Source organism: Xanthomonas sp. D-36-1 (assembly GCF_017746155.1).
GTDB lineage: Bacteria > Pseudomonadota > Gammaproteobacteria > Xanthomonadales > Xanthomonadaceae > Xanthomonas > Xanthomonas cissicola.
Genome location: NZ_JAGHWR010000025.1, coordinates 1 through 56,969, shown reverse-complemented (window position 1 = coordinate 56,969; position 56,969 = coordinate 1). Strand labels below are relative to the sequence as shown.

Annotated in this window: 50 protein-coding genes, 1 other RNA gene and 2 pseudogenes (1 of these 53 running past the window's edge); 41 read left to right on the top strand and 12 right to left on the bottom strand. The window is 65.8% G+C overall.

The features are described from left to right. Positions 1 to 399: the 5' portion of an aminotransferase class V-fold PLP-dependent enzyme gene (locus J7367_RS07720; protein ID WP_057659353.1), read on the bottom strand. It extends 783 nt beyond the left edge of the window; the window shows 399 of its 1,182 coding nt (coding positions 1-399); it begins with the start codon at positions 397 to 399; its stop codon lies beyond the left edge, outside the window. Between the two features lie 65 nt (positions 400 to 464). Here J7367_RS07720 and egtB point away from each other — a divergent pair, with 65 nt between their 5' ends. Genes egtB through J7367_RS07705 form a run of 3 tightly spaced genes read left to right on the top strand, consistent with a single transcriptional unit; the run spans position 465 to position 3,022 of the window. Further along, a complete protein-coding gene (gene egtB / locus J7367_RS07715) occupies positions 465 to 1,754 on the top strand; it encodes an ergothioneine biosynthesis protein EgtB (RefSeq protein WP_057659351.1) in 1,290 nt (429 codons plus the stop codon). Further along, entirely contained in the window at positions 1,751 to 2,737 is a 987-nt protein-coding gene (gene egtD, locus J7367_RS07710; protein ID WP_057659349.1) for an L-histidine N(alpha)-methyltransferase, read from the top strand. Before egtB ends, egtD begins: the two co-directional genes overlap by 4 nt. 15 nt (positions 2,738 to 2,752) lie before the next feature. Then, positions 2,753 to 3,022, top strand: coding sequence for a DUF3253 domain-containing protein (locus tag J7367_RS07705; protein ID WP_033481376.1), 270 nt, complete (start codon positions 2,753 to 2,755; stop codon positions 3,020 to 3,022). Between the two features lie 97 nt (positions 3,023 to 3,119). Here J7367_RS07705 and J7367_RS07700 read toward each other — a convergent pair whose 3' ends face one another. Continuing rightward, positions 3,120 to 6,863 carry an indolepyruvate ferredoxin oxidoreductase family protein gene (locus J7367_RS07700; protein ID WP_176214965.1) on the bottom strand — a complete coding sequence of 1,248 codons (3,744 nt, stop codon included), beginning with the start codon at positions 6,861 to 6,863 and terminating at the stop codon, positions 3,120 to 3,122. A 159-nt stretch (positions 6,864 to 7,022) separates the two neighbouring features. Here J7367_RS07700 and J7367_RS07695 point away from each other — a divergent pair, with 159 nt between their 5' ends. The 13 genes from J7367_RS07695 (at position 7,023) to J7367_RS07635 (ending at position 20,345) form a co-directional block, all read left to right on the top strand. Continuing rightward, positions 7,023 to 7,658, top strand: a complete 636-nt coding sequence (locus J7367_RS07695) for a hypothetical protein (RefSeq protein ID WP_057659345.1) — start codon at positions 7,023 to 7,025, stop codon at positions 7,656 to 7,658. Positions 7,659 to 8,339: 681 nt separating this feature from the next. After that, complete coding sequence (locus tag J7367_RS07690) at positions 8,340 to 9,257, top strand: AEC family transporter (protein WP_057659344.1); 918 nt, start codon at positions 8,340 to 8,342, stop codon at positions 9,255 to 9,257. A 324-nt stretch (positions 9,258 to 9,581) separates the two neighbouring features. Next, positions 9,582 to 10,214, top strand: coding sequence for a ParA family protein (locus J7367_RS07685; RefSeq protein WP_003488448.1), 633 nt, complete (start codon positions 9,582 to 9,584; stop codon positions 10,212 to 10,214). Between the two features lie 15 nt (positions 10,215 to 10,229). Beyond that, on the top strand, positions 10,230 to 10,706 hold the full coding sequence (locus tag J7367_RS07680) for a histidine phosphatase family protein (protein ID WP_057659342.1): 477 nt from the start codon (positions 10,230 to 10,232) through the stop codon (positions 10,704 to 10,706). A 3-nt stretch (positions 10,707 to 10,709) separates the two neighbouring features. Continuing rightward, positions 10,710 to 11,282, top strand: a complete 573-nt coding sequence (locus J7367_RS07675; protein ID WP_033481702.1) for a YceI family protein — start codon at positions 10,710 to 10,712, stop codon at positions 11,280 to 11,282. After that, positions 11,279 to 13,297, top strand: a complete 2,019-nt coding sequence (locus J7367_RS07670; RefSeq protein ID WP_033481704.1) for a phospholipase D family protein — start codon at positions 11,279 to 11,281, stop codon at positions 13,295 to 13,297. The genes J7367_RS07675 and J7367_RS07670 overlap by 4 nt, the downstream gene beginning before the upstream one ends. Before the next feature lie 263 nt (positions 13,298 to 13,560). Next, complete coding sequence (locus J7367_RS07665) at positions 13,561 to 13,989, top strand: hotdog fold thioesterase (protein ID WP_007968096.1); 429 nt, start codon at positions 13,561 to 13,563, stop codon at positions 13,987 to 13,989. A gap of 21 nt (positions 13,990 to 14,010) precedes the next feature. Next, the gene (locus tag J7367_RS07660) at positions 14,011 to 14,910 is read left to right on the top strand and encodes a lysophospholipid acyltransferase family protein (RefSeq protein ID WP_007968095.1); all 900 of its coding nucleotides are present in this window, start codon (positions 14,011 to 14,013) and stop codon (positions 14,908 to 14,910) included. A 59-nt stretch (positions 14,911 to 14,969) separates the two neighbouring features. Beyond that, complete coding sequence (locus J7367_RS07655; RefSeq protein WP_007968094.1) at positions 14,970 to 15,959, top strand: alpha/beta fold hydrolase; 990 nt, start codon at positions 14,970 to 14,972, stop codon at positions 15,957 to 15,959. Positions 15,960 to 15,979: 20 nt separating this feature from the next. Next, on the top strand, positions 15,980 to 16,261 hold the full coding sequence (locus tag J7367_RS07650; RefSeq protein WP_057659340.1) for a hypothetical protein: 282 nt from the start codon (positions 15,980 to 15,982) through the stop codon (positions 16,259 to 16,261). Positions 16,262 to 16,374: 113 nt separating this feature from the next. Then, positions 16,375 to 18,447, top strand: a complete 2,073-nt coding sequence (locus J7367_RS07645; RefSeq protein WP_057659337.1) for a tetratricopeptide repeat protein — start codon at positions 16,375 to 16,377, stop codon at positions 18,445 to 18,447. Between the two features lie 192 nt (positions 18,448 to 18,639). After that, positions 18,640 to 19,251, top strand: coding sequence for a YbhB/YbcL family Raf kinase inhibitor-like protein (locus tag J7367_RS07640; RefSeq protein ID WP_017157349.1), 612 nt, complete (start codon positions 18,640 to 18,642; stop codon positions 19,249 to 19,251). 83 nt (positions 19,252 to 19,334) lie between these two features. Beyond that, positions 19,335 to 20,345 (top strand): NAD(P)-dependent alcohol dehydrogenase, encoded by a 1,011-nt coding sequence (locus J7367_RS07635; RefSeq protein ID WP_057659335.1) that lies wholly within the window; start codon positions 19,335 to 19,337, stop codon positions 20,343 to 20,345. 47 nt (positions 20,346 to 20,392) lie between these two features. Here J7367_RS07635 and J7367_RS07630 read toward each other — a convergent pair whose 3' ends face one another. Together J7367_RS07630 and J7367_RS07625 are read right to left on the bottom strand one after the other, a co-directional pair. After that, a complete protein-coding gene (locus J7367_RS07630) occupies positions 20,393 to 21,208 on the bottom strand; it encodes an META domain-containing protein (protein ID WP_057659333.1) in 816 nt (271 codons plus the stop codon). Between the two features lie 276 nt (positions 21,209 to 21,484). Then, positions 21,485 to 22,282, bottom strand: coding sequence for an undecaprenyl-diphosphate phosphatase (locus tag J7367_RS07625; RefSeq protein WP_007968085.1), 798 nt, complete (start codon positions 22,280 to 22,282; stop codon positions 21,485 to 21,487). 221 nt (positions 22,283 to 22,503) lie between these two features. Here J7367_RS07625 and glnA point away from each other — a divergent pair, with 221 nt between their 5' ends. The 7 genes from glnA (at position 22,504) to J7367_RS07590 (ending at position 30,475) form a co-directional block, all read left to right on the top strand. Next, positions 22,504 to 23,913: a type I glutamate--ammonia ligase gene (gene glnA, locus J7367_RS07620; RefSeq protein WP_003488480.1), complete on the top strand. Its 1,410-nt coding sequence runs from the start codon at positions 22,504 to 22,506 to the stop codon at positions 23,911 to 23,913. A gap of 276 nt (positions 23,914 to 24,189) precedes the next feature. After that, positions 24,190 to 24,528, top strand: coding sequence for a P-II family nitrogen regulator (locus tag J7367_RS07615; protein WP_002808480.1), 339 nt, complete (start codon positions 24,190 to 24,192; stop codon positions 24,526 to 24,528). 22 nt (positions 24,529 to 24,550) lie between these two features. Continuing rightward, on the top strand, positions 24,551 to 25,993 hold the full coding sequence (locus J7367_RS07610) for an ammonium transporter (RefSeq protein ID WP_057659331.1): 1,443 nt from the start codon (positions 24,551 to 24,553) through the stop codon (positions 25,991 to 25,993). Positions 25,994 to 26,257: 264 nt separating this feature from the next. Continuing rightward, entirely contained in the window at positions 26,258 to 27,313 is a 1,056-nt protein-coding gene (locus tag J7367_RS07605; protein ID WP_016850649.1) for an ATP-binding protein, read from the top strand. Beyond that, positions 27,306 to 28,733, top strand: a complete 1,428-nt coding sequence (gene ntrC, locus J7367_RS07600) for a nitrogen regulation protein NR(I) (RefSeq protein WP_057659329.1) — start codon at positions 27,306 to 27,308, stop codon at positions 28,731 to 28,733. The genes J7367_RS07605 and ntrC overlap by 8 nt, the downstream gene beginning before the upstream one ends. Before the next feature lie 443 nt (positions 28,734 to 29,176). Further along, positions 29,177 to 29,779 carry a superoxide dismutase family protein gene (locus J7367_RS07595; RefSeq protein ID WP_057659326.1) on the top strand — a complete coding sequence of 201 codons (603 nt, stop codon included), beginning with the start codon at positions 29,177 to 29,179 and terminating at the stop codon, positions 29,777 to 29,779. Positions 29,780 to 29,827: 48 nt separating this feature from the next. Continuing rightward, a complete protein-coding gene (locus tag J7367_RS07590) occupies positions 29,828 to 30,475 on the top strand; it encodes a superoxide dismutase family protein (protein ID WP_057659324.1) in 648 nt (215 codons plus the stop codon). Positions 30,476 to 30,605: 130 nt separating this feature from the next. Here the strand turns inward: J7367_RS07590 and xopAG are convergent, their stop codons facing one another. After that, a complete protein-coding gene (xopAG, locus tag J7367_RS22480) occupies positions 30,606 to 32,141 on the bottom strand; it encodes a XopAG/AvrGf1 family type III secretion system effector (RefSeq protein WP_280514368.1) in 1,536 nt (511 codons plus the stop codon). A 1,186-nt stretch (positions 32,142 to 33,327) separates the two neighbouring features. After that, positions 33,328 to 34,212 (bottom strand): hypothetical protein, encoded by an 885-nt coding sequence (locus tag J7367_RS07580; RefSeq protein ID WP_057659320.1) that lies wholly within the window; start codon positions 34,210 to 34,212, stop codon positions 33,328 to 33,330. Positions 34,213 to 34,300: 88 nt separating this feature from the next. Here J7367_RS07580 and J7367_RS07575 point away from each other — a divergent pair, with 88 nt between their 5' ends. Continuing rightward, positions 34,301 to 35,596, top strand: a complete 1,296-nt coding sequence (locus J7367_RS07575) for an acetyl-CoA C-acetyltransferase (RefSeq protein WP_057659317.1) — start codon at positions 34,301 to 34,303, stop codon at positions 35,594 to 35,596. A 215-nt stretch (positions 35,597 to 35,811) separates the two neighbouring features. Here J7367_RS07575 and J7367_RS07570 read toward each other — a convergent pair whose 3' ends face one another. The 3 genes from J7367_RS07570 to J7367_RS07560 form a co-directional block, all read right to left on the bottom strand. Continuing rightward, positions 35,812 to 37,077: a heme biosynthesis HemY N-terminal domain-containing protein gene (locus J7367_RS07570; RefSeq protein ID WP_057659316.1), complete on the bottom strand. Its 1,266-nt coding sequence runs from the start codon at positions 37,075 to 37,077 to the stop codon at positions 35,812 to 35,814. Beyond that, on the bottom strand, positions 37,074 to 38,036 hold the full coding sequence (locus J7367_RS07565; RefSeq protein ID WP_057659315.1) for a uroporphyrinogen-III C-methyltransferase: 963 nt from the start codon (positions 38,034 to 38,036) through the stop codon (positions 37,074 to 37,076). The genes J7367_RS07570 and J7367_RS07565 overlap by 4 nt, the downstream gene beginning before the upstream one ends. Before the next feature lie 103 nt (positions 38,037 to 38,139). Next, entirely contained in the window at positions 38,140 to 38,937 is a 798-nt protein-coding gene (locus J7367_RS07560; RefSeq protein ID WP_209028914.1) for a uroporphyrinogen-III synthase, read from the bottom strand. A 203-nt stretch (positions 38,938 to 39,140) separates the two neighbouring features. Here J7367_RS07560 and J7367_RS07555 point away from each other — a divergent pair, with 203 nt between their 5' ends. The 7 genes from J7367_RS07555 to J7367_RS07525 all read left to right on the top strand — a co-directional run bounded on the left by J7367_RS07555 (position 39,141) and on the right by J7367_RS07525 (position 43,506). Then, positions 39,141 to 39,950, top strand: a complete 810-nt coding sequence (locus tag J7367_RS07555; protein WP_057659311.1) for a glycosyltransferase family 25 protein — start codon at positions 39,141 to 39,143, stop codon at positions 39,948 to 39,950. 323 nt (positions 39,951 to 40,273) lie between these two features. Next, the gene (locus J7367_RS07550) at positions 40,274 to 40,744 is read left to right on the top strand and encodes a YiiD C-terminal domain-containing protein (RefSeq protein WP_057659364.1); all 471 of its coding nucleotides are present in this window, start codon (positions 40,274 to 40,276) and stop codon (positions 40,742 to 40,744) included. Positions 40,745 to 40,772: 28 nt separating this feature from the next. Then, entirely contained in the window at positions 40,773 to 41,195 is a 423-nt protein-coding gene (locus J7367_RS07545; protein WP_057659309.1) for a hypothetical protein, read from the top strand. Between the two features lie 74 nt (positions 41,196 to 41,269). Beyond that, the gene (locus J7367_RS07540; protein ID WP_005912207.1) at positions 41,270 to 41,704 is read left to right on the top strand and encodes a rhodanese-like domain-containing protein; all 435 of its coding nucleotides are present in this window, start codon (positions 41,270 to 41,272) and stop codon (positions 41,702 to 41,704) included. A gap of 109 nt (positions 41,705 to 41,813) precedes the next feature. Beyond that, the gene (secB, locus tag J7367_RS07535) at positions 41,814 to 42,326 is read left to right on the top strand and encodes a protein-export chaperone SecB (protein WP_003488515.1); all 513 of its coding nucleotides are present in this window, start codon (positions 41,814 to 41,816) and stop codon (positions 42,324 to 42,326) included. A gap of 15 nt (positions 42,327 to 42,341) precedes the next feature. Further along, positions 42,342 to 43,367 (top strand): NAD(P)H-dependent glycerol-3-phosphate dehydrogenase, encoded by a 1,026-nt coding sequence (locus J7367_RS07530; RefSeq protein ID WP_057659307.1) that lies wholly within the window; start codon positions 42,342 to 42,344, stop codon positions 43,365 to 43,367. 62 nt (positions 43,368 to 43,429) lie between these two features. Further along, positions 43,430 to 43,506: non-coding RNA, sX9 sRNA (locus J7367_RS07525), on the top strand. 329 nt (positions 43,507 to 43,835) lie between these two features. On the opposite strand, the gene J7367_RS07520 is transcribed toward J7367_RS07525, so the two are convergent. Then, a complete protein-coding gene (locus J7367_RS07520) occupies positions 43,836 to 44,432 on the bottom strand; it encodes a diffusible signal factor-reguated Ax21 faimly virulence factor (protein WP_003488520.1) in 597 nt (198 codons plus the stop codon). Positions 44,433 to 44,805: 373 nt separating this feature from the next. Here J7367_RS07520 and poxB point away from each other — a divergent pair. The 6 genes and pseudogenes from poxB to J7367_RS07490 all read left to right on the top strand — a co-directional run bounded on the left by poxB (position 44,806) and on the right by J7367_RS07490 (position 52,323). Then, positions 44,806 to 46,515 (top strand): annotated as a pseudogene (poxB, locus tag J7367_RS07515) (ubiquinone-dependent pyruvate dehydrogenase). 49 nt (positions 46,516 to 46,564) lie between these two features. Next, positions 46,565 to 48,007: a HAMP domain-containing sensor histidine kinase gene (locus J7367_RS07510; RefSeq protein ID WP_057659306.1), complete on the top strand. Its 1,443-nt coding sequence runs from the start codon at positions 46,565 to 46,567 to the stop codon at positions 48,005 to 48,007. Further along, a complete protein-coding gene (locus J7367_RS07505) occupies positions 47,992 to 49,338 on the top strand; it encodes a sigma-54 dependent transcriptional regulator (RefSeq protein WP_057659304.1) in 1,347 nt (448 codons plus the stop codon). The genes J7367_RS07510 and J7367_RS07505 overlap by 16 nt, the downstream gene beginning before the upstream one ends. A gap of 190 nt (positions 49,339 to 49,528) precedes the next feature. Beyond that, the gene (locus J7367_RS07500) at positions 49,529 to 50,281 is read left to right on the top strand and encodes a hypothetical protein (protein ID WP_022557907.1); all 753 of its coding nucleotides are present in this window, start codon (positions 49,529 to 49,531) and stop codon (positions 50,279 to 50,281) included. 102 nt (positions 50,282 to 50,383) lie between these two features. Then, a complete protein-coding gene (locus J7367_RS07495; protein WP_057659302.1) occupies positions 50,384 to 51,001 on the top strand; it encodes a hypothetical protein in 618 nt (205 codons plus the stop codon). A 92-nt stretch (positions 51,002 to 51,093) separates the two neighbouring features. Further along, positions 51,094 to 52,323, top strand: coding sequence for an MFS transporter (locus tag J7367_RS07490; RefSeq protein WP_057659300.1), 1,230 nt, complete (start codon positions 51,094 to 51,096; stop codon positions 52,321 to 52,323). A 349-nt stretch (positions 52,324 to 52,672) separates the two neighbouring features. Here J7367_RS07490 and J7367_RS07485 read toward each other — a convergent pair whose 3' ends face one another. Next, a complete protein-coding gene (locus tag J7367_RS07485) occupies positions 52,673 to 53,149 on the bottom strand; it encodes a tRNA (cytidine(34)-2'-O)-methyltransferase (protein ID WP_003488348.1) in 477 nt (158 codons plus the stop codon). A gap of 26 nt (positions 53,150 to 53,175) precedes the next feature. Further along, positions 53,176 to 53,637: a hypothetical protein gene (locus tag J7367_RS07480; RefSeq protein ID WP_007972034.1), complete on the bottom strand. Its 462-nt coding sequence runs from the start codon at positions 53,635 to 53,637 to the stop codon at positions 53,176 to 53,178. 385 nt (positions 53,638 to 54,022) lie between these two features. On the opposite strand from J7367_RS07480, the gene J7367_RS07475 reads away from it, so the two are divergent. The 4 genes and pseudogenes from J7367_RS07475 to J7367_RS07460 all read left to right on the top strand — a co-directional run. Beyond that, on the top strand, positions 54,023 to 54,343 hold the full coding sequence (locus J7367_RS07475) for a DUF4156 domain-containing protein (protein ID WP_007966372.1): 321 nt from the start codon (positions 54,023 to 54,025) through the stop codon (positions 54,341 to 54,343). Positions 54,344 to 54,444: 101 nt separating this feature from the next. After that, on the top strand, positions 54,445 to 55,461 hold the full coding sequence (locus J7367_RS07470; protein ID WP_057659298.1) for a 3-oxoacyl-ACP synthase III: 1,017 nt from the start codon (positions 54,445 to 54,447) through the stop codon (positions 55,459 to 55,461). Positions 55,462 to 55,548: 87 nt separating this feature from the next. Next, the gene (locus tag J7367_RS07465; protein WP_057659295.1) at positions 55,549 to 56,697 is read left to right on the top strand and encodes a Fic family protein; all 1,149 of its coding nucleotides are present in this window, start codon (positions 55,549 to 55,551) and stop codon (positions 56,695 to 56,697) included. Next, positions 56,694 to 56,882 (top strand): annotated as a pseudogene (locus tag J7367_RS07460) (site-specific DNA-methyltransferase); the annotation flags it as partial. The gene J7367_RS07465 and the pseudogene J7367_RS07460, both read left to right, overlap by 4 nt. Between the last annotated feature and the right edge of the window lie 87 nt (positions 56,883 to 56,969).

Genomic DNA, 56,969 nt, shown 5'->3' with positions numbered 1-56,969 from the left:
CTCTGCGCAGCGGCGCTGCCAGATCAACAGATTGGAAGGGAATTGCCCTTCCAGCACCAGCACTGCGTGGCCGGGTTGCACGGGCAGATTGCGTGCGGCCGTGGCCAGGCCGTGCGCGGCCGACGGCACCATGGCCACCGCATCGGCATCGCCGTCCAATAGCGCGGCCGCAAGCCCGCGCAATGCTTCGATCTGCTGCAACCACGCATCGAACGGCAACCGCCATGGTGCGGCCATTGCGTCGACCGCCTGGTGCGCCACCGTCTGCATGACGCGCAACAATGGCCCACGCGACGCCGCATCCAGATAGATGACCCCGGAAGGCAGCGCAAATGCCTGCTGACGCTGGGCCCAATCGAGGGGCGCAGCAAGCGTACTGGACAGAAACGGCGATGACATGCCCACAGCTTACCGCTGGCTGCCACGTTGCCGACACAGCACGTTCACGGGCGCTACCCAAGCATATGGCGATGTCTGCACCCTCTCCTCTGCTGGGCCACCTCCAGCAACAGCAGTTGACGCTGCTGGAACGCTACGCGCAGACCCGCGCGCTGAGCGATCATCTCGCGGCACCCTTGAGCGCCGAAGACGCGATGGTGCAGAGCATGCCGGATGCGAGCCCGAGCAAATGGCATCTGGCGCACACCACCTGGTTCTTCGAACGCTTCGTGCTGCAGGCCGATCCGGCGTACCGCGTGTTCGACCCGGCCTGGGATTTTCTGTTCAACAGCTACTATCAGAGCGTGGGGCCGATGCATGCGCGGGCGCGCCGCGGCGTGTTGTCGCGCCCTTCGTTGCAGCAGGTGCGCGACTACCGTGCTGCGGTCGATATGCAGATGCAGCAGCGCTTGCGCGACGGCCTGCTGGATGCGCAGGCTTGCACCATCGTGCAGCTCGGTATCCAGCACGAGCAGCAACACCAGGAGTTGCTGCTGACCGATATCAAGCATGCGCTGTGGAGCAACCCATTGCAGCCGGCCTACCGTGACCGGCCCACGCCGCCTGCGGCCGTCGCCAGCCCGCTGCGCTGGCATGCGCGCGATGAGCAGATCGTCCAGATCGGCGCCGCCGCCTGGCCACAGGCCGACAGCTTCGCCTACGACAACGAATCGCCACGCCATCGCGTGCTGGTCGGTGCGCATGCGCTGGCCAGCCGTGTGGTCACCAACGCCGAGTTCCAGCAATTCATCGATGCCGGCGGCTACCGCAGTGCTGGTGCCTGGCTCAGCGATGGCTGGGCAATGGTGCGGGCACAAGGCTGGCAACAGCCGCTGTACTGGGATGAAGAGGGCCGCGAGTTCACGCTGGACGGTTGGCACACGCGCGATCCACATGCGCCGGTCTGCCACCTGAGCCTGTTCGAAGCCGATGCGTTCGCACGCTGGGCTGGCGCGCGCCTTCCCACCGAAGCCGAGTGGGAGCAGGCTGCGACCGGCGTGCCGGTACAGGGCAATTTCGTCGACACCGATGCGTTGCATCCGCGAGGCGCCGAAGCAGTGGACACCGGTATGCAGCAGCTGTTCGGCGATGTCTGGGAGTGGACCGGCAGCGCGTACCTGCCGTATCCAGGCTTTATGCCGTGGCCCGGATCGCTGGGCGAATACAACGGTAAATTCATGAATGCACAATGGGTCTTGCGTGGTGGCAGCTGTGCCAGCCCGGCCAGCCATCTGCGTGCCAGTTACCGCAACTTTTTCCCCTCCGATGCGCGTTGGCAATTTGCCGGCGTGCGCCTTGCCAAGGATCTGCCTTGAACGTCGCCGCCCATGCCATGCAACGCGCGCACGCCGCGCTGACCGACCTGCGCCCGCAGCCGGATGACATCACCGCCGATGCACTGGCGGGGTTGTCGCAAACGCCCAAGACGCTGCCGTCGAAATATTTCTACGATGCGCGCGGCTCGCAACTTTTCGAAGCCATTACGCAGCAGCCGGAGTACTACCTCACCAGTACCGAACTGAGTTTGCTGGAAGCCAGCATGGGCTCGATCGCACAGGCGATCGGCGCTGGCGTACACGTGGTCGAATACGGCAGCGGCAGCGGGCGCAAGACCGAATTGCTGCTGCAGGGCCTGCGCGATGTGGTGGCCTACACGCCGCTGGAAATCTCGCGTACTGCGTTGCTGGAAAGCACCGCGCGGCTGTCTCAGCAATTCCCGCAGGTCCAGATGCTGCCGGTGTGCACCGACTTCACCAAGCCGCTGCGCCTGCCCGATGCGCAGCGCCCGGCGCGACGGCACGTGGTGTTCTTTCCCGGCTCGACGCTCGGCAATTTCGCCGATGCGGCCGCGATCGAACTGCTGGATGCGATGCGCCAGACCATGGGCAGCGACGGTTGCGCCCTGATCGGTCTCGATCTGGACAAGGACGCCGGACTGATCGAAGCGGCCTACAACGACGCAGCCGGCGTTACCGCCGAGTTCACTCTGAACCTGTTGGCGCGGCTCAATCGCGAGATCGGGAGCGATTTCGATCTGGACGGCTTTCGTCACCACGCGGTGTATGTCCGTGAGCGCGGCCGCATCGAAACCTTCCTGATCAGCCAGCGCGCGCAGCGCGTGCGGGTCGGCGGCAAGGACGTCGCGTTTGCCGAAGGCGAAGCGATGCAGGTCGAATACAGCTGCAAGTACACCGACGCGCGCTTTGCCGAACTGGCTGCCGCAGCCGGGCTCAAGGTCACCCACGGCTGGAACGATGCCAAGGATTGGTTCGGCCTGCGCCTGCTGCGCCCACTGTGATCGCGCGGGGCAGGCGTGCAATCGCCCGATGATGCGCAGGTTGCCGCGTTGATCCGGCGCTTGCTTGCGCAACGTCGGCCCGGGCAATCGATTTGTCCCTCGGAAGTGGCGCGCGCGTTGAGCGATGACGCGGCGGTGTGGCGCAACCTGATGCCCCAGGTGCGTGCGGTGGCCGCAGCTGCTGCAGGCAGAGGCCTGGTACGGATCACCCAGCAGGGTCGAACTGTGGACCCTGCCACTGCACGCGGACCGATTCGCCTGATGCGTGGTTCGCATTTCGACTGACGTCGCATTGATTGGATACGCCAGCTGCCGCATGTAACTGGATTAAACCGAATGTCGTCGAGCGACTACATCGAAAAGATGTCATCGTTCGGCGACGTCAAGCCGCCTGCACCACATGCAACGCCTTGGGATTGCGCCACTGCGACAGCAGCACAGCTTCGCGCGCCTTGGCTTCCTGCAGATGCGCATGCTTGACGTGGCCATAGCCGCGAATGTGCTCCGGAATGCTGGCGATCTGCGCGGCCAACCCCACGTTATCGGCGTCCAGCCGTTCCAGCAGCATGTCCACGGTTGCGCTGTAGTCGGCAATCAGCTGACGCTCGCCACGCCGTTCTTGGCTGTAGCCAAAGACGTCGAGCTTGCCGCCTCGCAGGAACTTCAACCGCGCCAGCAGCTTGAAGGCGGTGAACATCCACGGCCCGTACTCGCGTTTGATCAGGTTGCCGTGCGCGTCTTTCTTTGCCAGCAATGGCGGCGCCAGATGGAAGCGCAGCGTGTAGTCGCCTTCGAACTGTTGTTGCAACCGGCGCTGGAAATCGCCACGCGTATACAGCCGCGCCACCTCGTATTCGTCCTTGTAGGCCATCAACTTGAAGGCGTAACGGGCCACCGCCTCGGTCAACGCGTTGCTGCCGGGGGCGCGCTGCAGCTCGTGTGCGCGTACGCGCTCGACCAGGCTGCGATAACGTTGCGCGTAGGCGGTATCCTGGTAGTCGGCCAGGAATGCGACGCGACGCGCGATGGCCTCGTCCAGCGAGTGCGCCAACTGCTCGTCGTCCAGCGGCGCGGCCGGCGCAGCGACCTCGCCATGCAGCGTGCTGCCATCGGTCTGTGCCAGCGCACGCGGTGCGCTCTGGCCGCTGAGATCGTGCTCTTCCCAGCTGCCTGGTCCGCGTGCATGCGGTGTATCGCCATGCAGATGTGCAGGCGCGTCGGCACCGGCCAGACCCGCAGCGCGTTGCACCGCCGGCAGATCGATCGCCGCCAGGCGCCCCCAGGCGAACGCCTGCTGATTCATCGCAACGGCTGCACCATTGAGTTCGATCGCGCGCATCAGCGCCGCATGCGACAACGGTACCAACCCGTGCTGCCATGCGTAGCCGAGCACGAACAGATTGCTGGCGATGGCGTCGCCCAGCAATGCCGTTGCCAGCTGCGTGGCATCCAGCAATAACGGCTCCTGGCCACCGAGCGCGGTGCGCACACCGGCAATGATCTCGGCAGCGGGAAACTGCAGGTCCGGTTGCGTGGTGAACGTGCCCGGCATTGCTTCATAGGTGTTGAGTACCACCTGCGTACGCCCGTCGCGCACCTTGGACAACGCCCAGTAATCGTTGACCACCACCATGTCGCAGCCCAGTACCAGGTCTGCTTCGCCTGCCGCGATGCGCACGGCATGGATGTCGGCGGGCTGGCGTGCGATGCGGATATGCGTGGTCACCGCGCCGCCCTTTTGCGCCAGGCCGGTCTGGTCCAGCACCGTGGCGCCCTTGCCTTCCAGATGCCCGGCCATGCCGAGCAGCGCGCCGATGGTCACCACACCGGTGCCGCCGACGCCGGTAATCAGGATATTCCAGGGCCGTTCCAGCGCGGTGCGCTTGGCCGGCTCGGGAAGCGCGTCCAGCAGCGCGCTGGCGTCGCGCCGCTTGCCCTTGCGCGGCGCACCGCCATGCACGGTGACAAAGCTCGGGCAGAAGCCGGAGACGCAGGAATAATCCTTGTTGCAGTTGGACTGGTCGATCTGGCGCTTGCGCCCGAATTCGGTTTCCTTCGGCAAGACCGACACGCAAAAACTTTTCTCGCCACAATCGCCGCAGCCTTCGCACACCAGCGAATTGATCATCACCCGCTTGGGCGGATCGATCAGTTTGCCGCGCTTGCGACGGCGACGCTTTTCGGTCGCGCAGGTCTGGTCGAAGATCAGGATCGATACGCCTTTGACGGTACGCAGATGCTGCTGCACTGCCTCCAGCTCGCCACGATCGTGAAACGCGACTTCGGCGGGGAACAGCTCGCGTCGCCGCGTCCACTTGCCGATGTCGTCGCTGACCACTGCAATCTCATGAATGCCTTCGGCGCGCAGCTGGTGGGCGATGTCCGGCACGGTGAGCGTGCCGTCCACCGGCTGCCCGCCGGTCATCGCCACCGCATCGTTGTAGAGAATCTTGTAGGTGATGTTGACGCCGGTGGCGACCGACTGCCGGATCGCCAGCGAGCCGCTATGGAAATACGTGCCATCGCCCAGGTTCTGGAACACGTGCGGGGTGTCGGTAAACGGTGCCTGCCCCGACCACGTCACCCCTTCGCCGCCCATGTGGGTGAAGGTGTCGGTGGCGCGGTTCATCCAGGTCACCATGTAGTGGCACCCGATGCCGCCCAGCGCGCGCGAGCCTTCCGGCACGGCGGTGGAGGTGTTGTGCGGGCAGCCGGAGCAGTAATGCGGCACGCGCGGGAATTGCGCACGCGGCAAGGCCATTTCCGCTTCCTTGGCATCCATCCAGCGCAGGCGCTGCTGGATCGAATCGGTATTGATCGTGCTCGATTGCAGCAGGCGCAGGATGCGCCTGCCGATCACCGCCGCGATGGTGGCCGGCGTCAGTTCGCCGGTGGATGGCAGGATCCACGCGCCCTGCTCATCGTACTTGCCGACGATGCTCGGCCGCGCACCGGCACTGGCCGGCCAGTTGTAGAACAGCTCCTTCATCTGGCGCTCGATGAAGGCTTTTTTCTCTTCCACCACCACGATGTCTTCCAGACCCTGCGCAAACGCGCTGATGCCCACCGGTTCCAGCGGCCAGGTCATGCCGACCTTGTAGACCCGGATGCCGATCTGCGCGCAGGCCTGCGCGTCCAGGCCCAGATATTCCAGCGCCTGCAACACATCCAGGTAGCTCTTGCCGGTGGTGACGATGCCCAAGCGTGCGTGCGGTGAATCCAGCACCACCTTGTCGATGTGGTTTGCGCGCGCAAAGGCCTGCGCGGCGGCAATCGCATAGCGATGCAGGCGCATCTCCTGATCCACCGGAGGGTCCGGCCAGCGGATGCTCAAACCGCCCGCCGGCAGCGCGAAATCCTCCGGCAGCACGATGGTGCGGGCGAACGGGTCCACGTTCACCGAGGCGGACGATTCCACCGTTTCGGCAATCGTCTTGAAGCCGATCCAGCGCCCGGTGTACCGGCTCATCGCCCAGCCCAGCAGGCCCATGTCCAGGATGTCCTGTACTCCGGCCGGGTTGAGGATAGGCATCATCGCGCTGACGAATTCGTCTTCGGACCCGTGCGGCAGGGTCGAACTGCGGCAGGCATGGTCGTCGGCGGCCAGCGCCAGCACGCCGCCAAACGGCGAGGTGCCGGCGGCGTTGCCGTGCTTGAACACGTCGCCGCTGCGGTCCACGCCCGGCCCTTTGCCGTACCACATGCCGTAGACGCCCTGCACTTTCGCGCCGGGGAACAGGTTGGTCTGCTGGGTGCCCCACACCATGGTGGCGGCAAGGTCCTCGTTCAGGCCCGGAGTGAAGGTGACCTTGGCCGCGTCCAGATGTTTGCGCGCCCGCCACAGTTCCAGGTCCAGACCGCCTAGCGGACTGCCGCGGTAGCCGCTGATGAAGCCGGCGGTCTCCAGCCCGGCGGCGTCATCGCGCAGGCGCTGCAGCAGCGGCAGCCGCACCAGCGCCTGCACACCGGACAGGTAGATGCGCCCATCGGTGCGCGTGTACTTGTGGTCCAGCGTGTAGTCCGTATCCACCCCGCCGAGCTCCGGCGTGTTGGCAGAGTCGGGGGAAGAAAGCGCAGCAGTACTGGTCATGGCGTGCCCGAAAAGGGTGGCTGGGCCCCGGTGCATGTCATCTGAAACTATTTGACGCACCCGACGGATTCCAAAACGGCGGTGCAAAGTGTAACAGTCAGCTTTCACGCACCTGTCCCTGTGCGGATGCGCAGCCGACGCGCTGCGGGTAGGATGGGGATGGGAAGGGGTCGTTTGCTGTCAGGGGAAAACACAGTGAAAAGGAAATACGCGTGGGCCGCTCTGGCCCTGCTCGGAGGGGTGTGGTCGTTGACGCAGGCGCAGAGCTTGCCCAAGCCCAAGGAGTTCTATTTCGACGAAGACCGCGGTACCACCAAGGCCGTGGTGGCCGTACAAGGCCAGGGCGATGCAGTCGTCGACCGGCTGGCGGCGATGGTGCAGCGTGACGCGCGCGCGGCCGATCCACGCGCGCAGTTGGCGGCGCTGGCCTACGCCGGTGGGCGCGCCCAGCTGGGCGATGAGTTGTATCAGGGCGCGCTGGCGCTGGTCTCCAACGGCAGCCAGCAGTACCGGGCCATCACCTGGAACTATGGGTGGGACCTGCTGCGTGCCGACCAGCCCGACAAGGCGCTGCAGCAATGGGCCACCCTGGCCAATGGCCGTCCGGCCACGCCGGAATGGCTGCCAACCACGGCTGCACTGGCGCTCTGGCGCGCCGGGCGCAAGCAGGAGGCAGTCGAGTGGTATGCAGCAGCCGTGCGCACCTGGCCGGACCGTTGGAGCAGCCCCGCCAACTACGCCAGCCTGTTGCCGGAATGGCGCGAAGCAGAGCGCGCCAGCCTGGCCGAGGTCTTTGCGGCCTGGCAGGCCAACCCGCCAGCGTTTCCGTAAGTGCCTCGCCGCGCTGCGGGGAGTTCCTGCGGCGCGGATGGTGCAGCGGGCTGATGCTGTGCTAGGCATTTTTTGCCGATCAACCTGGTCTCTATCTGGTGCGTCGGCGTGCCGCTTACTTGAAACAAGACGCATAGCGCCGATTCCGCCATCTCGGTGAAATCCGACCGGATCTGTGCGCCTGAGTGGAGCGATGGCTGGGCGCTTTGCTTTCCGACCTTGCGAGGTCGATGCGGGAGAAGCAAAGCGCTGGTCTGCGGCCTGGCAGCAGGGTCTTGCCCGCCCACCAATCGCAGGGCACACGCCGCAAGGACGTCCTTGCCGGCTCTTGCGCGCATCCGTGTCGCCCAAGAGCCGCGACGGTGGGCGGGCAAGGACCAGTCGAGATGGTCGATGCGCAGAGCTTAAAAATACGGCCAGTCCACTGGCTGGTGCGGCGTCCTTAGCTCTTCAATGAAGTCACCAACGAACTGTCCAGTGCGGTGTCCCGCAATCGGCGAGGGCGCCGCGTTTTCGATACGCTGGCTTCAGCTTTGGGAAACAGTGCGGTAGTTGGAGCTCCGCGGTGACCGGAGCTTGGCGGCGTGCACCGTGCACCCCAGCCAGGCTAACGCATCCAACGATGCGCGCACCGCGCGCTATGCGATCCTGTGCATCGCTTTCCAACGGACACGATCGCATATGGCGGTGGATGCATTTGCCTTGATTCTGGCCATGTTGGGGCTGGGCCTGCTGTTCGCCCGCCTGCGGGTGTTGCCGGACAACAGCGCCGATGTGCTCAACCGCATCGTGCTGTACATCTGCCTGCCGGCGTCGGTGCTGACCTATGTCCCGCGCCTGCATCTGGACGCTTCGCTCGGTGGGGTGATCGCCACGCCATGGCTGCTGACCGCCATCATCGTGCCGCTGCTGTGGGGCTGCAGCCGCCTGTTGCGCTTGGGCCGCGCCGAATACGCCGCGCTGCTGATGTGTGTGGTGTTTACCAATTCCAGCTTTATCGGCTTTCCGATGGTGCGCGCGCTGATCGGCGATCACGCGCTGCCGTATGCGGTGGTCTACGACCAGTTCGGCACCTTCGTGTTGCTGTCCACGTTCGGGCTGTATGTGCTGGCCCGGTACAGCGGCGATACCCCGCCGACCGCACGGCTGATCGTGATGCGCGTGCTGCAGTTCCCGCCATTGTGGGCGCTGCTGTTCGCCTTGACCCTGATGCCCGAGCAGCAGCCGGTCTGGATTGGCTCGGGCCTGAAGAACCTGGCCGATGCGATGTTGCCGCTGGTGATGCTGTCGGTGGGCTTTTCGCTGCAGCTGCGCCTGCCTGCCGACGAACTCAGGCCCTTGGCCGTCGGCCTGGTGTTCAAGCTGCTGCTGATGCCGGTCCTGGCCTTGCCGTTGTCCTGGGTGCTGGGCCTGCATGGGCAGATGCTGCAGACCAATGTGCTCGAATCGGCCATGCCCACCATGATCACCGCCGCCGCGCTGGCCATCTCGCACCGGCTGGCGCCACGCCTGGCTGCGGCGATGGTCGGCTACAGCATCCTGCTGTCGCTACTGACGCTGCCTGCGTGGGCCTGGCTGCTGGCGCAGCTGGTGGCGTAAGGCCGTAACGCTCCCAACAGCCAGAACGCGGTGGTGCCGTACGCACGTGCTTGTTCGAGCTGCGGTAAACCAGGACCTGCAACATCGGTGCCATGCTGCATTGCGACGCCGCGGCCGAGCGATGCGCGCGGAAGATCCTTGCGCCGTGCCAGGCTCCCATCGTTTCGTTGCCACGCACCGCTGCGGCGCAGGGCCTCGCGCTCATCGGCTGAAGGTCTGCGCTGTCGTTGCCTGCCCCCGCAGCAGTGCGTTTAACGCGTTTCGACTACTTCCTCACCTTGCCGCGGTGTACGCTGCCGGCTTGCTCCCGGAAGCGAGGCGTGCATGAAGACAGTCCTGGTGGCCGCCTCCAAAGGCGGCGTCGGCAAGACCACGATCGCCACCAATCTGGCCGCACATGCGGCGTTGCAAGGCCAGCGCACCGTGCTGGCAGATGCCGATCCGCAAGGCTCGTCCACCCGCTGGGCAGAGCGCCGCGCCAGCCTGGAAAGTGCCGTCTTGCCGATCGATGCCACCAAGCGCCGCAGCTGGCAGAGTGCGGTGCCGGACGGCACCGATACCCTGATCGTCGATGCGCCGGCCGGCGCCATGGCCGAGGACCTGAGCGGATTTCTCGACCACGTCGATGCCATCGTGGTACCGGTGCTGTCCTCGGCGCTGGATATCGAAGCGGTGGTCGGCTTTCTCAACACGCTGGCCAAGGTGCCGCGCGTGCATCAGCGCAAACTGCCGGTGGGCCTGGTGCTCAATCGTGCCCGCCCCTGGACCCAGACTTCGCAACAGGCCGCCGACATGATCGGCAGCTGGCCGTATCCGCTGGTGACCCAACTGCGCGACACCCAGGCCTATGTGGTGATGGCCGGGCTGGGACGTAGCTTGTTCGACTACCGCTCGGCGCAGGTGCGCGACCATCAACAGGACTGGGAGCCGCTGTTCAAGTGGCTCAGGAAGTCCTAGAACCGGAAAGTTCCTATGCGCGAATTGATCTTGTTGCGACACGCCCACGCCGAACCGGCCGATACCGGCCAAGCCGATTTCGATCGCCCGCTGTCGCCGCACGGCATCGCCGAGGCCGAAGCGGCCGGGCGTTGGTTGCGCGAGCAGCGGCTGGTGCCCGACCGGGTGCTGTGCTCACCGGCCCGCCGCGCCCGCGAAACCCTGGAGGCGGTGCTCGAGCTCACCGGCTACATCGAACAACGGCTGGACGAACGTATCTATGAGGCCACGCCCGGCACCCTGGCCAGCCTGGTGGACGAACATCGCGAGGCCGAGCGCCTGCTGCTGGTGGGCCACAACCCTGGCCTGGAACGGCTGGCCGCGCTGATGCACAGCGGCCAGACCGGCGATTACCGCGGCATGCCCACCGCCTCGATCGCGTTGCTGGCCTTGCCGCTGGACGCCACCACCGAGCCGGGCATCGCCCGCCTGACCGCCTTCTGGTGGCCTTGATCCGTGTCATCGTCGCTGCGCTGGTACGCCTGGCTGGCGCTCTGGGTCGTATTTCCCTGCATGGCGCAGCAGAAGGTGCAGTCCATCGACCCGGCGCAATCGCGCTTCGGGTTCGAGATCAAGACCCGCTTCGGGACGAAGATCGAGGGGTTTTTCCCGCGTTTTCGCGGTGACGTAGTGACGTTGGCCGATGGGCGTCAGCAGGTGCGTTTCCGGCTGGACGCCACTCAGGTGGAGATCCCCGGCAAGGACCGGTACACCAGCTGGATGCGCGGCGAGGATTTTTTCGACGTTGCGCAGTACCCGGTCGTCGAATTCGAGTCGCTGCCGTATGTCGACGCAGTCGTGAAGCAGGGTGGCGACATCGTCGGCAACCTGACCATCCGCGGAATCACGCATCTGGAAACGCTGCATGTGGTGCCGGCTGAATGCACGCGGCCGGGCTATGATTGCGACGTGATCAGTCGAGGGACGGTCCTGCGTGGACGTTACGGAATGAATGCGTGGCAGATGGCCCTGGGCGACAGGGTGACGTTCATTCTGCGTGGGCGCCTGCAGGAGGCACGGCGCCCGTGACGTATCTGTTGAGGGTTTGCGTGCTGGCAACGTTGTTGCTCGGCACCGGATGCGCCAGTCTGTCACAAACCGAACGCAACCGTGCCGCAGGTGTCGCCGCTGCGGCACGCAGCACGGCGGTCAATTGCACCCAGGCCAATCGCTGCGCGCAACCCTCGCCATTGCGCGCGCTGGGCGGCGAGGCGATCACCGCCTCCACACCAGTGGCGCCGCGGCATTACGCCACCATCGTCGACCATGGCGAAGAATCGCTGGTGGCCCGGCTCAACCTGATCCGCAGCGCCACCCGCAGCATCGATCTGCAGACCTACATTTTCGATAAGGACGACAGCGCGCGCATGGTGCTGGACGCACTGGTGGACGCCGCCCAGCGTGGGGTCAAGGTGCGCATCCTGATCGATCAATTGTCGGCGATCGCCGATCTGCAGATTCTCGGTGCGCTCGCCAGCAGCCATGAAAACCTGCAGCTGCGCATCTACAACCCCACCTTCGGCAAGGTCAAACTCAATTACTTCGATTATGCCGGCAGCGTGCTGTGTTGCTTCCGCCGCTTCAACCAGCGCATGCACAACAAGCTGCTGGTGGTGGACGACGTGCTGGGCGTGGTCGGTGGGCGCAATTACCAGGACGACTATTACGACTGGGACAGCGAGTACAACTTCCGCGACCGCGACGTGATTCTGGCCGGGCCGGAAGTGCGCGCCATGGCCGCCAATTTCGATGCGTTCTGGCGTGCCCGGCGCAGCGTACCGGCCGAGCGTCTGAACGATGTCGGGCGCCTGCTGCTGGAGCAGGGCGTGCCGACGATGCCGCCGGCCGAATTCCGCCGGCCCGACCGGGTGGCGCGGGTAGACCGCGAAGCGCGCGACCCGCAATTCGTGCGCGACGCCTTCGTGACCCCGGCCATGCCGGTGCAGCGTGTGCTGTACGTGGCCGATCTGCCGCAAAAACACCGCCGGGAACATGCGGCCAAGGCAGTGTCCACGGCGCCGGAACTGGATGGCCTGATTGCCGGCGCGCAGCAGGAAGTGCTGCTGCAGACCCCCTACTTGGTGTTGTCCGACCAGGCGCAGGCGATCTTCCGCACGTTGCGCAAACACCCGCAGCCGCCGCGCATCGTGGTGTCGACCAATAGCCTGGCCGCCACCGACAACCCCATCGTGTATGCGCTGTCGTACAAGTTCAAACGCCGCAACCTGCGCGAGCTGGGCTTCAATGTGTACGAGTTCAAGCCGTTTCCGCTCGATGCCCCGGTGGATTACGCCAACCTGGTGCCGGACCCGCTCAACCCCGCCTCCGACGTCAATCAGGACAGCCGCAACAATCGCCTGATCGGCGGCAGCGCAGCGGGCAATGCGATGCGCGGCAGCAGCGGCCCGGAGGGCAGCGCCAGCGCGAGCGCCGGCAACGTGCTGCGCGGCAGTGGTGGCGGCCGTGCGCCGGGTGGGAGCGAGGTCGATCGGCGCGTGCTGCGGACCGAAACGCGGCCCTCGTTCCTGGGCACGCGCGCGGTCAACAAGCCGCTGCCGGTGACCCGCGCCGGTGCGCGCATGGGCTTGCATGCCAAGTCGTTGGTGGTGGATCGCCGCATCGGCGTGATCGGTACGCACAACTTCGACCCGCGCAGCGAGAACTACAACACCGAAGCGGCCGTGGTGATCGACGATGCGCGCTTTGCGCAGGCGCTGGCTGCCAGCATCGAACGCGACATCGCTCCGGAAAATGCGTGGACGGTGGCGCCGCGCGAAAAGCCGCCGGTGCTGAGCGGGTTGAACTACAGCGTGGGCAAGGTCTCCGAAGCCTTGCCGGTGCTGGATTTCTGGCCATGGCGCTACGCCACCAACTACCAGTTCCAGCCCGGCCCGGATTGTCCGTTTCCGCTCAAGCGGCAGGACCCGCAGTTCCGCCAGTGCTATGTGGCGGTGGGCGATTTCCCGGAGGTCAATGTCGGCCCGAAGTGGCTGCTGGTGCGCATGCTGACCGCTTTCGGCGCCGGGCTGGTACCGATTCTCTGATCGGCTGGCGTGCCAGGCGGGTCGCAGCAGCGAGTGCCTGAGCGTGCAGCACGTTGTGGTTGGATGGACGCAGTTTGGCTGCGGATCGGCTCCTGGACACCGGAAATCGCCGAAGCAGCTGCAGTTGCCACCGGCAAGTGTCGCGCAACGCATCGGCGCCGCCAACGAATGCTGTCAGGCGCCGGCACCACTCCCCAGTTGCATCGCACCCCAGGCGCCTGGATGCTCTTGCTCTTGCGCTTCCCATTCTCCACTCCCAGCCCATGACCTTCCGCGAACCCGTCGATCTAGCCGCCCTCAATGCCGCCAGCCGCGATACCTTGATCGAGCATCTGGGCATCGTCTTCACCGAGGCCGGTGACGATTGGCTGCGCGCCACCATGCCGGTGGATGCGCGTACCAGGCAGCCCTATGGCCTGCTGCACGGTGGCGCCTCGGTGGTGCTGGCCGAAACGGTGGGCAGCAGCGCCGGCAACCTGTGCGTGGATATGGCGACCCAGATCTGCGTGGGCCTGGAGATCAATGCCAATCACCTGCGCGCTGCCACCCAGGGGCTGGTGACCGGCACTGCGCGGGCAGTACATGTGGGGCGTAGCACGCATGTCTGGGACATCACCATCGAAAACCCGGCCGGCAAACGCGTCTGTGTGTCGCGATTGACCCTGGCAGTGGTCCCACGCAGCAATGGCTGAGCTCGTCCGGCAGCGGCATGCATGGAACAGCGTCATCCGCTGCCGGCACTGCGCGGCGGCCACGCTGCTGTCACAATGGTTGCGCCTCCTTCCCCCGTTACCGGTTCCGTTCGTCGAATGAGCGAGTCATCCCTGGACGCCACGCGCGACGCTGGCGGCGCGTTGCGTTGGTTCCGGTATCTCTACCGGGTGCCACTGTTATTGCTGCATCTGTGTCTCGGCCTGCCGGTCACCATGCTGTGCGTGGTGGTACCGGCGCTGGCGCGGATCCGCATCGGGCACGACGACACCCTGGAGGAGCGGATGATCCGCTGGTGGCAGGGCACCCTCATGCGCGTGTTCGGCTTCCGGCTACGCCGTTTCGGGACGCCGCTACCGGGCGCGACCCTGTTCGTGGCCAACCACGTCAGCTGGGTGGATATCTCCATCCTGCACAGCCAGCGGGTGATGGGGTTCGTGGCCAAGCGCGAAATTGCCGGCTGGCCGCTGGTGGGCTGGCTGGCGACCAAGGGCCAGACCATCTTCCACCAGCGCGGCAATACCGAATCGCTGGGCGGGGTGCTGCAGGAAATGCTGCTGCGCCTGCAAAGCGGCAAGCCGGTGGGGGTCTTCCCGGAAGGACGTACCCGTGGCGGTACCGAAGTGGGCCCGTTCCATGCGCGCATCTTCCAGGCAGCGGTGGAAGCCGGCGTGCCGGTACAGCCGGTGGCGCTGCGGTACGGGTTGCGCGGCAACGCGCAGGCGGTGGTGGCCTTCGGTGAGCGCGAGAGTTTCTTCGCCAATATCGTGCGCCTGCTGGGCGAGCCGTCGCGGTTGGCCGAAGTGCATTTTCTCGAGCCGATTCGCGCGCTGGACATCGAAGGCCGTCGTCGCATGGCCGAGACCTCGCGCCAACGGATCGTCGCAGCGATGGAGTCCTAGCCGACGATGCGCGCGCGCCTCTCCCCTGCGGCCAGCCGCAACGCCGGTGCGATACGCGCATGAACGCCTCCGACTACTTGCCGCCGCGCTGGCTGCGCAATCCGCACGTGCAATCGGTGCTGGGCAGCAGCGCCCTGCGGCGCATCCGCAGCCGTCAGTTGCTGGCCGCCAGCGGCGCGGTCACCAGCGAACATATCCTCGATGGCGGCGACGGTGTGCGCCTGCAGGGCTGGATGAGCGTCCCGCCCGGCGATGCGCCGCCACGCGGCACCGTGCTGTTGCTGCATGGCTGGGAGGGCAGCGCCGATTCCAATTACATGCGCCTGACCGCCGCGCGCCTGCTCGGTCTGGGCTACCAGGTGTTCCGGCTGAACTTCCGCGACCACGGCGGTACCCACCATCTCAATGTGGACCTGTTCCACTCCGACCGCATCGAAGAAGTGGTCAATGCCGCAGGCGATCTGTGGCGGCGTTTTCCTGCGCCGCAATTGCTGGCTGCAGGGTATTCGCTGGGCGGCAATTTCGCGCTGCGGCTGGCGCTGCGTGCGCCCGCCGCCGGCCTGCCGCTGGCGCGCGTGGCGGCGGTGTGCCCGCTGCTGGACCCGGCCGCCACCATGACCCGGCTGGAAAAGGGCCCGCAGTTCTACGATTGGTACTTCCGCCGTAAATGGCGCGAATCGCTGCTGCGCAAGCGCAAGCTGTTCCCCGAGCAGCACGGGTACGACGACGCCACCCTGGCGCTGGACATGCGCGGGCTGATGGCCTGGCTGGCGGTGAAACACACCGGGCATGGCTCGCTGGAAGCATACTTCGACAGCTATTCGATTGCCGGCCAACGCCTGGCCGACCTGCAGGTGCCGGTCGACATCCTGATGGCCGAAGACGACCCGGTGATTCCGTTCGAAGATTTCGCCGCCTGGCAGTTGCCGGCGCATGCGCAGCTGGAAATCGCGCGCTGGGGCGGGCATTGCGGCTTTCTGGAAAACGCCCGCGGCGATGGCTTTGCCGAACGCTGGGTGGCCGAGCGGCTGACCACGGCGCGCGAATGACGCTGAGGCGACATCCGTCCATGGATGCAGTGATCGCCGTTTTGCCAGTGGGCGTCGGTTGCGTGATGGTCTACTTCAGCGCGATCAGCCTCTACACCTATCTGCAGACCGGGGAGATCCTGTTCCGCTCACGCGCAGGATCGGTTTCCGTGGGCGCCCATGCTGCGCTGTGGCATCTGGCCCAGTTGGTGTTTGGGGCGCTGTGCGTGGCCTATGGCGCGAGCGTGCTGCGTCGGAAGTTGGCACGCGTTTCAACCTCTGGCCGGGGGCGAACGAGCGATGTGGGTTCGCACCGCCGATAACGCCCAGCTTGCACACGGCGCCGGCACAGCGCCAGACGGCAGCGTCCGTTGCACATGCAAGCGCCCCAGCGCGCATCGTTACAATAGCGGTTTGTCCAGGACCCGCCGCCGCCATGCAAGACGCCATTCTTCAAGCCCTGCGCCGCAATGCGGCCGACGATGCGGTGGCGCTGGCCCGCGAGTGGGTCACCAACGCGCCCGACCACGCCGCCGCCCACCGCTGGCTGGCGCTTGCGCTGCAGCAGCAAGGGCAGCCGGCGCTGGCGCTGGACAGCATCGATACCGCGCTGACGCTGGCGCCCGAAGATGCCGACCTGCATCTGCTGCGCGCCGGCGCATTGCTGGCCACGCGCGATCTGTCCGCCGCCGATGCCGCGCTGTCGCGCAGTACCGCGCTGGATCCCAATCAGTTCAATGCCTACGTCATGCAGGCGCATCTGGCGGTGGCACGCGGCGATCTGGACGAGGCCGAGCGGCTGAGCCGCACTGCCGCGCGCCTGGCGCCAGAACATCCGCAATTGCTGGCGGTCGATGGCGTGGTGGAAATGCGCCGCGGCCAGGACGACCGCGCGCTGTCGCTGCTCACCCGCGCCGCCGAGCAGCTGCCGGACGATGCCCGCGTGCTGTTTTCGCTGGGCTTTGCGTATCTGCAGAAAGAGCATTTTGCGTTCGCCGAGCGTGCCTTCGAGCGCGTGATCGAGCTCAATCCCCCCGGCACCGCGCTGCGCGCCTTCATTGCCCAACTGGCGCAGCGCCAGGGCCGCCTGGACGACGCAGTGGCGGCGATGCAGGGCGTGCTCGACCAGCCCGGCGGCGATCTGCCGGCCATGCGCCGGCTCGCCGGCGAAATGGAGCTGCAGGCCGGTCGCCCCGATCAGGCCGCCGCGCACCTGCGCCTGGCACTGGCGCACTGGCCGGCCGACCGCCGCACGCTGCACGCGCTGCTCACCGCCTGGGAGCGGCTGGGCGCGGTGGACGATGCGCGCGACACCCTGGATGCGGCACTGGCCACCTCGGCCACTGCGCACGACCTGTGGCTGGCCCGCCTGGCGGTCGAGCCGGTCGGTGGGCCGCAGGCGCAGGCAGTGATCGAGCGCTGGCTGCTGGCCATGCCCGAACACCTGCCGGCCCTGGAAGCGCTGATGCGCGTGCACGACATGCAGGGCCAGGCCGACGCAGCGGAGATGGTGGCGCGTCAGATCGTGGCGGTGGAGCCGGGCCGCATCAGCGGCGAGCAGCGCATTGTCGAAGCCTTGCTGCAACGCGACCCACCGGCGGCGATCGCCTGCGTCGAATCGTTGATCGAATCGCTGCCTGCACCGCAGCAGACCGTGCTGCGGCCATGGTTGGGCAATGTGCAGGACCGCGCCGGCCAGCCCGATGCCGCCGTGGGTACCTGGATGCAGTTCCATCGCGAACAGGCCCAGCATCGGCTGCCGTTGCCGCCGCAGGCAGCCAAGCAGCCGACGCAGTGGCCTGCGCTGGGCAGCATTCCCGACAGCGTCACCGCGCGCCCGCTGTTCGTGTGGGGCACGCCCGGCTCGCATGTCGAACGCCTGGTCGCGGTGATGGGCGCGGCCACCCCACTGGTGCGTGGCGACCGCTATGGCACCACGCCGCCATCGGATGCGCTGCAGAGCTACCGCACCCTCGAACAGTTGGCTTCCGGCGAATTGGCACCGACGGCGCTGGTGGAAGGCTGGAAGGCGCAACTGCCGCGCCGCGGCATCGACGACGGCAATGTCATCGACTGGCTGCTGTGGTGGGACAACACTCTGCTGACCGCGCTGCGCCCGCATCTGCCCGAGGGCCGGCTGGCGATCGCGCTGCGCGACCCGCGCGACATGTTGCTGGACTGGCTTTCGGCCGGTGCGTCGGCGCCGCTGGCGCTGCAATCGCCGCAGCAGGCCACCGACTGGTTGTTGATCGCGCTGGAACAGCTGGCCACGCTGCACGAGCGCGACCTGTACCCCCACCGCATCATCCGGCTGGACGGGATCGAAAACGACCCGCAGGGAATTTCGACGGCCCTGGAGCAGGCGTTCGGACTGAGCTTCCCGCTGGTCGAACCGCGCGGCCCGGCGCGGTTGGCCTCCGGCCGCTGGCGCGATTACCGCGACGTGCTCGGCGCGCAGTTCGATCTGCTCACCCTGATCGCGGTGCGCTTCGGCTACCCGCAGGACTGAGGCGCCATCAACGCGGTCGTGCCCACGGCAGGTGGGCGTGGCCGCCGCCTCGCGCTGCTGCAGTGCATGCAGGCGCGGTATGAGCGTGGCGGTAAACCCGGCCGAGCGCATCAGAAGGTTCCATGGCCACGTCTTCCGCTGCGGCGCAGAGCCAGGCACCCTGATCCGTATCGCTTCTCTCGGAGACCCGCCATGCGTCTGACCAGCAACAGCATCGAAAACGGCACGCCCATCGCGGTGGAATTTGCCGCCGGCACGCCGGAGGGCTTTGCGCCCAACCGCAATCCGCACCTGGCCTGGCGCGAGGTGCCGGCCGGCACACAGTCGTTTGCGCTGCTGTGCCTGGACCCGGACGTGCCGACCGTGCCCGAGACCGTCGGCCGCGACGACCTGCAGATTCCCGTCGAGCAGCCACGCACCGATTTTGTGCATTGGGCCATGGCCGATATCCCCGCCGATGTGCATGAGATCGCGGCGGGCAGCTGCAGCGACGGCTTCGTGGTCAAGGGCAAGCAGCAGCCCCCCGGCCCGGCCGGTGCCCGGCAGGGGCTGAATTCCTACACCCAGTGGTTCGCCGGCAATGCCGACATGGCCGGCGACTACCGCGGCTACGACGGCCCGTACCCGCCGTTCAACGACCTGCGCGTGCACCGGTATTTCTTCCGCGTGTTCGCGCTGGACGTGGCCAAACTCAGCCTGCCCGACAGCTTCTCCGCCGCCGATGTGCTGTCGGCGATGCAGGGTCATGTGCTGGCCGAAGCGGCGTTGCACGGTACCTACACCTTGAACCCGTCGCTGCGCTGAGCGATCGCGCCGATGGCGGCGGTCGCTCCATCCCCCATGACGCCAGCCACGTTCGGCCGGCGTCGCAGCACAGGCAATCCCCCTTGAACGCATTCCAGATTGGCAATCAAACCGGCCTCGAGAGCCTGGTTGCGGTCGAGATGCCCGAACCAGTTGCAGGGGCTGGTGAGGTCATCGTCGCTCCGCGACTGGTCGGGCTGATCAACCGCGACCTGCAGATCCTGAAGGGCACCTACGGCGGCAAGCTTGCGCCCGCGCGCGTTCCGGTTGCCGAGGGTGTGGGCATCGTGACCTGCGTCGGCGCAGGCGTCAGCCAGGTCGCGCCTGGCGACCGTGTCGTCAGTGGGCACTTTCCCACCTGGCTGGATGGCAGGTTCGATGCCGAGATGTTCGCCCACGACCTGGGCGTGACCCACGACGGCTGGCTGGCCGAAAAGGTGTCGCTGCCTGCCAGTGCCCTGATCAAGGTGCCTGCGTCGCTGGAGGACGAAGATGTCGCTGCGCTGGCATCGGCTGCGGTGACCGCCTGGCACGCGCTGGTGGAAGTGGCCAGGATCAAGGCCGGCGACCTGGTGCTGTGCCTGGGAACCGGTGGCGTCTCGATGGCTGCGCTCCAACTGGCCAAGCTCCACGGTGCCCGCGTCGCCATCACCTCGTCCAGCGACGACAAGCTCGAGCTCGCACGCCGCCTGGGCGCCGACATCACCGTCAACTACCGCACCCACCCCGACTGGGCCGAGGCGGTGATGCAGCTGTCCGGCGGCGGCGCGGACGTCGTCATCGAGACGGGCGGGCAGGACACCTTGGGCCAGTCGATCAAGGTGGCGGCCGCGAATGCGACCATCGTGGTGATCGGCGTGACCCCCGGCGCGGCCTCGCCGATTCCCGACTACGTGGCGTTGATCCGCAAGAACGTGACCATTCGCGGGATCGCCAACGGAAGCCGGGCGATGTTCGTGGACCTGCTGCAGGCGATCGAGCAGCACCGCATCAAAACCCTGCACAGCAAGACGTTCCGGTTCGACCAGGCGCCCCAGGCCTTGGACTATTTCGCCAAGGCGCAACACGTGGGCAAGGTCCTCATCCGGTTCTGATGCGGGTAGCGGCGTCGCAGGGTGCGCGGCCCAATGCTGCAGCCGCGCTAGCTGCCGGCCTCGATCATCTGGTCGAGCACGTACACCGGTTTGGTACCAGGCTCGCTGCCGGCCGGGTAGCGGGTCACGCGTAGCAGGGTGCGTATGCCGTCTTCATGGTCGAAACCCTCGATCGTGCCCTCGTAGGGCTGCCATGATGTTGCGGCCTGTACGGTGGCAGGTGCGTCCGGGTCGTGCTCGCGCACTTGCAGGCAGCGCCGCGCGGGGTCGGAAACGCAGGGCATGGTCTCTGCGGCGACTTCGATCAACAGCGTCTGCCCCGGCCCGCCATAACCGGTGTCCGCAGTGGGCGTGCCGCCGAAGATCAGCACGGTGCCGTCGCTGCGGGTCAGGGTCAGGCGGGGCGCGGCTGCTGCGTTGTCCATGATCACTGCGAAGCGCCCGGACAACAGGTCGCTGGCCGCGCGCTCCTGCGCCATCCGGCGTGCATCGGCGCACATTCGCTTGCTCGAGACCACCCGGCCAATCTGCACGTGCGCCTCGGCCACGCGGTAGGTGGCGCCCAGCGCGTTGCAGGTCTGGCTGACCTGGATGCGCTGATCGCTGAAATCCAGTTGCACTGGCGGCACGCCGTCGACGAACAGGCTGCGCAAGGCCGTGCCATGCGCATCGCTGGCCCGCTGCAGGTGCCAGTGCTGCGCGCGCAGGGCGGCGCGTAACGGGACATTGTCCGTGTCAGAGGGAGCGGCGACCGGCGCCCGCGCAGCAGCATGGCTGGAGCCGGGCGGCTCCGGCGATGCACCCGACCCGCAGGCCGTCACGCCCGCCGCCAGCAATGCTGGGGCCAAGAACACGGCACGCATGCGCAGCTCCCGGTGATCGATGCGTCAGTGATACCGCCAGCGTGCGCCCGCGGCAATGACCGGCGTCACGACGTGGACGCCCCGGAGCGCCAACCAACGACCGCGCGCACTGCCAGGCGGGCGCGGGCGCTGCCCGGAATCGGCTGCTGTCGCCGGTCCGCTGCAGTGCCCAGCGTGCCGTCCACAATCTCTCGGGGGCGGCGCTTTGCGTTCCTGGCGCCTGGCCCGCATGGCGCAACCATCGCGACCTGCAGGCCAGGTAGGGGCGGTCGGGTGTCAGCCCGCAGCCGCCGGCAGCCACAGCAGCAGGGCGGCGCCCAGCAGCATGCGGTACACCGCAAACACCGTGAAACGGTGCTTTTTGATATAGCCCAGCAGCCACTTCACCACCACAAAGCCGGTGATGGTCGCCGCCACGAAGGCCACGGCCACATCGGTCCAGTTTTCGGTGCCGAAACCGCCTTCCTTGTACATCTCCAGCAGCGCGTAACCGCTGGCCGCGAACATGGTCGGAATGCCCACCATGAACACGAAATCCGCCGCTGCCGAGCGCTTGCTCAGGCCCAGCAGCATCGCGATGAAGATCGTCGAGGCCGAGCGCGACGTACCGGGAAAAACACCGGCCACGACCTGCGCCAGGCCCACTGCGATGGCCACCTTCCAGGTCACCACATCGCGCTCGGGCAGCTTGCCGGCGAAGTGTTCGGCCACCAGCATCCACACCCCGCCGATCAGCAACGCCCAGGCGACCGGTTGGAGCGTTTCGGGCAATTGCCAGCCGGCCTTGCGCACGATCAGCCCGACCACCGCGGTGACCAGGAAGGCCACGCCCACCTTGAGCACGTAGTCGCGGTTGGCGCGCTCGCCCAGGCCGGTGGCCAGGCTCCACAGGCGCTGCCGCAGCGCCAGGCAAATGGCCAGGATCGCGCCGGCCTGGATGACGATATTGAAGAAGTCAGAACGGCGTCCGAGCCATTGTTCGGCGATCAGCAGGTGGCCGGTGCTGGAGATCGGCAGAAATTCGGTGAGGCCTTCGAGAATGCCCAACAGCAGGGCGGAAATCAGATCGGACATCGGACTGGGCAGGGGTGAGGGAGGCGCCAGGATAGTGCATTGCGGCATGCACCACATCGGTGCTCCGCGTTTCCATCTTTGCACCTGAATAGTGCGATACGGCTTTTACGGTCGCGAGCGATGTAAGCAAAATCAAGGGCTTGTGAAGCACCAAGGCTTGGCACGGTCCCTGCTGTAGTACCGCCCACGAGCCACTTAACTCCTGCCTGAGGTTTCTTCCGATGTCCGTGGAAAATGTTGAAAAGCTGATCAAGGACAACAAGGTCGAGTTCGTCGACCTGCGCTTCGTCGATATGCGTGGTGTACAGCAGCACATCACCTTTCCGGTCAATATCATCGAGCCGGCGCTGTTTGAAGAAGGCAAGATGTTCGACGGCAGTTCGATCGCGGGCTGGAAGGGCATCAACGAGTCGGACATGGTGTTGCTGCCGGACGCCGGCACCGCGTATCTGGATCCGTTCTTCGCCGATCCGACCATCGTGCTGACCTGCGACATCCTCGACCCGGCCACCATGCAGAGCTATGAGCGCGATCCGCGCGGCATCGCCAAGCGCGCCGAGGCCTATCTGAAATCCTCCGGCACCGCCGACCAGGCGTTCTTCGGCCCGGAGCCGGAATTCTTCATCTTCGATTCGGTGCGCTTTGCCAACGACATGGGCCACACCTTCTTCCAGGTGGGTTCGGAAGAAGCGGCCTGGAACACCGGCGAAAAGTACGACGGCGGCAACAGCGGTTACCGCCCGGGCGTGAAGGGCGGCTACTTCCCGGTTCCGCCGACCGACAGCCTGCACGACCTGCGTGCGGAAATGATCAAGACGCTGGAACAGGTCGGCATCGAAACCGAAGTGCACCACCACGAAGTGGCCACCGCCGGCCAGTGCGAGATCGGCACCAAGTTCAGCTCGCTGGTGCAGAAGGCCGACGAACTGCTGACGATGAAATACATCATCAAGAACGTCGCCTACCGCAACGGCAAGACTGCCACCTTCATGCCCAAGCCCATCGTGGGCGACAACGGCTCGGGCATGCACGTGCACCAGTCGCTGGCCAAGGGCGGCGTCAACCTGTTCACCGGCGACGGCTACGGCGGCCTGTCGCAGCTGGCGCTGTGGTATATCGGCGGCATCTTCAAGCATGCCCGCGCGATCAACGCCTTCGCCAACTCCGGCACCAACAGCTACAAGCGTCTGGTCCCGGGCTTCGAGGCGCCGGTGATGCTGGCCTATTCGGCGCGTAACCGTTCGGCGTCGTGCCGCATTCCCTGGGTCACCAACCCCAAGGCGCGCCGCATCGAAATGCGCTTCCCCGATCCGTTGCAGTCCGGCTATCTGACCTTCACCGCGCTGATGATGGCCGGCCTGGACGGCATCAAGAACCAGATCGACCCGGGCGCACCGAGCGACAAGGACCTGTACGACCTGCCGCCGGAAGAAGAGAAGCTGATTCCGCAGGTCTGCTCCAGCCTGGACCAGGCCCTGGAAGCGCTGGACAAGGACCGCGAGTTCCTCAAGGCCGGCGGCGTGATGAGCGACGACTTCATCGACGGCTACATCGCGCTGAAGATGCAGGAAGTCACCAAGTTCCGTGCTGCGACCCACCCGCTGGAGTACCAGCTGTACTACGGCAACTGAGTTCCACCGCGGTGATGGCGGAGGCCCCCCTCCCACCTCCGCCATCGCCGCACACTTGTTCGAGCGATCCGTGGCCCCGGCCATGGATCGCAGGGGTAATGAGAGAGCACATCGTTCGCGGCGCGCGGGCCTGACCTCTCCCACGAGGCGGATGCATGACATCTGCCGGGGTCCGCGCAATCGCGAACGATCGGATGCCGGGGTAGGCATCCAGGTGAATGACACCGCCGGGCGGCGCAATGCCGGCCGGTTCTTTCCACCATTCGGGGTATGCGCATGAAATTGATCACCGCCATCATCCGGCCGTTCAAGCTCGACGAGGTCCGCGAGGCCTTGTCTGCAGCAGGCGTGTCGGGCATCACCGTGACCGAGGTCAAGGGCTTCGGGCGTCAGAAAGGCCACACCGAGCTGTACCGCGGCGCCGAGTACGTCGTCGACTTCCTGCCCAAGATCAAGATCGAAACGGTGGTCACCGACGACCGCCTGGACGCGGTGGTCGAAGCGATCCAGAACGCCGCCGGCACCGGCAAGATCGGCGACGGCAAGATCTTCGTGACCGCGATCGAGCAGGTGGTGCGCATCCGCACCGGCGAGATCGGCGCCGATGCGCTCTGACCCCACCAGCCCCGGAGTTCGTATGAAGACAGCTCTCTTTGCCGGGTGGAAAGCCCGGTTCTACAGCGTGTGCATGCTGATGCTGTTCAGCGCGCTGATGGTGGGCGGCATGGGCAGTGCGCATGCGCAGTCCACGCCGCAGGTCACCCCGCTGCCGACCGAGCCGGTCACCACCGAACCGCTGCCGTCGGCGCAGCCGGCCGCCCCGCCGGCCGCCGCCGCCGAAGCCGCACCGGTGGTGGAAAAGGGCGATGTCGCCTGGATGCTGACCTCCACCCTGCTGGTGCTGATGATGGTGGTGCCGGGCCTGGCGCTGTTCTACGGCGGCATGGTGCGCGCCAAGAACGTGTTGTCGGTGCTGATCCAGGTCGCCACAGTCTTTTCGCTGCTGACCATCCTGTGGGTGTTGTATGGCTATAGCCTGGCGTTCTCCGGCGAAGGCGCGTGGATCGGCAACCTGGACAAGGCGCTGCTCAAGGGCGTCACCATCGAAACCCTGGCGGCCACCTTCACCAAGGGCGTGAGCCTGCCGGAATACGTGTTCGTCGCGTTCCAGGCGACCTTCGCCGGCATCACCGGTGCGCTGATCGTGGGCGCCTTTGCCGAACGCGCCAAGTTCGCCGCGGTACTGCTGTTCTCGGTGATCTGGTTCACCTTCGGCTACCTGCCGCTGGCGCACATGGTCTGGGCCACCGGCGGGTACCTGTTCGGACTGGGCGCGCTGGATTTTGCCGGCGGCACCGTGGTGCATATCAATGCCGGTGTTGCCGGCCTGGTCGGCGCCTATTTCGTCGGCAAGCGCGCCGGGTTGGGGCGTGAGGCGATCAAGCCGCACAACGTGACCCTGACCTTCGTCGGCGCCTCGCTGCTGTGGGTGGGCTGGTTCGGCTTCAACGCCGGTTCCAACCTGGAAGCCAATGCCGGTGCGGCGCTGGCCTTCCTCAACACCTTGCTGGCCACCGCCGCCGCCATCCTGGGCTGGTCGCTGACCGAGAAGATCATCAAGGGCAAGTCGTCCGCGCTGGGCGTGGCCTCGGGCATGGTGGCCGGCCTGGTCGGTATCACCCCGGCCTGCGGCACCGTGGGTCCGTTCGGTGCGATCGTGATTGGCCTTGCCGCCGGCGTGCTGTGCGTGTGGGGCGTCACCGGTCTGAAGCGCCTGCTGGGCGCCGACGACAGTCTGGACGTGTTCGGCGTGCATGGCCTGGGCGGCATCATCGGCGCGATCCTCACCGGCGTGTTCTCGGCGGCCTCGTTGGGCGGCCAGAAGGGCGGCGATTACGACATCGTGCACCAGGTCGGCATCCAGGCGCTGGGCGTCGGGATCACGGTCGGCTGGATCGGCGTGGTGTCGGTGGTGGGCTTTCTCGTCGCCAAGCTGGTGTTCGGCCTGCGCGTCAGCGAAGAAGCCGAGCGCGAGGGCCTGGACATCACCTCGCACGGCGAAGCCGCGTACGAGTCCTGAGCATGCACACCCGCGGCCGCGCTGCCGCGGGTGGCGCCACGACCCGGCCGGGATCGCCCAGCCGGGTCCGTTTTTTCCCGCCGCCCGCTGGGCGCGGAACCACTGCCGAGGTGCCTGCATGACCAGCCCCACGCCCATGACTGCCGGCGCGGATGCACGCTGGATCGGTGCGACCCGCCGCCGTCCGGCCTACATGGTGTCTCCGTACGCTTCGCTTCGCGCGACATCGATGCATGGCGCTGCCGTTTGCACTAAATTGGTGCAATGGTGACGTCCTCTTCCATGCCATCGCTGGACAGCCTGGGCACACCGGTCGCCTGGGCCGACCGCGAGGGCCGCGTGCTGGGGGTTAACCCGGCGTTTGCCCGCTGGCTCGGGGTCAGCGCACGGCGGTTGGTCGAACAGCCCCTGGCCGCGCTGGAAGTGCAGGGCGACGCGCTGGCGCGCTTTCTGCTCAACGACGAGCGCGACGTCTTGCGTCTGCACCGGCTGGCGCTGGGCCTGCCCAACGACGCGCCGCGCTTTGCCGAGGGCTGGCTGTCGCGGCTGGACGATGGCGGCTGGCTGCTGGAAACCCACCCGGTCGACGAATTCCCCGCGCTCGATCCCACCCACGCCCTGCCCAACGCCTTGAGCGCTGCGCTCAAGGGGCTGGCGCACGAGCTGCGTAACCCGCTGGCCGGGCTCAAGGGCGCCGCGCAGTTGCTGGCGCGCCGCGCGGCCGGGCGCGATGAAGACGAACGCGAACTGATCGAGCTGATCGGCACCGAGATCGAGCGCCTCAACACCCTGCTCGAACGGCTGCTCTCGCCCACTCCGGCGCGCCCGCACGATCGCCTCAACATTCATGTGGTGCTCGAACGGGTGTTACGCCTGGCCGAAGCCGAAGGCGGCTGGTCGGTGCAGGTGCAGCGCGATTACGACCCCAGCATTCCGGACATTCTGGGCGATGGCGACCGTTTGACCCAGGCGGTCTGGAACCTGGTGCGCAACGCCTTCCAGGCCGGCGCCACGCGCGTGACGCTGCGCACCCGCGTGGAGCACGGCCAGCGCATCCGCGACCGCGTGCATGCGATGTCGCTGCGGCTGGAGATCATCGACGACGGCGGCGGCGTGCCGGAAGAACTGGCCGAGCACCTGTTTCTGCCATTGGTCAGCGGCCGTGCCGAAGGCAGCGGGCTGGGCCTGGCGCTGGCCCAGCAGGTCTCGCGCGAACACCACGGCACGCTGACCTATCGCTCGCGTCCGGGCCATACCGTTTTCACCCTGCTGCTGCCCGAGCTGGCCGGCGATCACGACAAGGAGCATCCACATGGCTGAGGCCGCCGGCGTATCCCACATCTGGGTGGTCGACGACGACCGGTCGGTCCGGTTCGTGCTGTCCACCGCCTTGCGCGATGCAGGCTACGCCGTGGACGGCTTCGACAGCGCCGCGGCCGCGCTGCAGGCGCTGGCCATGCGGCCCATGCCGGATCTGCTGTTTACCGACGTGCGCATGCCCGGCGAAGACGGCCTGACCCTGCTCGACAAACTCAAATCCAAGCACCCGCAGTTGCCGGTGATCGTGATGTCGGCCTACACCGATGTTGCCAGCACCGCTGGCGCCTTCCGCGGTGGCGCGCACGAGTTCCTGTCCAAGCCGTTCGACCTGGACGATGCGGTGGCACTGGCCGCGCGCGCATTGCCGGACGCCGATGCCGGCGTCGAAGAGATCCTCGCCACGCGGCTGGCCGAAGGCTCGGCCTCGTTGATCGGCGACACGCCCGCGATGCAGGCCTTGTTCCGCGCGATCGGCCGCCTGGCGCAGGCGCCGCTGTCGGTGCTGATCAATGGCGAAACCGGTACCGGCAAGGAGTTGGTGGCGCGCGCGCTGCACAACGAATCCCCGCGTGCGCGCAAACCCTTCGTCGCGCTCAACACCGCCGCCATCCCGGCCGAATTGCTGGAAAGCGAGTTGTTCGGCCACGAAACCGGCGCGTTTACCGGGGCGACCAAACGGCATATCGGCCGCTTCGAACAGGCCGATGGCGGCACGCTGTTTCTGGACGAAATCGGCGACATGCCATTGCCGCTGCAGACCCGGCTGCTGCGCGTGTTGGCAGAGAACGAATTCTTCCGCGTCGGTGGGCGCGAATTGATCCGCGTCGATGTGCGCGTGATCGCCGCCACCCACCAGGACCTGGAAGCGCTGGTCGAACAAGGCCGCTTCCGCGCCGATCTGCTGCACCGCCTGGATGTGGTGCGCCTGCAATTGCCGCCGCTGCGCGAACGGCGCGGCGACATCGCGCAACTGGCCGAAAATTTCCTGGCCATGGCCGGGCGCAAGCTCGACATGCTGCCCAAGCGGCTCTCGTCGGCCGCGCTGGAAGACCTGCGCCAGTACGACTGGCCGGGCAATGTGCGCGAACTGGAAAACGTGTGCTGGCGCCTGGCGGCGCTGGCGACGTCGGACATCATCGACGTGGTCGACGTGGACGCCGCACTGGCGCGCGGCGGCCGTCGTCACCGCAGCGGTCGCAGCGACGGGCAGTGGGACGACATGCTTTCCAGCTGGGCCGCGCAACGCCTGAGCGAAGGTGCCCAGGGCCTGCACGCCGAAGCGCGCGAGCGCCTGGACAGAACCTTGCTGGAAGCGGCGCTGCAACTCACCCAGGGCCGCCGTGCCGAAGCCGCCGCCCGCCTGGGACTGGGCCGCAACACCGTCACCCGCAAGCTGGGGCCGGGCCGCAAGCGCCGCTGATCAGCCCGCACGCGGAGGTGAGCCCTCTCCCACCTGCGTGAGAGGGCGTGAGGGGCACCTGCAAAAAGCCGGACTACGCGCAGGTGTTTGAGCCACACAGCGAAACAGGCGAGCTTGACGAGCATCGCGGCACGCGTGCATGAACTCTTCGTTGTTTGCTCGCACGCGCCACTGCCTCGAGTCAGGCGGCGCGCGACGCCGCCATCCGTCCTTCGAGCAGCTTCCCTCGCACGCGGGAGAAGGCAAGACGGTCGGGCAGGGCGGGCATCGCGCTTTGCAGTCGAGTTCCTCTCCCGGCTGCGGGACAGGGGCGGTGCGAGCACGTTTGCGCATCTCCGGCCAGCGACACCTAGCCCGTAAACTCGTGGGCTGTCCCAAGTGCATTTCATGACACGTGAACATGCACCCGCATAGGTTTCCAGCCTGATCAGGAGAACTGCTCGATGCGTTACCGGTCGCCCACGATCGTTGCCCTCACCGCGCTGGCGCTGGCCGCCTGCAGCAGCACGCCGCCGCCGCCCAAGGCGCCTCCGCCGCCAGCAGCGCGGGTAGTGCCTGCGCGCCCGGTGCAGCAAGCCGAGGCGGCGCTGGCATCTGCCTCGGGCAGCCTGGTCAGCGGTCGGGTAGTGCTGGTGCCGGCGCTGCAAGGCATTCGCCTCACCGGCACCATCGGCGGCTTGCGTCCGGGCGCCGTGTCCGGATTCCATGTGCACGAACGCGGCGATTGCAGCGCAGCCGACGCCAGCAGCGCCGGCGCGCATTTCAACCCGGCCGGTTCGCCGCACGGGCGTGCCGGTGGCGGCGCGCATCATCTGGGCGACATGGACAATCTCCGTGCAGACGCCGAAGGCGTGGCGCATCTGGACATGATTCTGTCCGGCATCAGTCTGGGCGATGGCGCCCCGACCGACGTGATCGGCAAGTCGCTGATCGTGCATGCCGACCCCGACGACTATCGCAGCCAGCCCAGCGGCAATGCCGGTGCGCGCCTGGCCTGTGGCGTCATTCGCGTCACCCAATGGGGCACGCCCCCTTCGCAGCCCTGAGTCGGGGCATCAACGGCTGCAGTTGCGGCCTTTCTTCAGGAGTACTCCATGCGCATTGTTCCGACCACCTTGTTTCTGGCCACCGCCCTGGTGCTGACTGCGTGCAAGCGCGATGAACCAGCGCCGGCCGAGCCGGCACCCGCACCGCAGGCCAGCACGCCGGCCGCAGCGGCGCACGGTGGCGAACACGCCGCCTCCATGGTCACCGAAGCGGCAGCCACCACCACCGCGACCGCCGAGCTCAAGCCGACCAAGGGCAATGACGTCAAAGGCACGGTGACGTTCAAGACCGTCGACGGCGCGCTGCGCGTCACCGGCCAGCTCAGCGGCCTCAAGCCCAATACCGAGCATGGCTTCCATATCCACGAAAAGGGCGATTGCAGCGCACCGGACGGCAGCAGCGCCGGCGGCCATTTCAACCCGTCCCAGTCCGATCACGGCAATATCAGCGCCGACCCGCACCACGGCGGCGACATGCCCAACATCACCGCCGACGCGCAGGGTAACGCCACCATCGACGGCCCGGTCTCCAGCAACGTCAATCTGGGCAAGGCCGACCAGTTCGATATCGCCGGCCACGCGGTGATCGTGCATGCCGACGCAGACGACTACAAAACCCAGCCCACCGGCAACGCGGGCGGCCGCCTGGCCTGCGGCGTGATCACCACCGACAACGCGCAGGCGGCGACCAAGTAAGCGCGCTGCGTTGCGCCATGGTCCAGGCTGCGGCGCAACGCTTCAATCGCAGATCAAATTTGTTGAATGCTCACCCGGCGCTGAGTCACGTCAGCGCGATGAGGTAAGGCAGGGGGGCGATTAACTCGCCCTAGTCGCTGCTGGTCATCGACTTTCCTGCATAGAATGCCTGTGCAGCATCCTTGCAAATCTGCTCATAGAATGCATCGGCGTCTTCGGTGGTGTAGCCGGCACCCACGAAGCATCCGCGTGCGATTTCATGAAGCGAGTGCCGGATGCTGCTGGCATCGTCGTATACAGCATTGAGGCAGGCAACCACGACACCGACATCCTCTTTCGAAAGGCGCGGCTCTCCGCTCATCAAGCGTGCATGGTTGATGCATGCAACGGCATTTGCACTAGTGAACGAGTCGCCCAGGCCAGAGCAGTCTTCAAAGCCGGTGCCTTCTGCGTTGAGTTTGAAGTGCGCGATCGGCAGGCCTTCCATGTTCTTCTGCTTAGCCATTTTCATGAAGTCTGCAAGCGTTTCAGGTTGATCCTGCAGACGTCTTGACTGAATCTTCGTTTCCAGCTTTTGCAGTAACGGTCCGGCGATGCTGGTATTTCTTTTCAGGACACTGATGGAGGGATCTTCGAACATCAGGGTCGCATCGATCCTGTCGGTTTGCTCTTGCGATAGCAGTCCGTTGGCGATCAGGGTCTTCATGATGATTTTCTCCGGGTGACCCCAATGCTCGTCGGCTGCATAGACTTGCCGGAAATTCAATATTGCCTGGCCGGCGGCGTGCTGTGCTTGCTTACCAAGCTTGTCAGTGTCCTCCAGTGCCCGTTCAAACGATTGCATGCACTGCTTCAGGGACAGTGCCTTGTCGCTCTGTGAGGCCTGTTTGAAGTGCTGCATGCCGCGGTTGATGAAGGGCCGGGTGATCGAGCGTGAGGTATATCCACTTGCTCCGGTTTGGACGTTGGGCACGCCAACCAACGAGTACTTGTTTTTCCTGTCGTACAGCTCGCTCTTGCTCAGGTCCGGATCCGCTGGCATTTGCTCAGGTGCATACTTGGTAATGCACTCCCGCTTGATCCGCTCCCCCTTGAGGCAAGCGAAGTTGGTGAGAAGCGATTCCCGCGCGGCTTGGCTGTCGAAAAGATGACCGACATAGACCTTGGTCGCCGCGCGGTAATCGGTCATGGTGGCGAACTGGTTGGAACCGCACGTTCTGATCGGTACAAAGGGGCGGCTATGGGATGCACGCTCCTCCTCAGTGGCACTGTGGTACCGGGCGTAATACGTCTCGGCCTTTGCGCATCCTTTATCCAAACGATCATTACTGGTAAAGCCGCCTTTGCCATCGACCAGCGATGTCGTGGACAGAAAGAAATTGTCTGCAACATAGCCAGCACCGGCGATGCCCAGGGCGTACTTGGCCGCCCGAGATGCCCATTGTCCGCCCCGGCCCCCGTTGTTTTGGCGTGCGCCTTCTTTTTCGCCGGACTTCCTCTGCGCTCCTTGCCTGGCGTTTCGCGCTGGCAAGGCTGCCAGCAAGCCTGCGGTCTCATTTTTGTGGAGCGATGTGGATGCCGACGCAGAGGGGGGCTGCGTTGACGCTGCATCATGGGCAAGAAACCGTTGAATGGCAGTCAATGGGAGTTGGGCTTTGGTGCGCATGGATGTATCTCTCAAGTGCAGGACAGAAACCGGCGACGCCGCCGAATGCATGCTCGGAGCCATCGGAGCTTGTTGACTAGGCGAAGTGCTGATGGACGAATGGAATAGGGCCTATGAAAAGCATGGCCGCGCGTTACCGACGACATATCGATCGACTCTGCGGGTATCACATGGAAGATTGCTATCAGTCCGCGGTGAGGCTGTGTTGACTGTGCGTGCCTGAGCTGGCGGCACTCATCGACCGTGGTGAGTCACCAGCGATCCGGAGCGACAAGCCATCGGGATGACAAGAACGTAAATGTACATATAACGCCGTGTATTCCACTGCTACCGGATTAACGACCTATTTTCCTGAAGGCCTGAGCTGTCTGCATCTCGAATGCGAAAAAGCGATGTCACAAACGAGTGGCTGTGCGAAAGCTCGGCGATCGCACCAGGCGGACCGATGCATTTCGGTTTGGTGTAAGCGTGTCCGCATCACGTTGACTCGGGAAGGCTTGAATAATTACAACTCCCATCAGACGCTTGCAAAAAAGACACACTGAGCCGAATCGGAAGATGGCGATGCAGCTTTCTTTGGAGGCGCGGAGTACACCATGCGCGCACGCGGCGCGAGGTGTTCTTGGCACAGATGGATCAGGTTGTGACATGGCAGGCCCTTCCTGGCGCTGATCGCGCCGTATCAGCCGACGTTGGTGCAGTCGGGGGAGAGCCGTATGGGATGAAGACGACGCTGCGTCTCGTTAGCAAGCCCCGGAACAGCACCCGCCTGAGCGGTGTCCATTCCGAACGGCATGTAACCGACCACAGCGCGGTTCTCTACGCCGTCTACGCCCGGATGCCCGACCGAGTGCAAAACGCCTGATACGGCAAGTCGAAAAGCACGAACGTCAACGATGCACAGGCCTAGGTGATCCGACCGGAGCCAGCGGTGGTCAGTCGATGAGATGCTGGCAGGGGCCGCAGAAAGACAGGTGCCTACCGCCACCGGGAGGTAGATGCGGGTTTTGGCTGCAACGCCGCGGGCCTACAGGTGCGCTTCACATGCCGGCGATGTTTCGGTGCCCACGCCAGCGGATAAGCGCGCTGCCTGTCGTCATACGGCGGAACTATGCCGTCGCGTGACGGTAGAAGCGGTGCTGCCGCCAGGCGCGACCGTGCAGGTCGGGCAGGCAGTGCGCATTGGTTAGGCCGCCAGCGCCTGCCGCGGATCCTGGCCCGGCTCGATATGCACGTAAAGCACAGGTAGCCCGTGCGCTTCCAGCACCGCGGCCATCTGCCGCTGGCGTGCCAGATAGTGCTCGTACACCCCGCGCAGGCGTTCGCAGTCTTCGCGGTCGTGCGCGTAGTAATCGCACCAGCCTGCCGGGTCGAACAGGGCGATGCGCACTTCGCCTTCGGTGTAGCGCAATACCGGTTCGGGGGGCTGCTCCAGCCATTCTTCGGTGTGCGGTGCCAGCAGTGCGGCTTCGATCAGCGGCCACAGCGGCGCCAGGCCCTGATTGTCGTACTGCATCGACATCATCGCCGCCAGATCGTTGGCGGTGAGATACCGCGCATGCTCGATGCGGGCGCCGAAGCTTTCCTGCGCCAGCAACGCGGTATCGGCCTGCGCCATGCCTTGGGCCAGTAGCACCTCTTCCATCGCATCGGCCACGGTGGCAACCGTCTGCGGGTCGCCGGAAAGCACGAACGGCAGCACGCGCAACCCACCGCCGACCAGTTGCGCATCGGCCTGGAACGGCAGCGGAATCTCGCCTTGCGCGTCGGCACCGAAGGCCAGCACCCGCGGGCCCTGGTCGCGCCCTGGCGCACGCGCCTGCAGCTCTTCCAGGCGCCGGTGCAGCGGCCAGCCCGGTCGCAGTACCTCGGCCGGATCGAAATGCGCCAATGCCACGCTCAATTCCAGATCGCGGACTTCCGGGATCCATTGCGCCAGGTCGCGGCCGATGCGTTCGGCCAGCATGCCGGCCTGCGCCGGCACCAAGGCGCCGCGCTCGGGGGCGCTTCCGCCGGTCAATTCCAGCGCCAGCACACCCATGGCGGTGACGCTTTGTTCGGTCTTGCTCATGATTCGCGGTTGGCCCATCACGGGGTCGAAGCTACACTGCGGCCATTATGCCTGCCGGCCCTGTGCAGGCCATGTCCCCGAGTCCTCCATGCCAGGTCAACCGATGCCCGCAGCCCGTCCCGTCGCCATTCTGGGCGGCGTTCGTATCCCGTTCTGTCGTCAGAACACCGCGTATGCGGATGTGGGCAACCTGGGCATGTCGGTGCGCACGCTGGGCGCGTTGGTCGAGCGCTTCGGGTTGCATGGGCAGCAGTTGGGCGAAGTGGCGATGGGCGCGGTGATCAAGCACTCCGCGGACTGGAACCTGGCGCGGGAGGCGGCGCTGTCGTCGGGTCTGTCGCCGCTGACGCCGGGCATCACCCTGCAGCGCGCCTGCGGCACCAGCCTGGATTCGGTCATCACCATCGCCAACAAGATCGCGCTGGGGCAGATTGACTCGGGCATCGGCGGCGGCTCTGACACCACCTCCGAAGTGCCGATCGTGTACGGCAAGAAGTTGCGCGCCCGGCTGCTGGCCGCCAATCGCGCCAAGGCCACCGGCGACAAGCTCAGGGCGCTGCTGCGCGGCTTCAAGCTGGCCGAGCTCAAGCCCGAATTCCCCGGCGTGGCCGAGCCGCGCACCGGCAAGAGCATGGGCGACCATTGCGAAGACATGGCCAAGGAATGGAACATCTCGCGCGATTCGCAGGACGAATGGGCGGTGGCCTCGCACCACAAGCTGGCCGCTGCCTATGAGCGCGGCTTCTTCGACAGCCTGATCGCGCCATTCCGCGGCGTCTCGCGCGACAACATCCTGCGCGCCGACACCTCGCTGGAAAAACTCGTGACCTTGCGCCCGGCATTCGACAAGACATCCGGCCGCGGCACGCTCACCGCCGCCAACTCCACCCCGCTCACCGATGGCGCCGCCGCGGTGCTGCTCTCCAGCGAAGCCTGGGCGCTGGCGCATGGCCACACGCCGATGGCCTACCTGCGCGATGCGCAGGTGGCGGCAGTGGATTTCGTGCATGGCGAAGGCCTGCTGATGGCGCCCACCATCGCGGTGCCGCAGATGCTGGCGCGCCAGGGCCTGACCCTGCAGGACTTCGATATCTACGAAATCCACGAGGCCTTCGCCGCGCAGGTGCTGTGCACGCTGCGCGCCTGGGAAAGCGAGGATTACTGCCGCAATCGCCTCGGGCTGGATGCGCCGCTGGGTCGCATCGATCCGGACAAGATCAATCCGCTGGGCTCGTCGCTGGCCACCGGCCATCCATTCGCCGCCACTGGCGCACGCGTGGTGGCCACCGCTGCCAAACAGCTGGAAGAACGCGGCGGCGGTCGTGCATTGATTTCGATCTGCACCGCCGGCGGCATGGGCGTGGTGGCCATCGTCGAGCGCTGATGCCGCTGCGCGGTACGGGATTGGGCATGGGTGACCCGGGATTCGCAGGCGCAGTCGCCGCCGTTGCGAATCCTTTCTCCTTCATACCATCGCTGCGCGTGGCAACAGCGCACCGTCAACTTCTTCGATGAAGTAGATGCCCACTTGGCGAGCATTCGCCGTGTTCTTGGGAGTGCAATCGGCGGTACGCACATCGCATACCGCCGCTGTCTCCACTACAGGATGCGATCGTCCGCTGCGTGCGGATCGATTGGCGCGGGGTCGTACGTGGTCACTACCGGCCCGCGCAACGACTGCTGTGGCATGACGTCCTGCACCGGTTCGCCGCGTGCGGCGCGCAAGGCATTGGCATAGCAATGCTGTGCCGACAGCAGGTCGCCGGAGGCGGCAAAACCGTGTCCCAGTTCTTCCCAGGCCTCGCTGCCGGCGCCGCCTGCGATGGCACGATGCAGGAATTCCTCGGCCTGCGACCACTGCTGTTGGTGACGCGCGAGCCGCGCCAGTGTCAGCAACAGCCCTGGGCTGTCGGGATATTGGGTAAGCCAGCGCTGCGCGCTGGCGCGGCGCGAATCGTATTTTTCCAGCGGCAGCACGCCGTACAGGCGCACCAGCGATTCGTCCCATTGCGCGTCCAGCGCCTGCTCCAGGCTGTGCACGGCGGCATCGTCCCAATGCAGCACCGCCGCACGTTGCGCATAGGCGCCCACCACTGCCGGCGTGGTGCGTAATGCTTTGGGCAACGCTTCCCAGCGCTCGGCCAGTGCATTGGCATCGCTGGCCTGCAACAGGGTCTGCTCGGCCAGCGTCGCTTCCAGCGTGCTGTAGGCATCGGGCGCCAAGACCGCCTGCTGACGCAGCGCACCGAGCTGGCCATAGGCTTCGTCGGCGCGACCGATCTGTGCCAGGGCGTGGGTGCGCAACAGCAGGCCGCGTGCCGGCAACGGCTGCGCGTTGGCGCTATCCAGTGCATTGATTGCCTCGACCGGGCGCTGGCGCGCCAGGTGCCGCTCGCCTTGCAACAGCGCATATCCTGTCGGGTCGCGCTCGGCCAGTTGCTTTGCAAGCGCCGTGGCCGCCGCATCGTCGCCGCGCGCATCGGCCACGCGCACCGCGCTGGCCAGGGCAATGCCGCTGACCTCGGCGTCTTCGCTGGCACTGACCAGCAGCCGCTCGGCGCGTTGCCATTGGCCATGATCGGCAGCGCGCAGACCTTCGATCAAACGCGCACGGCCCTTGTTGCGGCGGTACTTGCCCCACACGCGGAACGGCAGGCTGATCAACGTCCATAGCAGCCACAGCACCAGCAAGGCGATCAGCAGGATCAGCAGCGCCTGCGGCATGGCGGCGTGATAGTCGTTACCCCCCACGCTGACAACGACGTTGCCCAGGTCGTAACTGTTCTGGTGCGATAGCCACTGTGCGCCGAGCACGCCAAGCGCCACGGCAACCAGCAGAATCAAGACGGTACGCAACACTTTCATTGGGTGGATCTCCCTTCACGCATGGCCTGCAGTTGCAGCAGGGTGGTGCCCAGTTCCGGCAGGCGCGGACGCAGTGGCGCTTGTTGCAGGCTGCGCAAGCGCGCACGCAGCTGACGACGTTGCGGCGAATCCGGCCAGAGCCGGGTGGTCCAGGTCTCCACGCGGCGCAGCGATTGCGTAAAACCGGCGGCATCGCCACGTTCCGCGGCCGCGCGGGCCAGGCTGATTTCGATCTGCACTGCATCGCGCGCAGCATGCCGGTCGCCGCCGGTAAGCAAGGCGTCGCCGCGGCTGGGGCGGATGTCCACCAGCGGCGCCAGCGCCTTTTGCCACCACGGTTGCGCCGCGTCGCTGGCCTGCGCGGTCTGTTCCGGCAGGCGCTGCAACTCGGCGGCCAAGGCGTCTAGATTCTTGCCGGCCTCCGCCTGCGGGCCATCCCCGAGACGCTCCAGCGCATCGCGTTCCTGCACCAATGCCTGACGCAGATTGAGGTAGCCGGGGTCGTCGATGCCGTTGAGTGCGCCGTTGGCCAGCGCATAGGCGCGCCGCGCGCCATCGGCATCGCCGGCGATGCTCAGACGCTGCTGGCCAAGCCGCAGCAGCAGCTCCACTTCATCCAGGCGCAGCGCCTGTGCGCCATGACGGTTGGGGTCGGCCAGCTTTTGCACGCTGTCTTCGAGCAATGCGCTGCGCTGACTCAGGCCCAGCATCTCGTCGCGCAGGACGCGGTTGGTGGCCGCCGCGTCCTGCAGACGCTCGTTGGCCAGGCGCTGATCGCGGCGCAGCGTCTCCAGCATTTGCTGGGTGCCGTCCCACCGTTGCTGCTGCGCCTGCGTGGCCTGATAGTTCTGCCACGCGCGCCAGCCCAGCAACAGCGCCACACCGACGGCCGCCACGGCCACGACAAGCAGCAGCCATGCCAAGGGAAAGCGTCGCGCAGGAGCGGGCATTTCGGTCATTCGGACATCCTCGGGCAGTCACGACCGGCGCAGGCGCCGCAGTCATCGCACACAGCATGGCGTGCAGCGCCGGACGGCGGCAAGCTGTGCTTGAGTTCGCAGTTCAGCAAGGTCGCGGTGGTGTCATGATCGCCGCCTCAGCAGCAGCAGCAGCAGCAGCAGCAGCGGCGAGCTGCAGCGGCAACGGGCCTTCTGCGCGCATGCCATGTACGAAGCCGGCTGCATGTGCGGCTCCGAGCATACGATCGCTGGAGGCCACTACCGGACGCTGTTGCCACGCAGCGACCAGTTCGGCAGGCAGCTGTCGCAGAACCAGCGTCAGCGCTTCGGCGCTGCTAAGCGCCAGCACGCTGCACGGCAGTGCAAGCGACAACGCCTGGATGGCCGAGGCGCGCAAGCGCAGCGGGACGCGTTGATAGACATCGGCACGCACGATGCGCGCGCCGCGCTGCTGCAGCGTTGGCGCCAGCATGCCGCGTCCGCCGGGGGCGGTGATCAGCCCGACGGCCTGTAGCGGCGCCTGCAGCAACGGCAGCGCAAGCAGGCCCTCGCTGTCCATGCGCGCCGGCCGCACGACGGTGTCGATGCCGCAGGCGTGCAATGCGCGCGCAGTGCCGTCGCCCACGCTGACCCAGTGCGCCTGCGGCGGGCGCTGCAGCGGCGCCAGACGATGCGCCGCCTGCACTGCCGCCGGGCTGGTGAAAATCGCAATCGGTGCTGCCAGCGCGTGCCGCAACGCGTCTCGCGCTTGTGCGGTGTCATGGGTCTGCAAGCGCCATGGCGACAGCGCAAGTACCCGTCCGCCATGCCGCGCAACTGCCCGCCGTAGCGGCGCATGTTCACCGCTGGGGCGCAGCGAGATCAGGGTCCAGGCAGCATCGGAATGGGCAAGGCCGGTCATGGCGTGATTATGCGAGAGCGCCGGTCACCTGCGGCGCAATGTCGCCGCATCCAGGGGTGCCAGTGCGAATCGGTGACGAAGTGCCGGCCGCCGGAGCGATGTTTTAGCACCCTGACTGGCGCCCTTCGACTCGATCCAGAACCTCTTGCAACCGTTGGGAATCCGGTCACGATCCTGGCCGACAACCGTGCTGGAGCGGCGAAGTGATCAAGTCCTACCTTATCAATATGCAGCGCAGCGGCGACCGGCTGCGGGCCATGTCGGCGCGCTTGGATGCGCTGGGCCTGCCGTTCGAGCGCATTGCTGCCATCGATGGCGCCACGTTGACGGACGAGCAGATCGCCGACTTCGTACGCGAGCGTCCACTGGAAGGGTCGGGCGATGCCTTCAGCACCGGCCCGCGCAAGTGGACAGCGTCCAATATCGGCTGCTTTCTCAGTCATCAGGCAGCGTGGCGCATTGCGGCCGATTCCGACGACGCCTATACGGCGATTTTCGAAGACGACATGCATCTGTCCGATGCGCTGCCGGCGCTGTTGCGCAGCACCGATTGGCTGCCCGGCGGCAACAGCATCGTGCGGCTGGAGCCGTCCTACAACCGCATCAAGCTCGATGCCAAAGTGGCGGATGTCGCCGGGCGCCAACTGCGCCTGGTGCGGCCATCGACGTATCAGCATTGCTGGCCGGTGTGCGCCGGCGCGCTGATCATCAGCAGGGATGCGGCGCGATTGCTGCTGGCTGCAAAGGCGCGCTGGCACACCATGGCCGATATCTTTTTGTTCGGGTGGAACGAGTCGCCAGTGGCGCACCAGCTGTCCACCTATCAACTCTCGCCGGCTGCGTGTATCCAGGACAAGTTCTTCCATGCAGCAGCGGAAAACATCGTGTTTACCAGCACGATCGATGCGCCGCTGACGCACGCGCAAAAGCAGCGCAGTACGCATTGGAAAACCAGGGCCACCGCGCTGTTGCGGGTGGCGCAGGGCTATCGCAAGGTGGTCTTTGCGCCGTAGCGCGGCAAACACACCGGCGCGCGCAGGTGTCGGTTCTGCCTGGCGGTCACGCGGTCGTTGGCTGGCGGTTTTATGCGTGGCGCGCTATCTGCAACGCCACCGGCAGGCATCGTGGCGGACACCGCTTGCTGACCGAGCGCGTGATCCGGGCTGGGCCAAGCGTCGATACGTTTGCTGCACGCAACCAGAGCGATGCCGGCCCGCACATCGCACGTGGCGATGACTACATTCACCATGCGGCACCGCATGTCATGCAGGTGCACAAGACGCTCGCAGAACATTGCGGCATGATGCCGCCCTTCGCCGTCTTCCAGCCTTTGCCGATGACTCCTTCGTGCACGCTCGCATCCGCCCTGCAGTCGCTGCAGCAGCAGTTCATCGCCATGCCGCCGGTCCTGTCGATGGGCATCGCTGTCGACGGTTTGCACGATGGTGCGTTGCGCCTGCGGGCGCCGCTGCAGGCCAACGTCAACGACAAGGCCAATGCATTCGGCGGCAGCCTGGCTTCGCTCATGACGCTGGCCAGCTGGGGGTGGCCGACCCTGCAGCTGCAATTGGCCGGGCACCACGCCGATGTCTACGTCGCCGACAGCCAGCTGCGCTATGTCGCGCCGGTGTACGAAGACCTGGTCGCCAATGCCGAGCCGTCCGAGCTGGGGAGCTGGGAGGCCTTTCTGGCGACGTTCCGGCAGCGCGGCAAGGCGCGCATCGGGATGCGCGCGCAGATCGCGCTGGGTTCCGGTGCCGCCGCGGCCACGTTGAGCGGGCGCTTCGTGGCGTTCCCAAAACGGTAGGATGCCGGCTGGATCCGGGGGAATACGCATGCGTGCAGTCATTACAACGATCGTGCTGCTTGGGCTGGCACTGCTGAGCGGGGTGGCCAATGCCGGCAGCCGTGCCCAGGCGCGTGCGCTGGAAACCACTCAGGCCGCTTACACGGCCGCCGTGCGCTGGAATGATTTCGACGCCGCGCTGGGCTTCGTCGAGCCGGCCTATGCCCAGGCGCATCCGCTCAGCGACCTGGAACGTTCGCGCTACGAGCAGGTGCAGATTTCCGGCTACCGCGAGGTGCGCGTGGGCCAAGACCCCAATGGCGACCTGCGGCGCGAGGTCGAGTTGCGGGTGATCAACCGCAATACCCAGACCGAACGGCTGGTGCGCAGCATCGAGATCTGGCGCTGGAATCCCGAGCAGAAGCGCTGGTGGCTGGCCAGCGGCCTGCCCGACCTGTGGAAGGGCCAGTAGCCTGCCCCTGCGCCCCGGGCGTCGCGTGCGTCAGCTGTGCGACAATTCCCGCCCGCTCGACTGACCCTGACCCCGTGAATTTCGAAGAGCTGCAGGCCTTTGTCGGCCGCAACCCCATGTTGTCGCTGGCCCTGGTGGGCCTGACCATCGCCCTGATCGTCACCGAGGTCGCGCGCCTGTTCCGTGGCTATCGCGCGCTCAAGCCGGCCGAGCTGACCCGTCTGATCAACAGCGAAAACGCGCTGGTGATCGACCTGTCGCCCACTGCCGACTTCGAAAAAGGCCACATCGCCGGCAGCCGGAACGTGGCGCTGGCCAAGTTCGACCCAGCCGGCAAGCTGTTGGCCAACGCCAAGGCCTCGCCGGTGGTGGTGGTCTGCCGCAGTGGCACCACCTCCGCCGGTGCAGCCAAGACGCTGAAGAAAGCCGGTTTCGAACAGGTGTACTGGCTCGAAGGCGGCGTGGCCGCCTGGCAGATGGCCGAGCTGCCACTGATCAAGGGCCGCTGATCCGCCTTGTGCGGCAACCGGCACGCCCCCATTGCTGGCGTGAGAGACTCGCGCTTTCACGTTCGCATCACTCAACGCTGCATCCACCGAACCGTTTCTGGAGTTAGGAATGTCCGACGAAATCCTCAACGGCGCCGCTGCGCCGGCCGACGCCGCTGCTGGTCCCGCCTTCACCATCGAAAAGATTTACGTCAAGGACGTGTCCTTCGAATCTCCGAACGCACCGGCCGTCTTCAATGACGCCAACCAGCCCGAGCTGCAGCTCAACCTCAACCAGAAGGTGCAGCGCCTCAACGACAACGCCTTCGAAGTGGTGTTGGCCGTGACCCTGACCTGCACCGCCGGTGGCAAGACGGCCTATGTGGCCGAAGTGCAGCAGGCCGGCGTGTTCGGCCTGGTTGGCCTGGACCCGCAGGCGATCGACGTGCTGCTCGGCACCCAGTGCCCGAACATCCTGTTCCCGTACGTGCGCACCCTGGTCAGCGACCTGATCCAGGCCGGCGGCTTCCCGCCGTTCTACCTGCAGCCGATCAATTTCGAAGCCCTGTATGCGGAAACCCTGCGTCAGCGTCAGAACGAAGGGACCTCGCTGGCCGATTCCGAGCCGGCTGGCAACGCCTGAGCGTCGATTGCGCCGATGAGCGATTTGACCCACAAGATCGCCGTTCTCGGCGCCGGTTCCTGGGGCACGGCCCTGGCCGCGCTGCTCGCCAGGCATGGTCACCCGACCGTGCTCTGGGGGCGCGATGCGGCGATGGTGGACACCATCGACTGCACGCACGAGAACGCGCGCTATCTGCCGGGCATTGCACTGCCCGACAGCCTGCGTGCCACCACCGACCTGCAGGCGGCGGTCGCTGACGCCACCTGGATCCTGGTGGTGGTGCCCTCGCATGCCTTCACCGAGACCATCCGGCTGATCGCACCGCTGCGCCCGGCCGGCGCCGGTGTCGCCTGGGCGACCAAAGGTTTCGAACCCGGTTCCGGGCGGTTTCTGCATGAAGTGGCGCGCGACATCCTCGGCCCCAGCGTTCCGCTGGCCGTGGTGACCGGGCCCTCCTTCGCCAAGGAAGTCACGCTCGGCCTGCCGACCGCCATCACCGTGCACGGCGACGATGCGGCGTTTGCGCAAGTGGTGGCCGACGCGATGCATGGCCCCACTTTCCGCGCCTACACCGGCGATGACATGGTGGGCGCCGAGCTCGGCGGGGCGATGAAGAACGTGCTGGCGGTGGCCACCGGCGTGGCCGATGGCATGCAGCTTGGTCTCAACGCACGTGCCGGTCTGATCACACGCGGCTTGAACGAGATGCTGCGTCTGGCGGCGGTCATCGGCGCACGTCCGGAGACCTTGATGGGCCTGGCCGGGTTGGGCGATCTGGTGCTCACCTGCACCGGCGATCTGTCGCGCAACCGTCGCCTGGGTCTGGCCTTGGGGCGCGGGCAGAGCTTGGACGAGGCGATCCGCGAGATCGGTCAGGTGGTCGAATCGGTGCAGACGGCCGATGAGGTCATGCGTCAGGCCGAACACCACGGCATCGAACTGCCGATCTCCAATGCCGTGCGCGCGGTATTGCACGGTGAAATCACCCCGGAAGCAGGCTTGAAAGAACTGCTGGCACGCGAGCGCAAGCCAGAGTACCCGCAGACCTTGTTCACCTGAGAACAGCCGACAAGACGGCTGCGCTCACTGCCAGGCCTGCGTGGCCGGTGTTCGGAATCCTCGCGTACCACTCTTTCGTTGTGGTTCCGCGCGCACCGTCCACACTCACTGGATGATCGCTCGCTACGGCTTGTTCGCCGTGCCAAGACCGGTAGCGTTTCGGCGGCCATTGCGAAGATGCACAACACAACGCCCGGCACGACCGGGCGTTTTTGTTTGGCCGCGTGCCGCGGCGCAAGCAGGGCCTTGGCGGATCAGGCATCAGGTATGTGGGGGCGCCCAACGCGCGCATGGCCAACCCTCGTGGCGCAGGCGCATCGTTGGCGAGTTTCCGGGTGCGCAGCGACGCGTATTGTGACGTGCGTGCCCAAACCGCCAATCGATCGCCCAAAAGAAAGAAGCCCGGTCGGGGGACCGGGCTTCCAGTGCAACGCGGGAGAGAGATCGCGTTGCAGTCAAACGTGCGGCTTACCAGCTGAAGCGCGGGCCGACCGACCATTCCTTGTTGCCGTCGCCATCCATACGGATGTCGCCATTGATGCCCCAGTTCTGGTTCAACTTCACCTGGGCGCCAAGACGGCCGTAGAAGTTGTCGCCGATGTCGATGCCACGCTTCTTGGAAAAGTCTTCGTAGCCAGCCAGTGCATAGACTTCGAAGTGCTCGCCGAACGCGTTACGCAGACCGGCTTCAACGCTGTAGCCGTCGAAGTTGATGTTCGGGGTGTCCAGGTCCAGCTTGCGGTAGGCAACGCGCGCAACGAAGTCGGTGCTCGTGGCGATTTCGTGGTTGAAGCCCACGCCGACGCCCCACTGCTGGAAGTCCGAGTCGGTGTTCTCGAACACGTTGTTGTTGTCGTCAGCGTTCTGCTTGCTGTAATCGCCGAACACGTGGAAGTTCGGAGCGATGGCGTAAGAGGCCTTCACGCCCCAGCCGTCCGCATCGCGACCTTCGGTCGGCGTGCGCACGTAATCGCCTTCGACGAAGTTGTAAGAGAGGTTTTCAGCAGCCGAAGCCGCAAACGGCAGAGCTGCGAGAAGGCCGAGGGCCAGCAAAGAAGTCTTCATGATCGGGATACCTGTACTTATTTGATTGGACCGGCGCTGAGGCGAATGCCGTTCGCTGCCGAGATGTAAATTCTCCGTTATTCAATGGAACGCGACATGAATTTTGAACTGACCAGTTGATGAATCATCGCGCCAGATTCAGCTGCGCTTTCTTGTGTCGCGTGCAGATGCGCGCACAGCACGTGCAAAACGTGATGCTTTAGCGCTTACGTGGCGCCGATGTGAGGCGTGCGTGCATAAACGTAATAGGTCGCCTGGTTTCCAGCGTTTCACGTGCGCTGGCTAGACAAGCACATTGCACTGACGCAGTCGCTGGGAGCATTGCACGCCTGTTGAACACCTGTGGAGCTGCATCGTGGCGAAGAAGAGAACGTTGGCGCGGTTTCTGGCCGAAACGCTGCAGAGCGCGGGGGTTGAGCGGATCTGGGGGGTGACCGGTGACAGCCTCAATGGCTTGACCGATGCCTTGCGCGAGATGCAGACCATCGAGTGGATGCATGTGCGGCACGAAGAAGTGGCCGCGTTTGCGGCGGGTGCCGAGGCGGCGGTGACCGGCCAGCTGGCGGTGTGTGCCGGCAGTTGCGGGCCGGGCAATCTGCATCTGATCAACGGGCTGTTCGATTGCCATCGCAGCCGCCAGCCGGTGCTGGCGATTGCCGCGCATATCCCATCGTCCGAGATCGGGCTGAGCTACTTTCAGGAGACCCACCCGCAGGAGCTGTTTCGCGAGTGCAGTCACTTCGTGGAGTTGGTGACCAACCCGGCGCAATTGCCGGAAGTGCTGCATCGGGCGATGCGCTCGGCCATCCTGCAGTAAGGTGTGGCGGTGGTGGTGATTCCCGGCGATATCGCGTTGTTGGAGGTCGACAAGCATGTCTCCAGTGCGTGGCCGGCGCTGCGTCAGCCACGGGTGCTGCCTGCCGCCGAGGATGTGCAGCAATTAGCCGAGCTCCTGCAGCAGAGCAAGGCGGTGACGGTGTTGTGCGGCAGTGGCTGCGCCGGGGCGCATGACGCAGTGGTGGCGTTGGCCGACACTTTGGGTGCACCGGTGGTGCATGCGTTGCGCGGCAAGGAATACGTGGAGTGGGACAACCCGTTCGATGTCGGCATGACCGGCCTGATCGGTTTCAGTTCCGGTTATCACGCGATGCTCAATTGCGACACCTTGCTCATGCTTGGCACGGATTTTCCGTACCGGCAGTTCTACCCGAAGGACGCGACCATCGTGCAGGTGGATCGCGACCCGAGCGCGCTCGGTCGGCGCACGCCGTTGCAGCTGGGCATTGCCGCCGATGTGGGCGAAACCATCGCAGCGTTGCTGCCGCAGCTACAGCGCCGCGAAGAGCGTGGCTTCCTGGAAAAATCGCTTGCGCACTATCGCAAGGCGCGCGAAGGGCTGGACGATCTGGCGGTGCCGGCAGATCCCGGCGAACCGCTGCACCCGCAGTTCGTGACCCGGCTGATCAGCCAGATTGCCGATCAGGATGCGGTGTTTACCTGCGATGTCGGCACGCCCACCGTGTGGGCGGCCCGTTACCTGCGCATGAACGGCAAGCGCCGCTTGCTGGGGTCGTTCAATCACGGCTCGATGGCCAACGCGATGCCGCAGGCGCTTGGCGCGCAAGCAGCATTTCCTGGTCGGCAAGTCATTTCGCTATCGGGCGATGGCGGTTTTGCGATGCTGATGGGCGATTTCATTTCGCTGGCGCAATTGAATCTGCCGGTGAAGGTGGTGGTATTCAACAACGCCTCGCTGGGATTCGTGGCGATGGAGATGAAGGCGGCCGGTTATCTGGATACCGGTACCGAGCTGCGCAATCCGGATTTCGCGGCGATGAGCAACGCGATGGGTATCCTGGGCATTCGTGTCGATGAGTCCTCGCAACTGGAGCGTGCATTGCGCCAAGCCTTCGCGCATTCGGGTCCGGCGCTGGTGGATGTGCGCATCGCCACGCAGGAGCTGGCAGTGCCGCCTGCGATCAAGCTCGAACAGGCCAAGGGCATGGGCCTGTACCTGCTCAAGGCAGTGATGAGCGGGCGTGGCGATGAGGTCATCGCGTTGGTGAAGACCAACCTGCGTTAATTCAGTCGCACTCACGCACACTGGTTGTCCTCTTCAGGCCGCTTCGTCCATGCCCCGTTCGCTGCTACGGCAACTGTTGCTGATCTGGATGGTGATCGTGGCCGCCTGTCTGGGCGTGGCCACGATGTTGTACGGCCTGTATCGGCAGACCGAGGGAGTGCGGCTGGAGGAGGCGCGCCAGCAACTGGGCGGGCAATGCGCGCGCATCGTGCAACGCTATGCCGGGGCAAGCGAGGCGGCGCGTCGCGGCGACGATGGCGTGGGCCTGGCAGCGGTGGTGGTACAGCTGGTACTGGCCGATGCGCCAGGCGTCGAAGGTGGCGTCTGGGACCTGCACAAGGGCTTTGTTGCCTACGCGTACCCGACCTACGACGGCAGCGATCACAAGACCGATATTCCCGCCGCGGAGTGGGCCAACATCGTCAACACGGCGCAGCAGAGCGTGACGACAAGGCAGGCGGCGCAGTACCGTCGCGACGGTCGCCGCGAGGTACTGCTGATCAGCGCATGTCCGTTGGCATCCGGCAGCGCGGCATGGACGATGACGCGGGTGCCGGCCAGCAAGGCCGACGCATGGCGGCCCCTGGTCGTCGGCATGCTGCTGATCTTCGCGATGGTGGCGATATCGGCCATCGCGCTGGGCGTGCTGGTGCGGCGCTGGAGCCAGCGCCTGCAGCGCATCCAGCAGGCGCTGGCCGCCGACACCGAGACGCCGCACATTCCGCCGACCGGGACGCCGGAACTGGACCGCCTGGGCGCGGCGGTCAACGACTATGCGCAGCGCAACGCGCAGGCGCTGGCGCAGACGCGCCGGCTGGCCGACGAGCTGTCGCGGCACGAACGGCTTGCCGCACTCGGGCGTATGACGGCCACTGTGGCGCATGAAATCCGCAACCCGATCGCCACGATGCGGTTGGCGCTGGAAAACGAGATCGCGCGCGACGATGCGACGCCGGACGATGCTGCGCATGGCGAGTTGATGCTGGGGCAGATTCGTCGTCTGGATGGCGTGGTCGAGAGCCTGCTCGGCATGGTGCAGCCGATCCGTCTGCACCTGGAGACGGTGGTGGTGCAGGACTGGCTGGCGACGCTGCTGGAGCCCAGTCCGTTACCGCCCGGCACGCCGCCGCCCCGCGTCCTGCTGCCGGCGGCGCCGTTGCGCTGGACCCTGGATTCGCAGCAACTGGGGCGTGCAGTGCACAACCTGCTGCGCAATGCCGCGCAGCACGCCGATCCAGGCAGCGAGGTCACGCTGCAAGCGGAAGCCGTGGAGGGCATCTTGCAACTGCAGGTCTGCAACCGTGGCGCGCCGATCGCAGAACCGATCGCTGCGCACCTGTTCGAACCGTTCGTCAGTGGCCGCGCCGACGGCAATGGCCTGGGGCTGGCGCTGGTGCGCGAGATCGCGCGCGCGCATGGCGGACACGCGCGCTACGCACATGCCGACGGACTGACCCATTTCATTCTGGAGTTGCCATGGCGCGCATCCTGATCATCGACGACGATGCAGCGTTTCGCACCACCTTGCAGGCCACCTTGCGCTCGCTCGGGCATGCGGTGGTCGCCGCCGAGAATGGGCCGGACGGGCTGGCCCGGTTGAGCGAAGGCGGCATCGACATGGCGTTTGTGGATTTCCGCATGCCGGGCATGGATGGCATCGCGGTGCTGCGTGCGCGCCTGGACGATGCGCAGGCGCGGCAGGTGCCGCTGGTGATGCTGACCGCCCATGTGTCCAGCGGCAACACGATCGAAGCGATGACGCTGGGCGCCTTCGATCATCTGGTCAAGCCGGTTGGTCGTGCCGACATCGTGGAGGTGGTGGAGCGCGCGCTGCTCGGTCGCGCCGATGCGCAGGCTGCAGCGACAGATGCGTTGTCTGCGTCGGCCGAGGACGACGATGCGCTGGTTGGCCACAGCCCGGCGATGCGCACCGTGCACAAGCGCATCGGCCTGGCGGCCGCTTCTGATCTGCCGGTGCTGATCACCGGGGAAACCGGCACCGGCAAGGAATTGGCGGCACGCGCGCTGCATCGCGCCAGCCCGCGCGCCAGTGCGCCATTTGTTGCAGTCAACTGCGCGGCCATTCCGCTGGAGTTGATGGAGAGCGAGCTGTTCGGCCATCGCAAGGGGGCGTTTTCCGGCGCCAGCAGCGACCGGCGCGGGCTGATTCGCGAAGCCGATGGCGGCACGTTGTTTCTGGACGAAATCGGCGACATGCCACTGCCGATGCAGGCCAAGCTGCTGCGTTTCCTGCAGGAAGGCGAGGTGACGCCATTGGGTGGCAGCGGCCCGCAGAAGGTGGATGTGCGGGTGCTGGCCGCCACCCATCGCGACCTGGCGGCCTGCGTGGCCGACGGGCGCTTTCGTAGCGATCTGCGTTACCGCCTCAATGTGGTGCCGATCGAACTGCCGCCATTGCGCGAGCGTGGCCAGGACATCCTGTTGCTGGCACAGCACTTCCTGAGCGCCAATGCAGCGCATGCGCAGAGCCTGTCGCCCGCCGCGCAGGAGCGCCTGCTCGCGCACCGCTGGCCTGGCAATGTGCGCGAGTTGCGCAACGTCATGCAGCGCAGCCAGGTGTTGGTGCGCGGCGCCAGCATCGATGCGGCGGATCTGGAGGAAGCGCTGGGCGAGGCCGGCGAAGCGCCGTCAAATGTTGCGTCGGCGTTGACCGGCACCCTGCCCGAAGCGGTGGCGCAGCTGGAAAAACAGATGATCCAGTCGGCGCTGGAACAGAGCCAGGGCAATCGGGCAGAGGCCGCGCGCCGGTTGGGGATCCACCGGCAATTGCTCTACCGCAAGCTGGAGGAATACGGCTTGTGACACTCGCGCAGGCGTCGACCGCAGACTGCGGGACAGCTGTCCCCAAACCGGACAGGGTGGATGAAATGCAGACGTCTTTCTCCGGCTGTCGACCAATTAAAATCATTTCAAAACAAGCACTTATCAATTGGCACGATTGCTGCTTTGTCTCTGGTACGCGGCCCTTCCCCGCCGCGCAGGAGACATCCCCATGATGCGTCAGACTGTTCTTGCAATTGCCCTGGCCTGCACCATCGGCGCCGCCGCCGCACAAGTGGCCGCCCCGCCGCCGCCGCCGGCTCCCAATGGCCCGATCGGCGGTCCGCCAGCCCCGCCGACCCCGGTCGCCGCCACACCGGTAAGCGTGAGCGGCACCGTCGAGCGCTTCCTGCTCAATCCCAATGGCGACGTCGACGGACTGTGGCTGCGCGACGGCACTCAGGTCGGGTTTCCGCCGCATCTGTCCAGCGAGGTGAAGGCGGCCGTCCGTGCCGGCGACAGTGTCGTCGTGAAGGGCTTCCGCCTGGGCAATCTGCCGGTGCTGCAGGTCAGTTCGATCCGCTCCGGCCGTAGCGGCCGCGAAGTGGTCGACCGCCCGCCCACCTTCGGCGCTGCCCCGCCGCCGCCGCCGACCCCCGGCCAGCTGACCCCATTGCAGTCCGATGGCACGATCCATCGCCTGGTCTATGGGCCTGCCGGCGAGGTCAATGGCGCGCTGGTCAGCGATGGCACGGTGGTGCGGATGCCGCCGCATCTGGCGCTGCAGTTTGCCGATCTGCTACGCGTGGGCGCACCGCTGAGCGCCAGCGGCCTCGGCGTGGCCACCCCGGACGGCCGTGCGATCGAGGCGACCCAGTTGGGGCGTGATCGCTCCTCGCTGCGCGCGCTGTTCACCGCGCCGCGTCCGGACGGCCCGCTGCCGCCGCCCCCGCCGGGCGCTCCGGTTCCGCCGGCCGGCCGTTGAGTCGTACCACCCCTGACTTGTTCGTTGGTTTCCTCCGCTGGTCACGCACCCGCGTGGCCAGCGGCTTGACCGGCACTGCCGGTCCTTTTTCGGAGTAACACCATGCATTGGGTCGACCCTGATTTCCTCCCCGCCACCCGCGGCACCCTGGCGCGTTTCCTGCTCAACCCCAAGGCCGATATCGACGGCCTGCTACTCACCGACGGCACCGAAGTGCACACCCCGCCGCATCTGTCCGAGGCGCTGCTGAAGGCGCTCAAGCCGGGCAGCGCGCTCACCGTGCGTGGCCTCAAGCCGCGCGACGTGGAGATGTTGGTGGCGCTGGCGATCGATCCGGAAGGTGGCAAGCGCATCCTCGATGAAGGCCCGCATGGGCCGCATGCCAAGCCCAAACCCAAGCCACACGGCAAACCGCCCAAGCCGGAAGTGGCCCAGCACAGCGGCACCATCACCCGATTGCTGCATGGTCCGCACGGGCAGGTGCATGGCGTGCTGCTGGACGATGCGGTCACGGTGCGGTTTCCGCCGCATGCCGGTGGCGACTTCGCCAAACAGCTGGTGGTCGGCAAGCCACTGGTGGCCGAAGGCGAGACCAAGGCCACGCCGCACGGTGTGCTGATCCATGCCCATGCCTTGGGTGGCAAGGCGGCGACGCTGAAGCAGATCGAGCATCCGCCGCACGGGCCCGCGCATAAACCCAAGCCCAAGCCCAAACACTAGGAGCCGGACATGCGGCCACCGCGCGCCACTGAGATGCTTGCCCCCTGGTCTGTCACGTGCGCCTTCGTGCGCGCTCGCAGTGGAGCACTGCCATGCCGATGACCAAGGCCAGGCCACGGGGGACGCGCGCGCTGGAAGCATTGCACTTCAGCGTGGCCGACGTGCAGGACGGGCTGGGGCCGTTCCTCAGCGTGTTCCTGCAATCCAAAGGCTGGTCGGTGGCGGCGATCGGCACGGTGATGAGCGTGGGCGGCATTGCCGGCATGCTCGCCACCACACCGGCCGGCGCGCTGGTCGATGCCACCCGGCGCAAACGGGCCGTGGTGGTGATCGGTTGCCTGGCGATCCTGCTGGCCACCGCCTTGATCTGGCTGCAGCCCACCTCTTCCGGCGTGGTCGCCGCCCAGATCGCCTCGGCGTTGGCGGCAGCGGGCATCGGCCCGGCATTGACGGGCATTACCCTGGGGCTGGTGCACGCGCGCGGTTTCGACCATCAACTGGCGCGCAACCAGGTGGCCAACCATGCCGGCAATGTGCTGGCCGCGGTGCTGGCCGGCTGGTTGGGATGGCGTTATGGCTTTGCCGCAGTGTTCCTGCTGACCGCATTTTTTGGCGTCCTGGCGCTGATGGCCGTGCTGGCGATTCCAGCGGCGGCCATCGACCACCGCGCAGCACGCGGTCTTGCGAGCAACAACGGTGGCGATGCGCTGAGTGGGTGGCGCGTGCTGCTGACCTGCCGCCCGTTGGCGCTGCTGGCGGTGACGCTGGGGCTATTCCATCTGGGCAATGCGGCGATGCTGCCGCTGTACGGCATGGCGATCGTGGCGGCGCATGCCGGCGACCCGAGTGCGTTGACGGCCACCACCATCGTGGTGGCACAGGCCACGATGGTGGTGGTCGCGCTGCTGGCGATGCGCTGGATCCGTGTGCACGGGCACTGGTGGGTGCTGCTGGTGGCGTTCATGGCCCTGCCGTTGCGTGCCTTGGTGGCGGCATCGGTGATCCATGGCTGGGGCGTGTTTCCGGTGCAGATCCTCGATGGGCTCGGCGCCGGCCTGCAAAGCGTGGTGGTGCCGACGCTGGTCGCGCGGTTGTTGCAAGGCACCGGGCGCGTGAATGTCGGCCAGGGCGCGGTGATGACGGTGCAGGGCGTCGGTGCGGCACTGAGTCCGGCGTTCGGTGGCTGGTTGGCGCATGCCTTCGGTTATCGCATCGCGTTTCTGAGCTTGGGTGCGATCGCGCTGCTGGCGGTGGCGTTGTGGGCTGGCTGTCGCGGCATGTTGCAGGCAGGGGCCTCCGTGCAGGCCGAGACAATGCTGTGACCGGTGCGCGGTGCGCGCACGAAGGTGGCTACCGATCGCTGGCCGTTGCGGCTTGCGCGTTATCGACCGCACTGCGCCGGCAGGGGTGAGCAAGTGCAATCCGAGCAGGGGCGTGTCCTGTCGGCCGGCAGGCCTGGCATGCGCGCAGATGACGCGGCGCGCGGCATCGCTTCGTCAAGCCGGATCGATGCAGTGTCTATCGCCGTCGAACGATGACAGCCGGCACAGATGAGGCGTCTTGGCGAGATATCAGGTGCGCCAGCCAGGATCTCACCGCGCATGTGGCAATGCGGCCTGGTAGCGGGCACGTAGGCGTATGTCGTTACGCACAGTTCCGGTGACTGCGTGGCTACTGGCCGCCAGCGAAATTCCATTGCCGCCAGGCTTCGAACACCATCACCGCAACGGTGTTGGACAGATTGAGGCTGCGGTTGTCCGGGCGCATCGGCAGACGTAGCCGGTGCTGCGGCGGAATCGATTCCAGCACCTCGGCCGGCAGGCCGCGGGTTTCCGGACCGAACAAAAACGCATCGCCATCGGCGAACTGCGGTGTGTCGTAGCGCACCGTACTGCGGGTGCTCAGTGCGAATACGCGCTTGGGCGCGATCGCGGCCAGTGCGCTGGGCAGGTCGGCGTGCACCTGCAGTGGTGCGTATTCGTGGTAGTCCAGGCCGGCGCGCTTGAGCTGCTTGTCGCTGAGGTCGAAGCCGAGCGGCTCGATCAGGTGCAGGCGCGCGCCGGTATTGGCGCACAAGCGAATCACATTGCCCGTATTGGGCGGAATTTCGGGCTGAAACAGGATGACGTCGAGGACAGGTGCTGACATGCGCGCAAGTGTAGCTGCGCGCGTGCTTAAAGACTGATGGCGGCGTCGACCAGAGCTTCCAGTTCGGCCGGCGAGGGCTGCAGTTGCGGCGTCGGCAGGTTCACGATGACCTGACCCATCAGTGCACCGATGGCGCCAGCTGCCTGGCTGGAGGCGCTCTGCGCACTGGCGGCGGCGCTGCGTACCACCAGGTCGGCACGCTGCTCGGCCGAAGGGCGCACCTGCACCGCCGCCAAGGTGACGATGCGCGGGCCGGCCTGTTCGGCGGCCAGGGCGGCCAATTGTTCGGCCGAAGGACGCACCTGCACGGCGGCCAGGGTGCGGATGTCGCTGGTGCGTTCCAGGGTCTGCTGGGCGATCTGGTCGGCGGCCGGACGCACCTGGACGGTCTCCAGAGTGGTCAGGCTGGCGGCCTGGGCAAAGCCGGCCAAGGTGGCGCCAGCGAACAGGGCGGCGGAGAGGGCGATGCGCAGGGTCTGGGTCTTCATGGCGGGGTCTCTTGGTGTTGTTAGGCAGTGGTGTTGTAGTAATGTAGTACACCGTTTCGGTACGCACAAGAACTTTCGCGTGGCTTTTATTTTGTTCAGCGAAAAGTCAGTTTCAGCGGCTGCCGGCGGTTGCGAGATACAGAGGAGCAAACGGTGTGCCAACAAAAGACTATTGTTTTTAAAGGGTTTTCAGCCGCGTAAGAGTGTCCGCGTCCGGACACCCGGACGCGCTGCGGGACGGCGGACACCGCGGCCAAACGGGTATGCACGCTCAAGGCAAGGCGGTTCGGTGCGCTGAATGGGTGGATGGCGGGTGCCACCGCGTGCCGGATCGCCAGCAGGCAACTGCGGCACAATCCGGCTTTCCCCACAGGTGTGATGACTTATGCGCGTGCTGATGCTGTCTGTTCTGGTTGCCACCACCACTGCGGCGTGCACCTGGGTGCCGATCGAACAAAGCGGCAAAGGTGTGCGGGTGCTGCCCGCAGGCCCCGTGCCAGCGGGGTGTCAGCAGCAGGGCGAAGTGGTGGTGACGGTCAAGAGCAAGGTCGGCTTCTACAACCGCAACCCGCTGCGCGTGCAGGAAGAGCTGGAAACGCTGGCGCGCAACGAGGCCCCCGGCGCCAATGCCAATGCGGTGCAGGCGCAGGGCCAGCCGGCCGACGGCAGCCAGCGTTTCAACGCCTTCCGCTGCCCGCCGCGCTGAACCGTTGGGCTGGGGCGCAGGCGATTCAAATGTAAAGATGCGGTAAAACCAGCCAGCGGCTAGACTAGCGCCCCCTCGCCTGACGCCATGGCGCTACTTCGATGCTCTTCCAGAATGTCTCCATCGCGGGACTGGCGCATGTTGATGCGCCGCACACGCTGACTTCCAAGGAAATCAACGAACGCCTGCAACCGACCTACGACCGTCTCGGGATCAAGACCGACGTGTTGGGCGACGTTGCCGGTATCCATGCACGGCGCTTGTGGGACCAGGATGTCCAGGCATCGGACGCCGCCACCCAGGCCGCGCGCAAGGCGCTGATCGACGCCGGTATCGGCATCGAGAAGATCGGCCTGCTGGTCAACACCTCGGTGAGCCGCGACTACCTGGAGCCGTCCACGGCGTCCATCGTGTCCGGCAACCTGGGCGTGGGCGACCACTGCGTCACCTTCGACGTGGCCAATGCCTGCCTTGCCTTCATCAATGGCATGGACATCGCCGCGCGCATGCTCGAGCGCGGGGAGATCGACTATGCGTTGGTCGTGGATGGTGAGACCGCCAACCTGGTGTACGAGAAGACCCTTGAGCGCATGACCTCGCCGGACGTCACCGAGGAGGAGTTCCGCAACGAACTTGCCGCGCTGACCCTGGGGTGCGGTGCAGCAGCCATGGTCATGGCGCGCACCGAGCTGGTGCCCGACGCCCCGCGCTACAAGGGCGGCGTGACCCGCTCGGCCACCGAGTGGAACAAGCTATGCCGGGGCAACCTGGACCGCATGGTCACCGACACCCGGCTGCTGCTGATCGAAGGCATCAAGTTGGCCCAGAAGACCTTTATGGCCACGCGCCAGGTGCTGGGCTGGGCAGTGGACGAACTGGACCAGTTCGTCATCCATCAGGTCAGCCGCCCGCACACCGCCGCCTTCGTGAAGTCGTTCGGCATCGACCCGGCCAAGGTCATGACCATCTTCGGCGAGCACGGCAATATCGGTCCGGCCTCGGTACCGATCGTGCTGAGCAAGCTCAAGGAACTGGGCCGCCTGAAGAAGGGCGACCGCATCGCGCTGCTGGGCATTGGCTCGGGCCTGAATTGCTCGATGGCGGAAGTGGTTTGGTAAAGTCAGTTCGCCGGACGTGTTAAAAAAAATGGATTTTTAGTACACGTTCCAGCATCATGTTCGCTTGAAGAACATGAGCGAGGCAGCATGGAAAGCGTGTCGACGTTTAATCCTGAGCTTCCGTACAACGATCTCCCGCTGCTTCCACCAGCGGGAGATATCGAAACACGGAGCCTTCTCAAGGCTTGCATCGGTGCACGAGCTGCGTTGGCCGAGCTGAAGCAGGCAACGGCGCTGTTGCCAAATCCTACGGTGCTGATCAATACCATTCCGATCCTAGAGGCGCAGGCTAGTTCTGAGATCGAGAACATCGTGACGACGACGGATGAACTGTTCCGCTACGCCGAAGATCAGGACAAGGCACAAAAGCCTGCCACCAAGGAAGCATTGCGTTACCGCAGTGCGCTCTATGAAGGATTTCAGTCGCTAAAGCAGCGACCCTTGTGTACCGACACCTCCATCGTCGTCTGCAGCCGCATCAAGGCGGTGCAAATGCAGATCCGTCGCGTGCCCGGGACTGCGCTGGCAAACGACCAAACACAGCAGATCATCTACACCCCGCCGGTTGGCGAAACGCTGCTGCGCGACAAACTCGCCAACTGGGAGCGTTTTATCCACGATCACACCGAGGTTGATCCCCTGATTCGGATGGCAGTGGCGCATTACCAATTCGAAGCGATCCACCCGTTCACCGATGGCAACGGTCGCACGGGACGGGTGTTGAACCTGCTGATGCTGATCGAGCAAGGCCTGCTTGATCTGCCAGTGCTCTATCTCTCTCGTTACATCATCCGCCACCGCAGCGACTACTATCGTCTGCTACTGGATGTGACGCGGCATGGAAAGTGGGCGGAATGGATTCATTACATGCTGGCTGCGGTTGCCGAAACCGCTGCATGGACGACGGCAAAGATCCAGGCGATTCGTGGGCTAGAGGCGCAAGCCCGCGACTACATTCGTGACCACGCTCCCAAAGCATATAGCCGGGAGTTGGTGGACGTGATTTTCAACCAGCCTTACTGCCGTATCCAGAATGTCGTCGGCATGGTGGGGGTTACGCGCCAGACCGCTGCACGGCATCTCAAAGAGCTTGCGGACATTGGCGTGCTGCACGACCAGCGCCAGGGCAAAGAGAAGCTATTTCTACACCCGGCATTCCTTCGCTTGCTGTCCAATGACGACAACCAGTTACCCGCCTACCGCGTGCCTACGCGGACTGTGGAACAGAACGCATGACCAACAAATACGACCATCTCGATCGCCAAACCTTGATTGGCCTGTTGCAGCGGCGCGATGCCGAGCGACAGCTGGGGTTGGTATGGGAGCGCGACGAGATCGAGGCCGACCAGGCACTCAACGACGACTTTGTCGCGTTGTCGCTGGACGCTGGTTTGAGTCATGGCGAGGCGCCGTGGGACAACCTAAGGAAGGTCTGATCAACTCACCGCAGATGCGCGACACTATCGCCTTATGTAGAGGATTCATCCATGCAGCTGACGTTCGGTGAC

What these genes read in the sequence shown, in the direction of transcription:
- J7367_RS07665 (WP_007968096.1), top strand. Translation starts at nt 13,561, where the DNA reads ATGACCTTCCGCGAACCCGTCGATCTAGCCGCCCTCAATGCCGCCAGC.
- J7367_RS07605 (WP_016850649.1), top strand. Translation starts at nt 26,258, where the DNA reads ATGGTGACGTCCTCTTCCATGCCATCGCTGGACAGCCTGGGCACACCG.
- J7367_RS07485 (WP_003488348.1), bottom strand. Translation starts at nt 53,149, where the DNA reads ATGTCAGCACCTGTCCTCGACGTCATCCTGTTTCAGCCCGAAATTCCG.
- J7367_RS07660 (WP_007968095.1), top strand. Translation starts at nt 14,011, where the DNA reads ATGGAACAGCGTCATCCGCTGCCGGCACTGCGCGGCGGCCACGCTGCT.
- J7367_RS07590 (WP_057659324.1), top strand. Translation starts at nt 29,828, where the DNA reads ATGCGCATTGTTCCGACCACCTTGTTTCTGGCCACCGCCCTGGTGCTG.
- J7367_RS07690 (WP_057659344.1), top strand. Translation starts at nt 8,340, where the DNA reads ATGGCGGTGGATGCATTTGCCTTGATTCTGGCCATGTTGGGGCTGGGC.
- J7367_RS07625 (WP_007968085.1), bottom strand. Translation starts at nt 22,282, where the DNA reads ATGTCCGATCTGATTTCCGCCCTGCTGTTGGGCATTCTCGAAGGCCTC.
- J7367_RS07575 (WP_057659317.1), top strand. Translation starts at nt 34,301, where the DNA reads ATGCCAGGTCAACCGATGCCCGCAGCCCGTCCCGTCGCCATTCTGGGC.
- J7367_RS07550 (WP_057659364.1), top strand. Translation starts at nt 40,274, where the DNA reads ATGACTCCTTCGTGCACGCTCGCATCCGCCCTGCAGTCGCTGCAGCAG.
- egtB (WP_057659351.1), top strand. Translation starts at nt 465, where the DNA reads ATGGCGATGTCTGCACCCTCTCCTCTGCTGGGCCACCTCCAGCAACAG.
- J7367_RS07650 (WP_057659340.1), top strand. Translation starts at nt 15,980, where the DNA reads ATGGATGCAGTGATCGCCGTTTTGCCAGTGGGCGTCGGTTGCGTGATG.
- J7367_RS07500 (WP_022557907.1), top strand. Translation starts at nt 49,529, where the DNA reads ATGATGCGTCAGACTGTTCTTGCAATTGCCCTGGCCTGCACCATCGGC.
- J7367_RS07545 (WP_057659309.1), top strand. Translation starts at nt 40,773, where the DNA reads ATGCGTGCAGTCATTACAACGATCGTGCTGCTTGGGCTGGCACTGCTG.
- J7367_RS07700 (WP_176214965.1), bottom strand. Translation starts at nt 6,863, where the DNA reads ATGCACCGGGGCCCAGCCACCCTTTTCGGGCACGCCATGACCAGTACT.
- secB (WP_003488515.1), top strand. Translation starts at nt 41,814, where the DNA reads ATGTCCGACGAAATCCTCAACGGCGCCGCTGCGCCGGCCGACGCCGCT.
- J7367_RS07565 (WP_057659315.1), bottom strand. Translation starts at nt 38,036, where the DNA reads ATGACCGAAATGCCCGCTCCTGCGCGACGCTTTCCCTTGGCATGGCTG.
- J7367_RS07595 (WP_057659326.1), top strand. Translation starts at nt 29,177, where the DNA reads ATGCGTTACCGGTCGCCCACGATCGTTGCCCTCACCGCGCTGGCGCTG.
- J7367_RS07475 (WP_007966372.1), top strand. Translation starts at nt 54,023, where the DNA reads ATGCGCGTGCTGATGCTGTCTGTTCTGGTTGCCACCACCACTGCGGCG.
- xopAG (WP_280514368.1), bottom strand. Translation starts at nt 32,141, where the DNA reads ATGCGCACCAAAGCCCAACTCCCATTGACTGCCATTCAACGGTTTCTT.
- J7367_RS07655 (WP_007968094.1), top strand. Translation starts at nt 14,970, where the DNA reads ATGAACGCCTCCGACTACTTGCCGCCGCGCTGGCTGCGCAATCCGCAC.
- J7367_RS07520 (WP_003488520.1), bottom strand. Translation starts at nt 44,432, where the DNA reads ATGAAGACTTCTTTGCTGGCCCTCGGCCTTCTCGCAGCTCTGCCGTTT.
- J7367_RS07495 (WP_057659302.1), top strand. Translation starts at nt 50,384, where the DNA reads ATGCATTGGGTCGACCCTGATTTCCTCCCCGCCACCCGCGGCACCCTG.
- J7367_RS07685 (WP_003488448.1), top strand. Translation starts at nt 9,582, where the DNA reads ATGAAGACAGTCCTGGTGGCCGCCTCCAAAGGCGGCGTCGGCAAGACC.
- J7367_RS07560 (WP_209028914.1), bottom strand. Translation starts at nt 38,937, where the DNA reads ATGACCGGCCTTGCCCATTCCGATGCTGCCTGGACCCTGATCTCGCTG.
- ntrC (WP_057659329.1), top strand. Translation starts at nt 27,306, where the DNA reads ATGGCTGAGGCCGCCGGCGTATCCCACATCTGGGTGGTCGACGACGAC.
- J7367_RS07580 (WP_057659320.1), bottom strand. Translation starts at nt 34,212, where the DNA reads ATGAGCAAGACCGAACAAAGCGTCACCGCCATGGGTGTGCTGGCGCTG.
- J7367_RS07570 (WP_057659316.1), bottom strand. Translation starts at nt 37,077, where the DNA reads ATGAAAGTGTTGCGTACCGTCTTGATTCTGCTGGTTGCCGTGGCGCTT.
- J7367_RS07645 (WP_057659337.1), top strand. Translation starts at nt 16,375, where the DNA reads ATGCAAGACGCCATTCTTCAAGCCCTGCGCCGCAATGCGGCCGACGAT.
- J7367_RS07615 (WP_002808480.1), top strand. Translation starts at nt 24,190, where the DNA reads ATGAAATTGATCACCGCCATCATCCGGCCGTTCAAGCTCGACGAGGTC.
- J7367_RS07510 (WP_057659306.1), top strand. Translation starts at nt 46,565, where the DNA reads ATGCCCCGTTCGCTGCTACGGCAACTGTTGCTGATCTGGATGGTGATC.
- J7367_RS07480 (WP_007972034.1), bottom strand. Translation starts at nt 53,637, where the DNA reads ATGAAGACCCAGACCCTGCGCATCGCCCTCTCCGCCGCCCTGTTCGCT.
- J7367_RS07490 (WP_057659300.1), top strand. Translation starts at nt 51,094, where the DNA reads ATGCCGATGACCAAGGCCAGGCCACGGGGGACGCGCGCGCTGGAAGCA.
- J7367_RS07465 (WP_057659295.1), top strand. Translation starts at nt 55,549, where the DNA reads ATGGAAAGCGTGTCGACGTTTAATCCTGAGCTTCCGTACAACGATCTC.
- glnA (WP_003488480.1), top strand. Translation starts at nt 22,504, where the DNA reads ATGTCCGTGGAAAATGTTGAAAAGCTGATCAAGGACAACAAGGTCGAG.
- J7367_RS07610 (WP_057659331.1), top strand. Translation starts at nt 24,551, where the DNA reads ATGAAGACAGCTCTCTTTGCCGGGTGGAAAGCCCGGTTCTACAGCGTG.
- J7367_RS07680 (WP_057659342.1), top strand. Translation starts at nt 10,230, where the DNA reads ATGCGCGAATTGATCTTGTTGCGACACGCCCACGCCGAACCGGCCGAT.
- J7367_RS07630 (WP_057659333.1), bottom strand. Translation starts at nt 21,208, where the DNA reads ATGCGTGCCGTGTTCTTGGCCCCAGCATTGCTGGCGGCGGGCGTGACG.
- J7367_RS07640 (WP_017157349.1), top strand. Translation starts at nt 18,640, where the DNA reads ATGCGTCTGACCAGCAACAGCATCGAAAACGGCACGCCCATCGCGGTG.
- J7367_RS07505 (WP_057659304.1), top strand. Translation starts at nt 47,992, where the DNA reads ATGGCGCGCATCCTGATCATCGACGACGATGCAGCGTTTCGCACCACC.
- J7367_RS07530 (WP_057659307.1), top strand. Translation starts at nt 42,342, where the DNA reads ATGAGCGATTTGACCCACAAGATCGCCGTTCTCGGCGCCGGTTCCTGG.
- J7367_RS07470 (WP_057659298.1), top strand. Translation starts at nt 54,445, where the DNA reads ATGCTCTTCCAGAATGTCTCCATCGCGGGACTGGCGCATGTTGATGCG.